The 42,878-nt window shown below is 39.5% G+C and carries 44 protein-coding genes; 17 read left to right on the top strand and 27 right to left on the bottom strand.

Going from position 1 to position 42,878, the window contains the following annotated elements; genetic code table 11:
* Positions 1-207: 207 nt before the first annotated feature.
* The 10 genes from AW17_RS18970 to AW17_RS18925 all read right to left on the bottom strand — a co-directional run bounded on the left by AW17_RS18970 (position 208) and on the right by AW17_RS18925 (position 10,494).
* Complete coding sequence (locus tag AW17_RS18970; protein ID WP_083488775.1) at positions 208-909, bottom strand: sulfite exporter TauE/SafE family protein; 702 nt, start codon at positions 907-909, stop codon at positions 208-210.
* A complete protein-coding gene (locus AW17_RS18965; RefSeq protein WP_029278977.1) occupies positions 906-1,334 on the bottom strand; it encodes a FixH family protein in 429 nt (142 codons plus the stop codon). The genes AW17_RS18970 and AW17_RS18965 overlap by 4 nt, the downstream gene beginning before the upstream one ends.
* Positions 1,335-1,424: 90 nt before the next feature.
* Positions 1,425-2,807 carry a cytochrome c oxidase accessory protein CcoG gene (ccoG, locus tag AW17_RS18960; RefSeq protein ID WP_029278975.1) on the bottom strand — a complete coding sequence of 461 codons (1,383 nt, stop codon included), beginning with the start codon at positions 2,805-2,807 and terminating at the stop codon, positions 1,425-1,427.
* Complete coding sequence (locus AW17_RS18955; RefSeq protein ID WP_036670431.1) at positions 2,791-3,759, bottom strand: cbb3-type cytochrome c oxidase N-terminal domain-containing protein; 969 nt, start codon at positions 3,757-3,759, stop codon at positions 2,791-2,793. Before AW17_RS18955 ends, ccoG begins: the two co-directional genes overlap by 17 nt.
* Entirely contained in the window at positions 3,746-3,928 is a 183-nt protein-coding gene (locus AW17_RS18950) for a hypothetical protein (RefSeq protein ID WP_029278971.1), read from the bottom strand. Before AW17_RS18950 ends, AW17_RS18955 begins: the two co-directional genes overlap by 14 nt.
* 3 nt (positions 3,929-3,931) lie before the next feature.
* A complete protein-coding gene (ccoN, locus tag AW17_RS18945; RefSeq protein ID WP_029278969.1) occupies positions 3,932-6,073 on the bottom strand; it encodes a cytochrome-c oxidase, cbb3-type subunit I in 2,142 nt (713 codons plus the stop codon).
* A gap of 73 nt (positions 6,074-6,146) precedes the next feature.
* The gene (gene ccoS, locus AW17_RS18940) at positions 6,147-6,326 is read right to left on the bottom strand and encodes a cbb3-type cytochrome oxidase assembly protein CcoS (protein WP_029278967.1); all 180 of its coding nucleotides are present in this window, start codon (positions 6,324-6,326) and stop codon (positions 6,147-6,149) included.
* The gene (locus tag AW17_RS18935) at positions 6,323-8,707 is read right to left on the bottom strand and encodes a heavy metal translocating P-type ATPase (protein WP_029278963.1); all 2,385 of its coding nucleotides are present in this window, start codon (positions 8,705-8,707) and stop codon (positions 6,323-6,325) included. The genes ccoS and AW17_RS18935 overlap by 4 nt, the downstream gene beginning before the upstream one ends.
* A 12-nt stretch (positions 8,708-8,719) precedes the next feature.
* Complete coding sequence (hemN, locus tag AW17_RS18930) at positions 8,720-10,066, bottom strand: oxygen-independent coproporphyrinogen III oxidase (RefSeq protein WP_029278961.1); 1,347 nt, start codon at positions 10,064-10,066, stop codon at positions 8,720-8,722.
* Positions 10,066-10,494 carry a Rossmann-fold NAD(P)-binding domain-containing protein gene (locus tag AW17_RS18925; protein WP_029278959.1) on the bottom strand — a complete coding sequence of 143 codons (429 nt, stop codon included), beginning with the start codon at positions 10,492-10,494 and terminating at the stop codon, positions 10,066-10,068. The genes hemN and AW17_RS18925 overlap by 1 nt, the downstream gene beginning before the upstream one ends.
* A 712-nt stretch (positions 10,495-11,206) precedes the next feature.
* On the opposite strand from AW17_RS18925, the gene AW17_RS18920 reads away from it, so the two are divergent.
* A complete protein-coding gene (locus tag AW17_RS18920; protein ID WP_036670428.1) occupies positions 11,207-12,511 on the top strand; it encodes a DUF3472 domain-containing protein in 1,305 nt (434 codons plus the stop codon).
* Positions 12,512-12,667: 156 nt separating this feature from the next.
* On the opposite strand, the gene AW17_RS18915 is transcribed toward AW17_RS18920, so the two are convergent.
* The 7 genes from AW17_RS18915 to AW17_RS18885 form a co-directional block, all read right to left on the bottom strand.
* Positions 12,668-13,699, bottom strand: coding sequence for a response regulator (locus AW17_RS18915; protein ID WP_029278954.1), 1,032 nt, complete (start codon positions 13,697-13,699; stop codon positions 12,668-12,670).
* Between the two features lie 24 nt (positions 13,700-13,723).
* A complete protein-coding gene (locus AW17_RS18910; RefSeq protein WP_029278952.1) occupies positions 13,724-14,914 on the bottom strand; it encodes a PAS domain-containing sensor histidine kinase in 1,191 nt (396 codons plus the stop codon).
* 57 nt (positions 14,915-14,971) lie between these two features.
* Positions 14,972-16,753 carry a hypothetical protein gene (locus AW17_RS18905; protein WP_029278950.1) on the bottom strand — a complete coding sequence of 594 codons (1,782 nt, stop codon included), beginning with the start codon at positions 16,751-16,753 and terminating at the stop codon, positions 14,972-14,974.
* A 262-nt stretch (positions 16,754-17,015) separates the two neighbouring features.
* Positions 17,016-17,471 (bottom strand): pyridoxamine 5'-phosphate oxidase family protein, encoded by a 456-nt coding sequence (locus AW17_RS18900; protein ID WP_029278948.1) that lies wholly within the window; start codon positions 17,469-17,471, stop codon positions 17,016-17,018.
* Between the two features lie 33 nt (positions 17,472-17,504).
* The gene (gene adhP, locus AW17_RS18895) at positions 17,505-18,524 is read right to left on the bottom strand and encodes an alcohol dehydrogenase AdhP (protein WP_245235105.1); all 1,020 of its coding nucleotides are present in this window, start codon (positions 18,522-18,524) and stop codon (positions 17,505-17,507) included.
* A 69-nt stretch (positions 18,525-18,593) separates the two neighbouring features.
* Positions 18,594-19,196 carry a universal stress protein gene (locus AW17_RS18890; protein ID WP_029278944.1) on the bottom strand — a complete coding sequence of 201 codons (603 nt, stop codon included), beginning with the start codon at positions 19,194-19,196 and terminating at the stop codon, positions 18,594-18,596.
* Positions 19,197-19,264: 68 nt separating this feature from the next.
* A complete protein-coding gene (locus tag AW17_RS18885) occupies positions 19,265-19,468 on the bottom strand; it encodes a universal stress protein (protein ID WP_029278942.1) in 204 nt (67 codons plus the stop codon).
* Between the two features lie 223 nt (positions 19,469-19,691).
* Here AW17_RS18885 and AW17_RS18880 point away from each other — a divergent pair, with 223 nt between their 5' ends.
* The gene (locus AW17_RS18880) at positions 19,692-20,057 is read left to right on the top strand and encodes a helix-turn-helix domain-containing protein (protein ID WP_157280359.1); all 366 of its coding nucleotides are present in this window, start codon (positions 19,692-19,694) and stop codon (positions 20,055-20,057) included.
* Positions 20,058-20,391: 334 nt separating this feature from the next.
* Here the strand turns inward: AW17_RS18880 and AW17_RS18875 are convergent, their stop codons facing one another.
* Positions 20,392-20,715, bottom strand: coding sequence for a hypothetical protein (locus AW17_RS18875; protein WP_167343699.1), 324 nt, complete (start codon positions 20,713-20,715; stop codon positions 20,392-20,394).
* 274 nt (positions 20,716-20,989) lie between these two features.
* On the opposite strand from AW17_RS18875, the gene AW17_RS24290 reads away from it, so the two are divergent.
* The gene (locus AW17_RS24290) at positions 20,990-21,178 is read left to right on the top strand and encodes a hypothetical protein (protein ID WP_157280357.1); all 189 of its coding nucleotides are present in this window, start codon (positions 20,990-20,992) and stop codon (positions 21,176-21,178) included.
* A gap of 29 nt (positions 21,179-21,207) precedes the next feature.
* On the opposite strand, the gene AW17_RS18870 is transcribed toward AW17_RS24290, so the two are convergent.
* Positions 21,208-22,260 carry a DNA topoisomerase IB gene (locus AW17_RS18870; protein ID WP_029278935.1) on the bottom strand — a complete coding sequence of 351 codons (1,053 nt, stop codon included), beginning with the start codon at positions 22,258-22,260 and terminating at the stop codon, positions 21,208-21,210.
* Between the two features lie 92 nt (positions 22,261-22,352).
* Here AW17_RS18870 and fmt point away from each other — a divergent pair, with 92 nt between their 5' ends.
* On the top strand, positions 22,353-23,261 hold the full coding sequence (fmt, locus tag AW17_RS18865) for a methionyl-tRNA formyltransferase (RefSeq protein ID WP_029278933.1): 909 nt from the start codon (positions 22,353-22,355) through the stop codon (positions 23,259-23,261).
* A gap of 504 nt (positions 23,262-23,765) precedes the next feature.
* Here the strand turns inward: fmt and AW17_RS18860 are convergent.
* Entirely contained in the window at positions 23,766-24,605 is an 840-nt protein-coding gene (locus AW17_RS18860; RefSeq protein ID WP_029278931.1) for an aminotransferase class IV, read from the bottom strand.
* A 3-nt stretch (positions 24,606-24,608) separates the two neighbouring features.
* Positions 24,609-25,637, bottom strand: coding sequence for an RluA family pseudouridine synthase (locus AW17_RS18855; RefSeq protein ID WP_029278929.1), 1,029 nt, complete (start codon positions 25,635-25,637; stop codon positions 24,609-24,611).
* Between the two features lie 103 nt (positions 25,638-25,740).
* Here AW17_RS18855 and AW17_RS18850 point away from each other — a divergent pair, with 103 nt between their 5' ends.
* Positions 25,741-26,769: a DUF6588 family protein gene (locus AW17_RS18850; protein ID WP_029278927.1), complete on the top strand. Its 1,029-nt coding sequence runs from the start codon at positions 25,741-25,743 to the stop codon at positions 26,767-26,769.
* A gap of 265 nt (positions 26,770-27,034) precedes the next feature.
* Positions 27,035-27,904, top strand: a complete 870-nt coding sequence (locus AW17_RS18845) for a 1-aminocyclopropane-1-carboxylate deaminase/D-cysteine desulfhydrase (protein ID WP_029278925.1) — start codon at positions 27,035-27,037, stop codon at positions 27,902-27,904.
* Between the two features lie 407 nt (positions 27,905-28,311).
* Here the strand turns inward: AW17_RS18845 and AW17_RS18840 are convergent, their stop codons facing one another.
* Both AW17_RS18840 and AW17_RS18835 read right to left on the bottom strand, forming a co-directional pair.
* Positions 28,312-28,617, bottom strand: a complete 306-nt coding sequence (locus AW17_RS18840; RefSeq protein ID WP_029278923.1) for a GNAT family N-acetyltransferase — start codon at positions 28,615-28,617, stop codon at positions 28,312-28,314.
* A gap of 126 nt (positions 28,618-28,743) precedes the next feature.
* Positions 28,744-29,049 carry a winged helix-turn-helix transcriptional regulator gene (locus tag AW17_RS18835; RefSeq protein WP_083488773.1) on the bottom strand — a complete coding sequence of 102 codons (306 nt, stop codon included), beginning with the start codon at positions 29,047-29,049 and terminating at the stop codon, positions 28,744-28,746.
* Between the two features lie 42 nt (positions 29,050-29,091).
* Between AW17_RS18835 and AW17_RS25000 the strand changes: the two genes are divergently transcribed.
* The 4 genes from AW17_RS25000 to AW17_RS24285 all read left to right on the top strand — a co-directional run bounded on the left by AW17_RS25000 (position 29,092) and on the right by AW17_RS24285 (position 31,729).
* Positions 29,092-29,346 carry an SDR family oxidoreductase gene (locus AW17_RS25000; protein WP_051691964.1) on the top strand — a complete coding sequence of 85 codons (255 nt, stop codon included), beginning with the start codon at positions 29,092-29,094 and terminating at the stop codon, positions 29,344-29,346.
* 247 nt (positions 29,347-29,593) lie between these two features.
* Positions 29,594-30,925 carry an L-lysine 6-transaminase gene (gene lat / locus AW17_RS18825; protein ID WP_029278919.1) on the top strand — a complete coding sequence of 444 codons (1,332 nt, stop codon included), beginning with the start codon at positions 29,594-29,596 and terminating at the stop codon, positions 30,923-30,925.
* Between the two features lie 2 nt (positions 30,926-30,927).
* Positions 30,928-31,332 carry a hypothetical protein gene (locus tag AW17_RS18820; RefSeq protein WP_029278917.1) on the top strand — a complete coding sequence of 135 codons (405 nt, stop codon included), beginning with the start codon at positions 30,928-30,930 and terminating at the stop codon, positions 31,330-31,332.
* A gap of 238 nt (positions 31,333-31,570) precedes the next feature.
* A complete protein-coding gene (locus tag AW17_RS24285) occupies positions 31,571-31,729 on the top strand; it encodes a hypothetical protein (RefSeq protein WP_157280356.1) in 159 nt (52 codons plus the stop codon).
* Positions 31,730-31,805: 76 nt separating this feature from the next.
* On the opposite strand, the gene AW17_RS18815 is transcribed toward AW17_RS24285, so the two are convergent.
* The 4 genes from AW17_RS18815 to AW17_RS18800 form a co-directional block, all read right to left on the bottom strand.
* Positions 31,806-33,167 (bottom strand): acyl-CoA dehydrogenase family protein, encoded by a 1,362-nt coding sequence (locus AW17_RS18815; RefSeq protein ID WP_029278915.1) that lies wholly within the window; start codon positions 33,165-33,167, stop codon positions 31,806-31,808.
* Positions 33,168-33,345: 178 nt separating this feature from the next.
* Complete coding sequence (gene bshB1, locus AW17_RS18810; RefSeq protein WP_029278913.1) at positions 33,346-34,062, bottom strand: bacillithiol biosynthesis deacetylase BshB1; 717 nt, start codon at positions 34,060-34,062, stop codon at positions 33,346-33,348.
* A 7-nt stretch (positions 34,063-34,069) separates the two neighbouring features.
* Positions 34,070-34,582 carry a glutathione peroxidase gene (locus AW17_RS18805; protein ID WP_029278911.1) on the bottom strand — a complete coding sequence of 171 codons (513 nt, stop codon included), beginning with the start codon at positions 34,580-34,582 and terminating at the stop codon, positions 34,070-34,072.
* 6 nt (positions 34,583-34,588) lie between these two features.
* Entirely contained in the window at positions 34,589-35,203 is a 615-nt protein-coding gene (locus tag AW17_RS18800) for a DUF4294 domain-containing protein (RefSeq protein ID WP_029278909.1), read from the bottom strand.
* 109 nt (positions 35,204-35,312) lie between these two features.
* Between AW17_RS18800 and AW17_RS18795 the strand changes: the two genes are divergently transcribed.
* From AW17_RS18795 to AW17_RS18765, 7 genes are all read left to right on the top strand, one after another.
* Complete coding sequence (locus AW17_RS18795) at positions 35,313-37,520, top strand: RelA/SpoT family protein (RefSeq protein ID WP_029278907.1); 2,208 nt, start codon at positions 35,313-35,315, stop codon at positions 37,518-37,520.
* Between the two features lie 109 nt (positions 37,521-37,629).
* Positions 37,630-38,265 (top strand): hypothetical protein, encoded by a 636-nt coding sequence (locus AW17_RS18790; RefSeq protein WP_029278905.1) that lies wholly within the window; start codon positions 37,630-37,632, stop codon positions 38,263-38,265.
* A gap of 199 nt (positions 38,266-38,464) precedes the next feature.
* Entirely contained in the window at positions 38,465-38,962 is a 498-nt protein-coding gene (locus AW17_RS18785) for a Fur family transcriptional regulator (protein WP_029278903.1), read from the top strand.
* A 38-nt stretch (positions 38,963-39,000) separates the two neighbouring features.
* On the top strand, positions 39,001-40,281 hold the full coding sequence (locus AW17_RS18780) for an adenylosuccinate synthase (RefSeq protein ID WP_029278901.1): 1,281 nt from the start codon (positions 39,001-39,003) through the stop codon (positions 40,279-40,281).
* A 272-nt stretch (positions 40,282-40,553) separates the two neighbouring features.
* Complete coding sequence (locus AW17_RS18775; RefSeq protein WP_029278900.1) at positions 40,554-40,781, top strand: hypothetical protein; 228 nt, start codon at positions 40,554-40,556, stop codon at positions 40,779-40,781.
* On the top strand, positions 40,775-41,080 hold the full coding sequence (locus AW17_RS18770) for a type II toxin-antitoxin system RelE/ParE family toxin (protein ID WP_029278899.1): 306 nt from the start codon (positions 40,775-40,777) through the stop codon (positions 41,078-41,080). The genes AW17_RS18775 and AW17_RS18770 overlap by 7 nt, the downstream gene beginning before the upstream one ends.
* Before the next feature lie 112 nt (positions 41,081-41,192).
* The gene (locus tag AW17_RS18765) at positions 41,193-42,449 is read left to right on the top strand and encodes an anthranilate synthase component I family protein (RefSeq protein WP_029278898.1); all 1,257 of its coding nucleotides are present in this window, start codon (positions 41,193-41,195) and stop codon (positions 42,447-42,449) included.
* Positions 42,450-42,878 lie beyond the last annotated feature (429 nt).

The following is a 42,878-nucleotide window of genomic DNA, read 5'->3' as shown; positions in this document are numbered from 1 at the left end:
TTTGTGGCGTTTTAATCAAGTTTTCTGTTAAGACGGTCGTCACCCTGAATTTATTTCAGGGTCTTTCACGCTAAAAAGATGCTGAAATAAATTCAGCAGGACGATAAAGCGGGATTAGGCGTAAATAAGATATAATTTTCAGCAAATAATTATCGAACTCAGGTTATTAAGAATGATTAGCGGTTTAGTTTTTCATTTTGGCGATTTTTACCGGCAATCTATAACATGACCATAGGCACCCGTATTTCTTGGTGATAGAAAGGGAATACCCAGATCGACCGACCGTAATATGAGCAATGCCCCCATAAAAAACATAAACCAAGGGATAAGTTTATTGGTATTAAAGCGGATGTATTTCTTCAGAAAGACCGCGCCCAACGAAATCATGAGCATCAGTGGCGCGGTACCCAATCCAAAGAGGAACATAAAAGTTGCACCAGATTTAATACTACCAGTATTTAACGCAGTTGCAAGTGCCAGATAAACCATCCCGCAGGGGATGATGCCATTAAGCATTCCGGCAAACAATCCCCACAATGGCAAATTGAATACCTTTCCCATAAGCCTGCTCAGCGGATTGAGTACCCATGACTGGACCTGAGAAAACCTATTTCTATAAACAGCATTAAACTGTAGCGCTGTAAATAAAATCAGTATAGAACCGATTAAGATACTCAGCATTTTCTGATCGCTAAAGATGCGGATACTGCTCCCTAAAGCACCCACCAACAATCCTAACACAGTATACACGGCAATTCTGCCAAATTGGTACAACAAAAGCTGAAATCCACTTCGAAAGAAATTCTGTTTCGCGAATGGCATACCCAGCGTAATCGGTCCGCACATTACTGCGCAATGAAGGCTCCCGAAAAGCCCCATCAAAAATGCCAGTGGTAAAAAATCCATCATAGGGTGATGTTATTTTTAAACAGATAATCTTTTCCTGAGGAGTGCCACTGGAGGTTTAAAAACCACATTCCCTTGGGCATTTTAGTTTTATCAACCAGAATAAGATTCGCCGTTCCTGAGGTCCTTCCCTTTAACTTAACATCATCGTTGCTATTGGCAGGTCGCATTAAAACAAGATCGTATTTTGCACTATCTTTTACCTGAATGATAATCTGAGTTTTTGTAATGGTAATTTTGGGACTGGCATTATCGTCTATAACGTTCACTTTGGCATTGTATTCTGCATTATAATTGATCCCCTTTTCGTAATAATTTTCTTCTATCAGGGCATCTCTTCCGTGTACATGGAACATATAAACTACCATCCCCACAATAAACATCATGAATGTAAGCATTCCCAACACTATTTTTGTTCCCCAGTTCATATCTCTTGTTTTTAATTTTGAATGAGAGAATTTTGAATGAGTGATAGTTCACATGCAAATATCATTTTCGGCCCTTCAATCATTCTTTCATCAATCCTCAATTCCTTCCGGTTGTGCGAAAAAACTTGTAGTTGCTGTGCTTAACACTTTGCCATTGGCAATAATTTCGAAAATGGCATCGGTTTTATATTTTTTAATGGCATTATTTTTCCTGATCAGAAAGAAAGTAAGGTGTACCGAACCTTCTTTTGGCAAAACATCAGCTTTTTGGATGAAACTAATTTCATCTCCCTTTTCCTTCGATCTGAAAGTAAACTTTACAGCCTTATTGGTTTTGTTGATCAACTCTGCATTATAAAGATTGCTCGTTTTATCTGCTCCCCTACTCTGGTATAAAGTACCACTTGCTCTTAATACCGTGGTCTGGATATCTTCTCTTTTATAGATCAGTGAAGAAAAAACCATCATTACCACAAACAGTATCGCAGCGTAAGCGTAAGATTTTAAGCCAATTTTATATGGTCTGCGTTCCTTAATGAAATCCTGATTAAAAAAACCAATCAGATTTTTGGGCCTGTTTATTTTAAGCATCACCTCATTGCACGAATCGATACAGGCCGTACAGTTTACGCATTCGAGTTGTGTACCTTCGCGGATATCAATACCAGTGGGGCAAACCTGCACGCAAAGTCCACATTCTATACAGTCGCCGGCTGTTAACTCATTAGCATTTTTTTGAAGATGCCCACGTGGTTCGCCCCTGGTAAAATCATAGGCTACTACCAAACTTTGATTATCTAACAAAACGCCCTGTAACCTACCGTACGGACAGATTACCGTACACACCACTTCGCGTACATAGGTAAATACCCCATAGAATATAAATGTAAACAGCCAGATGGATACAAAGCCCGATATATGGCCAGCAATTGGTTCGGTTATAATTTTAAAGAGTACATCAGAACCGATCATATAAGCCAAAAAAGTATTCGCAATGGCAAAAGAAATCACCAGAAAGATGAAATGTTTACTGCCTTTTTTGAATATTTTCTCTGCATTCCAATCAGCCTGGTCCAATTTCCGCTGTTTACTGGCATCTCCTTCGATCCAGTATTCAATCCTACGAAAAACCATTTCCATAAAAATTGTCTGCGGGCAGGCCCATCCGCACCACAACCTGCCCAACACTACCGTAAAGCACACAATGAACATGATAAAAATGAGCATTGCAAGGGCAAAGAGGTAAAAATCCTGCGGGGTAAAAATCAATCCAAAGAATACAAATTTTCTTTCTATGAAATTGAGCAGTACCAGTTGCTCGCCGTTAAGCTTTACAAATGGACAGACAAACAAAAATAAAAGCAGCACATAACTTACCCATTTCCGGTAGGTATACAACCTGCCCGATGGCTGTTTAGGATAGATAAAGTTTCTGCCCCTGCCTTTATTTTCTTTTTTATTTTTTGGTAACATTGGCCTGGTTCACACTGTCGGTTGGTGTTTTCATCTCATTGTCTTTTAAATCTTTTGCTTCGTATTTCTCGCCCTGTGGTGCTTTGGCTCCTGCAGGATTGCTTCCTTTTAGCGATAGGATAAAATTGGCAACTGCACTGATCTGTTTTGGGTTTAAGTTTTTCTCCCAACTGATCATTCCCTTTTCAGGAACACCATATTTAATGGTTTTGAATACATTATTAATGCTTCCACCATGTAGCCAGTATTCGTCGGTTAAATTTGGCCCGATGATGCCCTGGCCTTTATCGCCATGACAAACCACACAGTTGGTAGTAAAAACAGTTCTTCCTTCTTCCAGCACGGTTGGTGTATTATCAAACTTAACCGAACGCTCATCAATGGTATTGGCCGATTTTTCGAGGTAGGCTGTTTTTTCTATCTTCGCCCTGGCCATTTCATTTTCGTATTCTTGATCCTGCAGGTCTCCATAGCCACCAATGTGGTAATAAAAAAGATATGCCGTAGCAAAAATCATTGTACCGTAGAAAAGGAAGTTAAACCAGGCCGGCACTGGGTTATTAAGCTCTTTAATGCCATCGTGAGCATGATCGATTACCAGATCCTTTTCTTCTTCGATGGGCCTTAAGCTTAAAAGTTTTGTCCAGATTGAAGGTTTAACAGGCTGTTGCTTTAACCAGCTATCGTAATCCAAAACCGGCTCTTTTACAGGTTTGGTATACGGTGTAGGATTTAACTGTTCCTGATACATTACCTTGAATGCATTTAACAGGGTTACTGAAACAAGAAGAAGCACAACTGCAAAAACCAGGAGGATTATAATCAGTATTTCCGACTGGTTTAGTCCCAAGCCTGCCTGAGCAGGTGTTACGGGCGCTGCGGCTTTCTCATCAGCAGCAAAGGCTGTAATTGAGACGAACAGGAATAATAACAAAAGTTTAATCTTCTTCATATACATTAGGTTGATGGTTTTGAATGGGAAGCTGGCTCATTACTTCGATATGTTTTTTATTTAGTTTGAGCAGGTAAATACCCACGATTACAAAAAACACCATGAACATGAGCAGAGAGGTGATGAGGTATATTTCGCCACCGGCTAAATCTTTGATCTGGTTGAACATATTTTATTGATTTGAAGGAATGGTTTCTTTATTTGCTTTGATATCGGTACCCAAACGTTGCAGGTAAGCAATAATGGCTACTATTTCCCTGTCGCTTTTAACCTTAATGTTATTCTGTTTTAGGTCGAGTGTAATCTTTTCGGCCTGAACTTTTAAATCATCGTTGGCGCGTTTATCATAACCATCGGGATAAGGAACCCCCAATGTTTGCATGGCCCTGATCTTGCTGGCTGTGGTTGTAATATCAAGTTTCTGTTCGATGAGCCAGGCATAAGGCGGCATAATGCTTCCTGGCGACATTGAAGTAGGATCGACCAGGTGATTGTAATGCCAGGCATCAGAATATTTCCCGCCTATGCGATGAAGATCTGGTCCGGTACGTTTACTTCCCCATAAAAACGGGTGATCGTAAACAAACTCTCCGGCTTTACTATATTCACCATATCGCTCAGTTTCTGAGCGGAAAGGTCTTACCGTTTGCGAATGGCAGTTTACACAGCCTTCTCTGATGTATAAATCCCTGCCCTGAAGCTCTAGTGCCGAGTATGGTTTTACGCTGGCTATAGTTGGAACATTGGATTGAATGGTAAAAGTGGGCATCATTTCTACCATCCCCCCAATAAGGATAATGATGAGCGAGAGCACCATAAATTTCATCGGCTTGCGTTCTAAAACCCTGTGCCAGGCTTTATCTGCGGGAGAGGTTTCGATGATCACTTTACTCAATGGCATGGCTTCGGCCGGTTCGTTGGCAAGCAATTTAGCACCCAACATGGTTTTGGCCAGGTTATAAGTCATGGCAATTACCCCTATTAAATACAGTGTACCACCAATTGAACGCAAAACATGCATCGGGATAATCTGCAGTGTAGTAGCTAGGAAATTCGGGTACTTTAATAAACCTTCGGGCGTAAACTCTTTCCACATCAGCCCCTGCGTAAAACCTGCCCAATACATCGGCACGGCATAAAAGAGTATACCCAAAGTACCTATCCAAAAGTGGAAACCGGCAAGCTTTTTCGAGTATAATTCTGTTTTGTAAATACGCGGAATTAACCAATAGAGTACACCGAATGTTAAAAACCCATTCCAACCTAGAGCACCAACGTGTACGTGGGCTACAATCCAATCGGTAAAGTGGGCTATACCGTTAATCTGTTTTAAAGATAATAACGGACCTTCGAAGGTGGCCATACCATAAGCGGTAAGGGCAACCACCATAAATTTAAGGGTAACATCTTCCCTTACCTTATCCCAGGCACCGCGCAAGGTTAACAAGCCATTAATCATACCGCCCCAGCTTGGTGCAATTAGCATGATCGAAAAGGCAACACCTAAAGACTGTGCCCAACCAGGCAATGAAGTATATAATAAATGGTGCGGGCCGGCCCAGATGTAAATAAAAATGAGCGACCAAAAATGCAGGATACTTAATTTATAAGAGTAAACGGGTCTTCCGGCCATCTTCGGCAAGAAATAATACATCATGCCCAGGTAAGGTGTAGTTAGAAAAAATGCCACCGCGTTATGCCCGTACCACCATTGTACCAATGCATCTTGTACGCCGGCATACACGTAATAACTTTTCATGAAAGAAATGGGCAGCTCAAAAGAGTTTACGATGTGCAATACGGCTATGGTAACGAAAGTGGCAATGTAAAACCATATGGCTACATACAAATGGCGTTCTCTCCTTTTGAAAATGGTACCGAACATGTTAACGCCGAATACCACCCATATGATGGTAATGGCAATATCAATCGGCCATTCGAGTTCAGCATACTCATGTGAGGTAGTAAAGCCCAGGGGAAGCGTGATTACTGCCGATAAAATGATCAGCTGCCAGCCCCAGAAGTGGATTTTGCTCAGCACATCGCTAAACATCCGTGCTTTTAACAAACGCTGAAGGGAATAATAAACGCCCATAAAAATGGCATTGCCCACAAAGGCGAAAATTACGGCATTGGTGTGCAGCGGCCTGATGCGGCCAAATGTGGTGTACTGACTGCCCATGTTCATTGCGGGTTTAAACAGTTGCATGGCTGCAAGCAAGCCAACCGTCATGCCTATAATTCCCCAAACCAGGGTGGCAATACCAAAGTTCCGAACAATCCTGTTATCGTAAGTAAATTTTTCTAACTGCATAATAGAAGCTGAATTTTTGTATGTTTTGTATGCCAAAGGTATCTGGCAGTAGGTGGATAAAGGGTGATAACGGTTAACTAGAAAAGTGATCTTCTTCACTTTTTTCGGCAACAACTTCATCATCGAAGAGCATGCGGATACCCGGAGTATGTACATCATCATTCTGACCGGTTTTGTAAGCCCAAAAGAATGCAGCCAAAAAAATGAGCGCCATTAGCACACTGCAGCCAACCAAAAAGTAAAGGATGTTCATATCAGTTTATTTTTATGGGCAAACCACCTGGTTGCCAAAGTAGTAAAGGAGATAATGGTAACCGTACTGATCGGCATCAGTACTGCGGCTACCAAGGGATAAAGTGTGCCCTGCACAGCAAAATAAATACCAATACAATTGTATGCAATGGCTATAGCGAAGCTTGCTTTAATGATCTTCAGCCCATCTTTACTTAACTGGATAAAATCTGGCAGAAAATTTAAAGCGCTGCCTTTGAGAATGGCATCGCAACCTGGGCTGAAACTGTTAATATTGTCGGTTATTGCAACTCCAAAGTTGCTCTGTTTCAGAGCTCCGGCATCATTCAACCCATCACCCAACATCATTACTTTATTTCCTTGCTGTTGAAGCTGTAGAACAGCATTCAGTTTTTGGTGCGGGCTCTGGCGGAACCTGATGGTTGTATTTTTCGTGAAAATGGTATCCAGCATCCAGCGGTCTTTATCGGTATCGCCAGATAAAACCTGCAAATTGAATCGAGAAAGTTTTGGAATCATTTGTTCCAGCCCTGGCCGCCACTGTTGCCTGATATCAAAACATCCTTTATATACATGATCGATCACAATATGCACCCCGCTCTCAGCGGCAGACGCTACCTGGATCGGCAGCATTGACAGGTGCCCCGCATAAATACTTTGGCCGTTAATTTTGGCCGTCAAACCTTTTCCAATCACCTCTTTATAATCGCTGAGCGAATAAAACCGGTCAACATTTAAAGCCTTAATAATATGCCTGCTCAAGGGATGTATAGAATTGCGCAACAATGAGGCAACAATAATCTTTTCTTCATCGGTTATCATTCCGCTAAAGATGATCTCTGCATTTTCATTACTGGTCAGCGTGCCTGTTTTATCAAAAATCAGGGTATCGCATTTAGCAAGTTCTTCAACGGCATCTGTATTTTTCACATAAAAACCCTTCTTATCAAAAACCGATAAAATTGCGGATAAGGTAAATGGCGTGCTCAAAGCCAGCACGCATGGACAGGCTACAATAATTACGGCGGTAAATGCCGACCAAGCCTTGTGGCTATCGTTTTGAAGCAACCAATACCCGGTAGCGGCAAATGCGACCAGAAAAACACCCAGACTGAAGTACCTGGCTACGCTATCGTTAAAATTCTGTTTTTCGGAATTGTTTTTATAATTATCGTTGTTCCATAAACCGGTTAAATAACTCTGCGAAACAGGTTTAATTACTTCAAGCTCTATGGCCTCGCTGGTTTGTCTGCCACCGGCATAAATAATCTCACCCAAAACTTTATGTACCGGTGCCGACTCACCTGTAACAAAACTCATGTCCATCCAGGCATCGCCTTTCATCAGAATGGCATCTGCAGGAACCAGCTCACCATTTCTGATCCACAGCCGATCGCCGATCTTGATTTCGTTTATAGATACTGGTTTTTCTTTGCCATTTAGCAGTGTAGTTACCGCAATCGGGAAGTAGGAACGGTAATCGCGGTCAAAAGAAATGTGATGATAGGTACGCTGTTTAAGCCATTTGCCCATTAAAAGCAAAAACACCAAACCGGTTAAGGTATCGGCAAAACCCGGGCCTGTACCAAAAACAACTTCAAAAGCCGTGCGCAGGAAAAGTACCGCAATAATTAATGCTAAAGGGGTATCGAGGTTAATGTGCCTGTGTTTAAGGCTTGTTATTGCCGAGGTAAAATAATCGCGACCACAATAAAAAGCGGCAGGAATAGAGAACGTAAGGTTTAGCCAGCCAAAAAGCGATTGAAATTGTTTTTCGAAACCCGATAAACCAAAATATTCCGGAAAGCTAAACAGCATAACATTGCCCATTAAAAAACCGGCCACGGCTATTTTTAAGACCAAAGCTTTATCTACCGAACCGCTATGTTCCTTTATTATATCGTGAAGACTGATTAAAGGCTCATATCCAATCTGGTTTAACGTTTGTACCAGTTGCCTTAACGAAATTTCGTCGTGATTGAAACTTATAGTCACTTGTTTTTTAAAAAAATCGATCCTTGAGCTGAATATAGCAGGATTGATTTTATAGAGGTGTTCCAGCAACCAGATGCACGAACTGCAGTGTATTGCAGGGATATAAAAGGTGATAATGCTCGAACTTTCGTGTTTATAATCGAGCAGCTGATCAATAATTTTTGGCTCATCCAGATATTCTAAATGGCTTTCATTTTTAAATTGCCTGCCCGGATTGTTATTGTACACATAATAATTACAAAGATTGTTTTCTGAAAGAATCTTAAAAACAGCCATGCAGCCAGCGCAACAAAAATCTTTATCTTCTGCCTGATATTTTACTTTGGGCAGATCTTCGCCGCAATGATAGCAAAAGGCACGTGTTGCAATTTTATTTTGATCTTCCATTTTAGACTGTTCTTAAATTGATGAGCTGAACAATTGGGTTTTGGGCTGTTTGAGCCATAGTTTCTCGTCGAAAGCCATACACACATTCCGTAAAAAAGATCGTCCTCTGGTGGTAATCCTGATTTCTTTTTCGGTTACCCATACCAACTTATCGCGTAATAAAGGCAACAGCCTGCCATACACTGGCTCGGGAATACCTTCGTTATACACTGTATTTTCCTTGCACATGAGGTTAAGGATATGTTTTCTTACCTCAAGATCTTCACCGGTAAGGAAATGGCCTTTTTCTACAGGTAGCGTACCTTGTTCAATTTTATTGAGATAATCTTCTACCGTTTTCGGGTTTTGTGCAAAAGCTGTCCAACTATCGCTGATGGAAGACACGCCCAATCCGATAAGTAAACGGGTATGCTGATTGGTATAGCCCATAAAATTGCGGTGCAGCTTCTGTTCAGTCATCGCCTGGAACAAAGAATCGCTGTTCAGTGCAAAATGGTCCATCCCTATGTCTTTATACCCTGCGGCATCAAGCAATTGTCTGCCCAATTGGTAGAGCGCAAATTTTTCGTCGCCCAGGGGAAGATCCTTTTCGGTATAATGTCTTTGGCCGGGTTTTAACCAGGGCACATGGGCGTAACTGTAAAAAGCAATGCGGTCTGGCTTCATATCGATTACCGCTCCTATAGTATCCGCTAAGCCCGGAATTGTTTGACCTGGAAGACCGTAGATCAAATCAAAATTAACAGAGGTATAACCGATTTCTCTTGCTTCTGCGGTAACTACAGCTACCTGCTTGGGCGTTTGAAAGCGGTTGATCAGGAACTGTACTTTAGGGTCGAAATCCTGGATTCCCAGGCTTAATCTTTTAAAACCAAGACTGTATAGCATGATTAAGTGTTCACTGGTGGTATTGGCTGGGTGCGCCTCAAAAGAAAATTCTGCATCAGCAGCCAAAGTTGAATTTTGCAGAATGCCATTGATCAATAATCCCAGGTTCTCTGGACTGAAAAAAGTTGGTGTTCCACCACCAAGATGCAGTTCCTTTAGTTTAGGCTTCTCCCTCAAAACTTCTACATACATTTTCCATTCTGCCAGTACAGCATTTATATACGGTACCTCTACACCATGGTTTTTTGTTATCCGGGTATTACAACCGCAATAGGTGCATAGGCTCTCGCAAAATGGAAGGTGGATATATAAACTGATCCCTTCATCTTTATGGCTTTCATAGGTGTTGGCTACACTGGCTAACCAACCATTTGCAGTAAAATTTTCAATATCCCAGTAAGGAACAGTTGGGTAACTGGTGTACCTTGGTGTGGCAACATTGTATTTTTTTAGCAATGCAGAAGTTTCCATTATTTGAGCGCTTTTACGGTGGAACATTCGTTTTGACAGCAGCACGCGCTACCTACGCATTTACCCACAGCCCATTGATCGAGGTTTCTGATCACCTGTTCCATCCGCTGTTTAGCATCAGCATCACCAGATGCCAAAGGAACATTTGCCACTTTGATCCCAGCAGAACCAGCAGCTTTTAAATCAAGATGGTCTGTTTGGAATGATGAGGTTGCAATGTATTTTATGCCCAGGGCTTTTAGCCCCAGAATCATCGCCCCAGTTAGCTCATCGTTGTTAAAAACCAACAGGGCCTCCTTTCCAGTTGCAAATGAAAGCGTATCGACTGTTAAACTGTTCGCAATTATGGTAATGTCGTGTTTTTTATAATTGGCCAGTACCAACCATTCCTTTTCATCGGGTTTGATGTTGTAAGCTATAGCTTTCATATACAGAGTTTATATGTACAAAACTATAGTGGAAGTAAGCCGCAACAGGTGAGAATGATTAGAGAAAAAAATGATTATAGTTACATTTCTTAGTTTGGCGTTTAGCGGCAATTAAGCGATTTAAACAACGAACAAATAAATCACCTCATGAGATTGCTTTACCGAAATCGCCACAGGCTGGCGCCCATTTCCGGTCCCGCAATGAAGAATACGACTATGAACATTGACTAATTACCAGTGAACCAATGATCAATAAATTAATTACATTTCTTCACACAACCGTTTGCGTTTATTCAAAAAAAGCTCAAAAACAAAGCTATAAAAAACTAAAATCAAATAGTTTAAAACAGCATTTAACAAAAATGGTTTGTTAAACCCATATTAAGACTACTTACAACTACAAACTTTACAAAAGCTGTATTACCTATAAAATGATGCCTTTTTCCCTTGCAAAATATACCTGTATTGAGCAAACGTTTGCGCTGAGAATCTTAATTTTTTATCAATTGTTAGTCGTTAACTTCAATTCTGGTTAGTGCAAAATATTCCTTTTTTTTACTGCACTAATGTGCTTGGGTTGGCTTAGCAGCCATGTGTGACAATTATAAATACCGACAGTTGAAAATGAGGCTGGGTTAAGCAAAAAACCATCTGCATTACAGATTGGTAAAATGGATGCAACTTAATTATAAACAACCATATACTAACCAAAATGAAAAAAACAAGTTCACTTGCCACAGGCCTGCTCTTATTGCTAAGCTTGTATTCGTGTAAAAAAACAGAAACCCCAGCGGAAACAGAGACACCAAAAATTAAAAACGCCATTGCAGTTACCGAAAGTTTGGGCGGTTCATCCCTAAACGTCGGTTTAGGTGGTAATGCCTATACCTCTGGCACAGGTGGCTTAATCAATGATACTGGTTTACATAACTGGACATCAGCCAGCACGATTACCAGTGTATGGTTCCGTTTGGGGCTTACCGGAAGTTTAACTGTAGCGGTAAAAGGCACCGTACCTTCAGGAAGCAGTAACATCAAGGTAACTATTAATGGTACCGTATTTAATAAAACCATTACCGGTACCACTGCCACCACAACTACCATTGGTACCGTAAATATTACAGCTGCGGGCTATGTACGGGTAGATATACAGGGCGTGAGTAAAACAGGTAGTTACTATGGCGACATTTCCGACCTGGTAATTAGCGGACCTGCAGTGGCTTCCAATGTGCAATATGCCAATACCGTATCCAGTTATTATTGGTCGAGAAGAGGCCCATCGTGCCATTTAAATTACACCGTACCATCGGGCACAGAATGGTTTTACAGTGAGCTGAATGTGCCCAGCGGACAAGACAGAATCGGTTCTTATTTCATGGCCGATGGTTTTAGCGGGGGTTACTTTGGCATGCAAGTTAACTCAGCTACAGAAAGAAGGGTTTTATTTTCGGTATGGGATCCATCAACCGGCAGCACTACTTTGGTAAGGAAGGGAACTGATATAACCTCTAATGGGTTCGGCGGCGAAGGCACAGGCGGACAATCTTATCTCTTATTTAACTGGGTAGCGGGTACTACCTATAAATTCTTATTGCAGGGCAAACCCGATGGTGCGGGCGGATCGGATTATACGGCCTGGTTTTATGCACCCGAAAATGGTGCCTGGAAGATCATAGCACAATGGAAACGTCCAAATACAACGGCGTATTTAACAGGAATGTATTCGTTTATCGAGAACTTTAACCCAGACCAGGGCTACCTGCAAAGAAGTTGTAACTATGGCAATCAATGGTATAAAACCAGTAGTGGCAATTGGACAGAGGTTACCAATGCCAGTTTTAGCTACGATGCCACTGCATCTGCAGAGCAGCGCATGGATTACCAGGGTGGCATTACCGGTAATAGTTTTTATCTGAAAAACGGAGGTTTCTTTGCTACTTACACGACTTACGGGACGGTTTTTAACAGAACTGCTAACGGCACAGCCCCAAGTGTTGATTTAACCACTTTACCATAAAAACAACCCCTACCCCGGGTAATGCTTTATATTGCCCGGGATAGGATTAGTTTGAAGCTGGCAGTGCAGAATCGATTAAGCACATTGCTGATCGAAATAGCTTGCTGCGACTCCTTCAAGCCTAGCCCCACAATGGCCAGTTAACTAATGATCGCGCTACTGTTTAATGTTTCTGAGTTTTTCGATCGAGCGGATATTTATGGCATTGCCTGTTTTATCGATCAGTTTTTCGTCTTTAAAATCAGCAAGCATTCGGCTTACTGTTTCGCTGGCCGTACCTACCAGTGCAGCAAGGTCATCACGAGAAATCCTGATGGTACAGCTATCTTCAACACCGTCTCCAAATTTAGCGGCCACTTGCAGCAATGCTTCTGCTACACGTTTCCGTACCGATGAATAGGCCAATAGAAGCATTTGCTTTCCTTTATCGCGCACATTTCCAGATAATAAAGCAATAAAAGTTTTGGATACGGCCTGATGGTTGAGCAGGTACTCCATAAAATCGGCTTTGGGAATCTGGATAATGTCTGATTCAATTAAGGTTGCTGCATTGTCTGTGTATACCTCGCCATTACATAAACTTTCATATCCAAAAAAATCGCCATCATGATACAAGCTCGACGAAAGTTCCCTGCCATCCTTAAAACGTTTGTAGGTTTTTACCTGGCCCTTAACTACATAATAAAGATGGGTCGGTTCATCCCCTTCCACATAAATAATCTGTTTGTTGGCAATTGGCCTTGATTTACCCTTTTTACGGAGTTCGTCCATCACCGTTTCGCTATTGGCTGATGAAGAATTAAAGCCAGCTGATTGTTGTTTCTTTTTAAATCTGCTTTCTATGGCCTTAAAAAGTTCTATATCATCAAACGGTTTGGTGAGGTAATCATCTGCACCCATTTCCATGCCTTTGCGCATGTCTGCCCGCTCGGTTTTTGCCGTAATGAAAATAAAAGGAATATTGGCCGTTTTCTGGTTTTTGTTCAGTAGGTACAGTACACCATAACCATCAAGTTCTGGCATCATGATATCACAAAGAATCACATCAGGCAAATGGTTTAAGGCCATTTCTACACCGAGTTTACCATGTTTGGCGGTAAAAGTCTGGTAACCTACCAGATCAAGCACCTCGGCTGTACTTTCCCTTATGTCGTCATTATCTTCAATAATCAAAACTTTCTTGTTCATGGAGATTGGGTGTTTAATTGTAAATTATTTACCGAGCGCAAAGGTGAGTGTAAAAATGGTACCTGAGTTTTGTTCGCTCTGGCAGGCTACGGTGCCATTCATCAAACCTACATATCTTTTTACAATGTTCAGGCCTAAACCAGTGCCAGGGATGTCGCCCGTATTGTGTGCCCTGAAAAATGGTTCGAACAGATTTTGCTGATCTACTTTTGGAATGCCGATTCCATTGTCTTTCACCTCCAAAATGAGTTCATCATCTTTTAAAATAGAATTGAACTGGATCAAAGTATCTGCGCCAGAGTATTTTATCGAATTGGAAATCAGATTAATGACGCAGTTTTTCAACAGGTTCGGATCGAGGTAAACTTCGGCAGTTGTACCTGTGTGTTCGTAGATAATGTGCTGGTTCTCTTTGGTCATCATCTGCATTTCTTCAGCTATTTCTTCAGCAAAACTGATGATATTGAAAGATTGTGCCGATGCTTCTACTTTTCCCGCTTCAAGTTTTTCCAATGAGAGGAAGTCGTTCAGGATCGTAGTGAGGTTGTTGATCGAATTTTTGATTTTCAGCGTATGTTTTTCTACACTGGCCACATCATGCCTGGAGGTATATTTGTCGATTAAAGAAGCCGATAATTGTATCGAACTGAGGGGTGTTCTAAACTCATGCGAGGCCATAGAAACAAACCTTGTTTTGAGCTGATTGAGTTCCTTCTCTTTCTGAAAAAGCGCCTGCATATTTTCTTTGGCCATTTCGAGTTCGGATACCAGCTTTACCAGATCGTGTGTGCGTTCCTTGATCTTGACCTCTAATTTTTCGGTGTAGCTTCTGATCTGCTCTTCATTGGCCTTTTCTTTACTCAGATCGTGGATAAAACCGGTATAAATTTTACGGTCGCTAAATTTTATTTCGCTTACCCCCAATCTAAAAGGAAAAACCGAGCCATCCTTACGTTTACCAGAAACTTCTCTCCCAGTTCCGATAATGCGTTTCTGCCCGGTATGTTCATATCTGGATAAGTAGGCATCATGGTGCGAATGATCAGGTTCTGGCATTAAAACCGATACGTTTTTTCCAACCAGTTCTGCTCTGCCATAACCAAAAAGCTCAAGTGCAGCCGGGTTTAAATGTTCTATAATCCCTTTATCATCAATGGTTATAATCCCATCAATGGCATTTTCAATAATGGCATCTAAAAATTTCGATCTATCCATGTAATACATCAGTATATCCTTGTAAATATAGAAAAGTTATTTGCCATCTTTTTTCTCTTATTCAACAATCAATCCGTCCAGTTTGTCTTTCGACTTCGCTAGCTGTTCACATAATCCTTTTAATTCTCCAGATGCCTGATCTGCAACCTCGGCAAAAAGCTTTTTATAATAATTAATCCCTTCAGCCAATTGGAGTTTGAATGCGTTTAACTGCTTCCTTTTTTTATCGCTAAAATGTTGAAGCTGTTGTTTGATATCTTCCTGAAGATAATCGATATAAAGATTGAGTTCTTTGATGAATATATGTGGCCGTTCTACCTGCCTCAACAGGTTAATTTTCCCGTAAATATGGCCAACCATTTCATCAAGTGAATACACATCAGAAAAATAGGCCAAGTTCGGCCCCGGGCAAATGGCCACTGCGGTACTTTCTTTGGGTTTCGCCATGTTATATTTGAGATAGGTAGCGGCGCATAAGCCTTCACAAAGGCAAACTTTTTCGGTTACCAGGTTAAACTGCTTTTGGTATTCATCTGCCGATAGACCAGCCGTTTTGAGACTTTTAATTTTTAAGTGCTGATATTCGCGGGATGCCGTACAGATGGCCTGCTCAGTAAATTCGGTATTGTTGCAAAGGTATTTCTTGGTACACGGGCTTCCTGGCCTGCCCTTTTCAATCCGCTCGGTACGCTGAAGTTCTATTGTACTGTTTTTAAAATTATTAAACTGAATACCCAGCGGAGAGGCTCCACTTAGATAAAAATCGCTTTCTGTTGAACTGGCCAATTGCGCCAATGTTTCGGCATCTACATTCGTTACTTCCGGCACCAATAGGAACGGGCTTCCCCAACCTGTGGCATCGAGATTGTAATGTTGAAGGAGGAAATCGTGTTCTGCAGCCGTACCAATCCCACCCTGGACACTGATCCGCTGTTTGGGCTGTTTTTCTGTTGGGATTCCCTTTTGCACTAAAGCAGATTGGTACATTTTAAAAAGCTCAGCAAGCATATCGTTTTTTTTGAGCTTAAATTCTTCCAAAATCGGCCCCAGTAAATAGCCTTCTGTTGCAAATGCATGGCCTCCACAATTTAAGCCCGACTCTATCCTGAATTCTGAAACCCATAAACCCTTTTTTGCCAAAAATTTAGCCTGGATCAGTGCCGATCTGAAGTCGCTAACCTTTAAGATGATTTTCTTTTTCAGCTTGCCATTTTCATCAGGAAAAAAGTCTTCAAAATTTTCCATATAGCTGTATAACTTCGGGTTCATGCCAGCAGAGAGTACAACAGAGGCGTTCAGCTTACTTTCGGCAAAACCACGGAGTGCAGCTAATGCATCGGTATTGGTATCACCAGAATATTCGCCATTTACATAATTCATTTTATCTACCTTGGCCATGATGTTCACATCAATAGCCCCTACCCGCATCGAATTTTTTAAAAGCGCCTGGAAGGTCTGCTTGGTTTCACCTTCAGGATAGTCCAGCATCAGGTCATAACCATGTTTTAATTTAGACGTATCAGGAAGTAGTTCGAAATAACGGCAAATATCATTACCAGTGGCAAAATCCTGCTGTTTTAGGGCTTTAAAATCGTTGGTTATGGTTTCCGACAAAAAGTTGAGGTAGGCCGTGATGCGTTTACTCCGGCTATCGGTTTCTCCTTTAGGAATCGCTTCGAAATGAATCTGGCGGTTTTTTGAATGATAAGCACGCATGCGCTCAATCAGTTCGTCATCAACAATGGATAGCACGGATGAAATACCGTACCTGGCAACTTTTAGAGGCGTATCAATAGAATAGCCTAGGCCTAATACAGGGATATGGAATGAATGTGGCATGGTGTTTCGTAATGTAATCTGAGCTTGTATCATAAAGATAGATTTGTCATGTTGTCCAAAGGACTCCTTTGGACAACATGACAGCATCTGAGGTGAAATCGCCTTTATGATACACCCTCAATGGTTTCGACAGCAAAACTATTATATTTGAACTGATCTGGAGATGATGCCTGTCAAAACGAAAAGTAATTGAGGTCACTTTTTAACGTTTTATAATATGCCTTTGGGAAAGTTTGTGGTATATTTATTTTGCTAAAACTGCTTATTCAACACTATCGTTTATCTCGAATCTACCTGTTTTAAGATGAAAGATAATTTTGAACACGATAATATCTTGATCATAAGTATCTTTTTTGCCAGTTCCATGCGATGGTTGCTCTGAAGGGGTATTGGTTAAAGGCATCATTCGGTGGTTAATCCCTTGTAGCGCCCTTTGTTTTTCTACAGCATCCGTAATTTCTTCAAACTTGCCCCAGCACACCACACTTTTCCAATTATAAGTATCGCGGATCTGATCGGTCTGAAAGCATACCTGAGGGTTACTTTTCATCATCCTGATTTTTTGCCCCGGAGCAGAATGAGCATAAACCGTGCTGCCGCTGTACACATAATTGATGGGCACAATGTAACTTAGCCCATGTGCATGGCAAGCCAAACGGCCAATATATTGTTCCTTAAGGAGCTTTTCTATATCCTCTTCTTTTAATGTCCCTAACATCTTCTTATTCGTTAAATATTGATTAATAAACACCTAATCACCAGAAATATCCAAAACAATCCGTCCATCAATCTCGCCCTTTTTCATTTGATCGAACACATTATTGATATCTTCCAGTTTTGCTGATTTAACCTGCGCCCTTACCTTTCCATCTACCGCAAATTCGATCGCTTCCTGCATATCCTTTCTTGTGCCGACAATAGAACCCCTGATTGTTATTCTGTTTAACACGGTATCGAATATGGGAAGGTCAAAACTGCCTGGAGGCAGTCCGTTTAGGGATAAAGTACCTTTTCTGCGCAATGCAGAAAGCCCTTGACTAAAAGCAACAGGTGTTACTGCCGTAACCAATACGCCGTGCATACCCCCGGTTTGTTTTTTAAGAAATTCACACGGGTCATGTTCTAGCGCATTAACAACAATGTCTGCACCTAGTTTTCTGGCCATTTCCAGTTTATCGTTTGAAATATCAATCGCGGCAACCTGAAAGCCCATGGCCTTTGCATACTGAACCCCAAGATGGCCGAGCCCGCCAATACCTGATATGGCTACCCATTCACCTGCTTTTGCATCAGTTTCTTTTAAACCTTTGTATACGGTAACCCCGGCACAGATAATCGGCGCCATTTCTGCAAAATTTACATGCGAAGGGAAATGGGCAACGTATCTCGAATCGGCAATTACATACTCTGCAAAACCTCCATCAACACTATAGCCTCCATTCTGCTGCTCATAACATAATGTTTCCCAACCGGTTAAGCAGAATTCGCAACAGCCACATGCACTGTATAACCAAGGCACACCAACCACATCTCCTTCCTTAACAGTTTTAACATCAGGGCCCATTGCCGCTACCAGTCCAATGGCTTCGTGGCCCGGCACCAATGGCATTTTTGATTTTACAGGCCAGTCTCCATTACAGGCATGCAGATCGGTATGGCATACCCCACATGAAATTACCTTAACCAAAATCTCATATTGATTGAGCGGTCTAACCAGAAGTTCTTCTATGGCCAGTGGTCCTCCATATTCATGGATAACTGCAGCTTTCATTGTTTTAGGATACATATATTCTGTTTTACAATAGATTATAATAATTGAATTTTATCTGCTGATGGGCAATTACATCGGAATGTTGTGTGATGGCGGTAAAACCAAAAGCGGGATCTGAATATGATCTGACATGTTCAGGGTATAGCTACCTTTAAGCAGGCGATGAAAAAAACCGTGTTTTCGATGCACCATGGTCAGGATATCGATCTGTCCGTTTTCTACGATCCAATCTAAACCATCCTTAATCCGTTCACTGTTTATATGCCTATGGTAGATATTTCTATAGTTGACCCGATCGGCAACCCTGTTTAAAAAATCTTCGGCTGTATGCTTATCACCTTCTGGTTCTGATTTCGAATTACCGGTATGTGTAATGAGTATATCGGCATTAAAAGGTTTTGCAAATTCGGCAAGTGTACATAAAACGGGGATATCACTATGGCTAAAATCTGTGGCAAAAGCAATTTTCTTAGGTTTCTTAAACCGATATCCCGCAGGTATAAGCAAAACAGGTATTTCCTCCTCGATAATTTTTCTGGCAATACTGCCCATAAGCGTTTTGGTTAACTTATCTGCATGGTTTAATCCGGCCACAACGAGGTTCATTTTACACTCGGTAAAATACTTGCTAACCTCTTGTTCAACCTCGCCACGAACAGATTTTCCAAACACTTCTGCTTTAAAACCAAACTCATGATGGGCTTTTTTATATTTTTCTTCAACCTTTTCGACCAGTTTGCCTAAGGCTTTTTAGCATCGTCTTCTATAAGTTTATATTCTTCAAGCGGCCATACCAGAGATGCCGCAGCAGGAGAAAACTCCGGAACCTGAAAAACATTTAACAATTCTACTCTGGCACCAATACCATGGGCCAGATCAGTTGCATAATCGGCTGCGTTCTCTGCAGTTGCAGAGAAATCAACAGGTACCAGGATTTTTTTCATAATGGGTCTTTTTTGATAGATATAAAGTTTGTAAAAAGCCCGTGTTAAAAATATGAGCCGCATCAGTTATTAAAATGATTCTTCCGGTGTTAGCATTTAAGTGCCCGATCATTATGATGATATGCTAAAGAAATATTTAGACTAATTATCATTACCACAAAAAATGATTAAATCAGCCTGCTTTCCGTAATTTCAATGTTTCAAAATTATCCCATAATATAAGATGAGTGTCCATATAGGCTTAATGATCTGGAAGGAAATGAAGCAGAAAGATATCTCTGTTTCAGACATTGCCGCTGCCCTTGAGATCAGCAAAACAAAAACGCAGGAGATGCTGAATACCGCAACTATCGATATCCTTACTTTGGTCCGTGTGAGTGAAATCCTGAACTATAATTTTTTCAGCTATTACGAAAGTGGAAAGGTTTTCTCGAAGATGGAGCTACAGGAGAAACAAAGACTTACTGCAGAAGTAGACCGTTTGAAGGCTTTGCTCACTGAAAAGAACAAAGCGCTCGAACTTCAGGAAAGGTTAAATAAGATTCAGCTCAGTACGATCTCACTGTTGGAAAAAGGACAGTTTAGATAAACCGGCTTACTTAAACTTTAGGTTTAACGATACGATATTGGAAACCAGGCTTGTTGACCGGGAATAATGACCATATCGTAATTCAAGCATATTCAAGCGCTGCCAACCGAAAACGCCTTTAGGTGGAGCAAAACGGATGCCTGCACCATAAAAATCACTGGTCAGCGTGGATAGGTCATAATCACTGGTAAAGTATTGATCCGATGGCGAATGCTGGCCATAAGGTGCAAAGTATTTGGCCCCTACCTGGTTGTTGTAACGATAGAAAGGACTTATAGAAAAGAACGAATTGATCTTAACAGGAATTACGACAGTAGGATTTAAGCAAACTGAATTACCCTGCCTGTTCCATTTTTAAAAAGAAAGCCACAACCAGTTGATTTTTAGCCCGGATGAGCCTGCCTATTTTTTGTGGAGGAATCAGATGAAAATCAGAAAAATTGATGGCTTGTTGTCCTATCAGCTCGATAGTGCCTCGTTTAACATTTATCTGATAACAGATTTCGAATCTTTTTAACACCCCTGCCAGGGTGATCTCCACATCCCCCTTAACAAAACTATTCTGACCTTCGGAAGGGATTTCTTTTAAGGACAGGAATTTGATCCTTAGTACCGGGAACCTGTTCTCCTTCAGGGTGTTTAGTAGTTGTTTAGTCATCATCGCACTCTTACAATCAAAATTTTTCAGCTCCAGATTTAAGATTCCTGAAAGCGCAATATGGTCTGTTTTATCCTTCGAAACAAGAACGGTATTTAAATATGAACGGCTTATGCGATTTTGTATTTCCACCCAACTAGGCCATAGCACCATATCCCCGTTCAACTTAAATCCGGCCTAACAAATTTTTCGGGCTGCACTGCTCAAGCCAACCTACTAACTTCGAAAGAAAACGGCGAAGCCCTCATGAATACAGCTGAAAACTATAATACAAATGAATAAATTTTCAGCCGGTGTTTTTTGTTTTTTCATGGGCTTTTATTTTTTCAAAGGCATTCAAGCTAGCTACGCTGGTCTTTTTCATGCCAAAAAGAAGAGCCCTTTGGCGGCGGCGAGCCGAGGCAAGGATGAGCCTCTGGGCAAAAAAGGATATGCGTCATTCATATTGATTTTTATACAATAAATTACCCCTCGAAATGACGATCTTTTATATCAATTTGTCTGTTTATTACTTGATTTTAAAAATGACAATAAAATTTTCTCATCGTGTGCCAAACCTAATTTATCGGTTGTTTTGTTATTATTCATTTTTTTTATGTATTTATCAAGTTCATTGTTTTCATAAGCGGTGAGCAATAACGGATATACGTAAGAACTCTTGCAAACAGCCCTAGTATTGCCTAATTTTTTCGCTACGCAATCTAAAACCGTTACAATTGTTTTTTTCGAATTTAAGTTAAAATCCTCATCAGTACTGCATTTCGAAAACTGACGCAACGCTTCTAAAGTACCGCCCCAGGTTCTAAAATCCTTTGCAGTAAAATCATCGCCTGTAATTTCTTTAATGTAGGCATTTATTTTGCCTGAATCGATACTTTTATGTTCTTTCCCGTTCGAATAAAACTGAAATAATTCCTGTCCGGGAATGTCCCTGCATTTCTTGACCAGTTTCGCCAGCGACCGATCATTTAACTCTACTTTTTGCCGAACACCTTTTTTCCCAACAAAATCCATGGTAATTTTACTTCCTTCGATTTTAACATGTTTATCGCGAAGTGTAGTCAAACCAAAAGAACCATACAATTGCTTATAACTTTCGTTACCCACACGGATTAGTGTTTTTTGCAGTACATCTACAGAAATGGCCAATACTTTCCGTTCATCGAAATCTTTTCTGCGGAGGTCTTTTTCCAAGTTTTTCCGTGCATTGGGCAATGCTTTTCCAAATTCCAATAAACGAAAATATTTAGCCTCCGATCGGCGGCTGGTCCACTTTGTATGGTATTTATATTGTTTCCGGCCTGCAGCATCAATACCGGTAACCTGTAAATATGCATTTGGCTTACTGGCAATCCACACATTTTGCCATGCGGGTGGAATAACTAAGGCTTTTATCCGGTCGAGGTGTTTCTCTTCGGTAATTTTGTTGCCCTCTTTATCTTCATAATAAAATTTACCAGGTTTTCCTTTACGGTAAATGCCAGGCATGGCATCAGTTATGTACACCAATCCACTTGCCTGAACAACATCTTTGCCTTGTACCATTTTTTGCCTATAAGTATGGGTTTATTTTTAGTTATTTTGCAAAACTTAAACGTGGGTAGCCACGTTATTTTTAGAAACACAACACTTTCTTTATGAAAATAGTTTTTATGGGTACGCCCGATTTTGCGGTAGCCTCTTTAGATGCCCTGGTACAAGCCAATTTCGATGTAGTTGCAGTAGTTACTGCACCGGATAAACCTGCAGGCCGTGGCCAAAAATTGAATGAAAGTGCAGTAAAAAAATATGCTGTAGAAAAAGGAATTCCTGTTTTACAGCCTGAAAAGTTAAAAAATCCTGAGTTTATTGAAGAACTAAGATCTTATCAAGCCGATTTACAAGTGGTAGTGGCTTTTAGGATGCTACCAGAAATAGTTTGGAATATGCCGGCTAAAGGAACCATCAATTTACATGGTTCGTTGTTACCGCAATACCGTGGTGCAGCCCCGATTAACCATGCCATTATAAATGGAGAGAAGGAAAGTGGTGTAACTACATTTTTCCTTAAACAGGAAATTGATACGGGTGATATTATTCTTAGTGATAGCGTTCCCATTGCCGACGACGAAACTGCGGGTGAATTGCATGATAAACTGATGGTTGTTGGCGCAAATCTTCTGGTAAGAACATTGCTTGCTATCGAAGCCAATAAAATAACAGAGCAGCCGCAGCCACAAAATGATGACTTAAAGCATGCGCCGAAGATTTTTAAGGAAGATTGCAAAATCGACTGGAACAGTCCGGCGCAAACCATCCATAATTTAATCCGCGGTTTAAGCCCTTACCCAACTGCTTTTACCGTACTCAATGAGAAAAACTTAAAGGTATTTAGGGCCGAAATAGAAGATAAAGAGCCAGGCATTGTAGCCGGAGGCTTTTTAACCGATGGTAAAACTTATTTGAAATTTGCCGCAAAAGATGGCTTTATCAAGCTTTTAGATATCCAGTATGAAGGAAAAAAACGAATGCTGATCGAAGACTTTTTAAGGGGAATGCGGTTGTAGCTGGGAATTTGAGTTGTCAACTTTAATAGCCGTTATTACAAGAAAGTTGACAACTCTTCCAGTCGATTTCATGAACTGTGTTGGGTGCAGAACGAAATTAACATGACAGCAGAGATGCAACAGTCAGGGTGAAGACGAATATCTTATATGAGCAATTCTTTTTGGAAAGCAGTTGCAGTGGCTTTTGGCTTGATACAGCCCCGCTCCCGCTTCTGCAAATTTGAAGGAAATTTGCATCCCGCTTTGATCGGGTTTAAGTGGCCACAAAAGTGCTTCTGTTTAGGGTTAAATAAACCCGACCGCCAGCGTTATCCCGATTAAGAATTGTTTATCTTGTGAGTAAATTTTATCGGGATTAAGCAAAGGCCGGGACGAGCCCGAACCGAAGCACTACAGGTTTTGCTTTCCAAAAAATTTGAACAGTTTTTAAGGATATGATAGATGCTGAACTAAATTCAGCATGACGACCAAGGTAATGCGTGCGCTACAAATCGTGGGATAGCACTATAAATTATTCAATTTCTCGATCAAAAATTTCGATACCTCGTTAAAATAACGTTTCCTGCCGTAACCCATTACCCATTGAATGCCTTGCGTAGCGTTGGTGATAAACACTTCTTCGGCTTCTTTTAATATTTCGGGATTAATCTGCGCCTCGATTAAAGGCATATCGTTCATTTTGCACAACTGCATAATGGCCGTACGCATTACACCACTTATACAACCTTCAGCTAGCGACGGCGTATAAATCTGTTTGTTGTACACCACAAAAACGTTAGCGCTAATGCTTTCGCAAAGAAAACCATATTGGTTCAGAATCATTGCCTCATCCAAGCGGTTTTGGCTTTTAAAAATTCCGGCCATGACATAAAGCAGCGCATTGGCTGTTTTAAAATTCGAGAGTTTATTAACCGGTTTAGTCATTTCATCAAAAACATCAATGATCAAACCTTTGCTGTTCAACTCATATGTAGATGCTTTTAAGGGAATACCTTCTAAAATGTAACCTGCTTTATTTATTTCGGGTGTGTAAACACCAGCTCCCCCTCTATAAACCGAAAGACGGAAACGAACATTACCATTCCATTTGTTGCGTTTGGCTAAATCGGCGGTTTTTTGGCGCAGAAAATAATCGTCCATTAAAGCATGACCGTCAATTTTAAGCGCTTTCATGCCAGCCGTTAATCTATCGGCATGTAAATCGGCAAATTGCAGCTTATTATTAATCATTCGCATGCTTTCGAACAGTCCATCGCCAAATTTGAAGCTTCTGTTAGAAGCCGTTAAAATCGGAAAATCAACTGCTTGAAATTCATCATTAAATAAAAGGTACTCCTGAAGCATATTTTATGATGTAGCGATATAATTTTCCCATTTAGTTAAGCCAGCTTTAAAATCGGGTGGCAATGGCGACTCAAAATACATATACTCTTTAGTGCTGGGGTGGATAAAACCCAAACTTTGTGCGTGTAAAGCCTGACGGGGCAGCAATTCAAAACAATTATCTACAAACTGTTTGTACTTATTAAACGTAGTACCTTTTAAAATCTTATCGCCACCATACATTGCATCGTTAAAAAGTGGATGACCAATATGTTGCATGTGTGCCCTGATTTGGTGCGTACGACCCGTTTCTAACTCACAACTGATCAAAGTAACATAACCTAAACGTTTTAATACTTTATAGTGTGTTACAGACCATTTCCCTTTTTCTTCATCATCGTAAATATCCATCACACGGCGATCTTTCGCACTTCTGCCAATGTAACCGGTTACCGTTCCATCGTTTTCGATATCACCCCAAACGAGTGCAATATATTTACGGGTAATACTGTGGTCGAAAAACTGACGCGCAAGGTGTGTAATCGACTTTTCATTTTTACTGATCAGTAATAAACCTGAGGTATCCTTATCAATACGGTGCACCAAACCTGGTCGGCCATCATTGCCAGGTAACTGAGGCAGTTGCTCAAAATGGAATGCCAAAGCATTAACCAAAGTTCCGGTATAATTATTAAAACCGGGGTGTACAACCATTCCTGCAGCTTTATTCACCACCAAAAGATCACTATCCTCGTAAATAATATCAAGCGGTAAATCTTCAGGATAAACTTCGGTATCGCGCGGTGGGTGAGGTAAAACGATAGATATTTCATCGTAAGGTTTAACCTTATAACTCGCTTTGATCTGTTTCTGGTTAACCAGTACATTACCTGCATCAATTGCATTTTGAATACGGTTTCGGGAGGCATTTTCTACGCGCACCATCAAAAATTTATCGATACGAAGCAGCGATTGCCCCTTATCTACAATAATTTTTAAATGTTCATATAATTCCTGCTCTTCTGATTCCTGCAATTCGACCACATTTTCCATGGCGCAAAAATAAACTTTTAACTTCAAGAATTTTTCAATGATTGCAGTTTTCGAAAAAACAGCCTTATCTTTACTCACAATCAAAACATTCTAAATTTTTTATATGAAAAAATGCTACGCTTTAAGGGCCATATGTGCCTTATTTCTATTAGTGATGGCTCAAAAAGCAAGTGCCCAACAAGATGTTGGAGACTTGTTTGTGGGCGGACCAGCAGATGCGACCAAACTGGTTAATGCCTATTTTGATCCTTTGTATAAAGGTTTAGGCCTGGGTTTAACCGATGGATGGTCGAATACAGCCAAATCGAAAGGATTTTTAAAATTCGACATAAGAGGCTCTATTTCAGCAGCTTTTGTCCCTCAATCGGGCAGAAGTTATGATGTAAATGCACTAGGCTTAAGCAATATTAAACCTGCTCCTGGTGCTTCTTCTATAGGCCCTACTGCATTTGGTGATGACCATGAAGGTGGTAAAATGCAAATTTATACAAGCAGTGGCGTTCCTACAGGTAAATTTTTCAACTTACCTCAGGGAGTGGGGTTTCATGTAGTGCCTTCAGCTCAGATACAGGCTACTTTGGGCTTACCCAAAAACATTGATGTTACTTTAAGAGCAATGCCGAAGATTAAATTAGGTAACGACTTAGGAAGCTTATCGATGATCGGTTTTAGTGCCAAAATTGAACTTTTACCCTTATTTATGGGTTCAACAACAGAAAAACTGATTCCTGTAGACATTGCCATTGCCGGTGGTTTTACGCAGTACAAATACAATTTGCCTTTGAATATCAATAATACTTCAAATTCAGATCAGCGTATTGATGCTAAATTCAATGGTGTAAATTTTGATGCCATCGTTTCTAAGAAAATTATGTTTTTCACGCCTTTTGCCAGCATTGGTTACCAAACCTCGAACACCAATTTAAAAGCGCTTGGTACTTACAAATTTGAAGATGGTGCAAGCAATGCAACTTATGTAGATCCAATATCGGTGAAACAAACCGATATTGACGGCGTAAGAGGTAGTTTAGGCTTTCAGTTGAAGTTTGGTTTCTTTAAATTTTACGGCTCATATACTCAGGCAAAATACAGTATGGTTAATGCAGGTATAGGCCTTGGTATCGGTAAATAATTAAACATAGTATTTAAAAGCGTTTATTGCCAGGCATCGTCATTGCGAGAAGGCTTTTTCAGCCGACGAAGCAATCTTTATAGTGAAATCACTGCATGAAAGATTGCTTCGTCCTTCCTCCTCGCAATGACGATTTTTCTATTGGAGTCTGTCAATAGTAGCTTGTCGAAAGACGTTTTAAGTTCATTTAAGTCGTTCAGACAGGTTCAGCATGACATTTTCTAATTAAAATTATTTATGATATAACCTTTGCTTATTTTCACACGTGTTTGAAGAAATATATAGTCCAATACAAAAAATAGCATTTTCTCCTTTAAACAACCTGTTTGTTAAAAGGGATGATCTTATTGATCCTTATATTTCCGGCAACAAATGGCGTAAGCTCAAATACATTTTAGCCAAGGCCAAAGCAGATCAAAAAACGCATCTGGTCACTTTTGGAGGTTCTTATTCCAATCACCTTGTGGCAACTGCCGCCGCAGCATCAAGATCGGGCTTAACCGCTACAGCCTTTGTACGTGGAGAAGAAGTAAAAAATGAGCTATTATTGCTGTGCAGTTTATTTGGGATGAAACTCATTTTTACCGACCGTGAAAGTTATCGGGATAAACACCAATTGTTTGACCGATATTTTGCATCCGACACACAAGCCTATTTTATAAACGAAGGAGGTGCATCAGTTGAAGCCACCATTGGCTGCGCGGAGGTAATTGAAGAGCTAGTGGAACCATACGACCACATTTTTTGCGCTGCCGGAACAGGAACCACAGCTGCAGGTTTGTTGAGGGGGATTCAACAACAACAATTAAATACAAAGTTACATATCATCCCCGTGTTAAAGGGCGCTTCGTTTATCAAAGCAGAAATAGCACATTATACGCCCATCTCCAGTCACCTCGAACTTCACCTCGATTATCATTTTGGAGGTTATGCGAAAACCACTCCTGAACTGATCAGCTTTATCAAAACCTTTACTGCAAAAACCGGATTGCTCCTAGACCCTGTTTATACCTCCAAAATGTTTTATGCCATCCAAGATTTATCAAAACGAGAAATTATTAGTAAAGATGAAAAAGTATTAGCCATCCACACCGGAGGGCTTATGGGCATTTTTGGCATGAAGGATAAGTTTTAAACAGGTTATACAATCTTTGATACCAATTCATCCTGCAAATGCGCTTAACTATTTGATCAATATCATTAGCCCTGAATAAAAAAAGGGTCCTCATCGCTGAAAACCCCCAATAAGATCTCTAAATCGTCCCGTTGATTTGATTCTTGTGACAAAAGTATCGATACTTTCTTTCGAATGAAATAAAAATAGAGCAAGCCCACTAAATAATAGATAAAGATGCACGATCTATACACATTGAATAATAAACCGTCCAAAACAACCGGCTTTTAGTTCTTTTTTAAAGGTTTAATTAATTCATCTACAATTTTCCTGTGGCCTTCTTACCAGAACCGTTGGAAAACCGGTTTTCCAAAATCATGAAATATTAGTGTAGCTTCCTGAATTTAATTCTAGTATTATTTTATCTATTAATCGTTTTCGCGCACTTTGTTCCAGATATCTCTGTAAAGTTCTTCGTGGCGTTTAAATTGCAGATGCACATAAGGGCACAGTGGAATTACCTTCAGGTTATTTGTACGTACATAATTTACCATCGCATCCAGCAATAGTTTTGCGTAACCTTTGCCTTCTTTTTCGGGATCAATTTCGGTATGATAAACCGTTAAATTTTCTCTCTGAATATCAAAAACCATTTCTCCATATTTTTCGCCATCATCATAAAGTTCGAATGCACTAGGTTCTTCTTTTTGGATATTTAATTTAACTTCTGCCATAATACTTAACCCGATATAATTTTAAAATTTGCTAATCAACTGATGCAACATTAAATAGTTGACAAATCAATTAAAGGTAACCAATATCTGCTGATTTATGTATACCTATAATCATAATTAACGGTTTTATGATCCACTCTTCTTTAGCGCTTTATTCTTCTTGCCCCAAGCACTTAATTGACAAAAAATCGGAAGAAACTCCAGTGCTATCGGAGTTAGCTCATATTCTACCCTCGGAGGAACCTCTGCATAAACAGTTCTTTTAACCAGTTCATCTTGCTCCAATGCACGCAACTGTAAGGTTAACATCCGTTCTGATATATATACATATGGGAATTCTTTTTTCAGTTCGCTGAACTTCAATTTTCGGTCTCCAAGTTTATCCAATATTACAATTTTCCATCTCCCTCCAATTTTGTTGGCCGCAAACAAGGTACAATACTCAATTTAACCAGTACTTATGAATTACGCTCCTTGAATGTTTCTGCTATTGCCAAGGCCGCAATGGCAATGTGGTCTAAACAACTTGCAGGTGAGTTGGGCAAATATGGAATCAGGGTGAACTGTTTACAGCCGGGGCTTATCGATACTGAAAACATCCGGCCTTATTTCCCGGGTGATGAGCGCCGGAAATATGCTGAAAGTGAAATACCTTTGCAAGATTTTGGTGAAGTGCAGGATAGACAAACATGGCTGTTTTCCTGGTTTCGCCACGTGCTAAATATATAACAGGAACGGTTTCGGTAGTGGACGGTGGAGGATCACGTTCGGCATTCTGATTCTATCAAAATAAAACGCTATAAAAAGGGGTTTCAGTAAAAAAGTTTTCCACATCGGTGAAGTCCAAAACGCGATTTTGTCTATAATCATACTTTAAACAGTTTAAACCTATTTTTTATGTAAAGCGCACAAAAAGTGCTTAAATTTTGATTTTAGGCACATTTAACTAAATTTGGATTATACCAAAACCAAGTTTATGTATCAATTAACAGTACCTGCAGATCGCGTTAACGAATCGTTAAGTAAACACATTTTGGCCGATGGTTTCGACCTCACTTATGATATGGAAAAAAGTCATGGTGCTTACATTTACGATGCTAAACACAACAGAACTTTACTCGATTTTTTCACTTGTTTTGCTTCCGTTCCTTTAGGATATAACCACCCTAAAATGATCAATGATGAAACGTTTAAAAAAAACCTTCTCCTCGCTGCATTAGCCAATCCATCGAACTCTGATGTTTACACCCAGCAGTATGCACAGTTTGTTGAAACATTTTCCAAAGTCGGTATTCCTGATTACCTGCCACATGCTTTTTTTATTGCAGGTGGAGGCTTAGCAGTAGAAAATGCAATTAAGGTAGCCATGGACTGGAAAGTTCAGAAAAATTTTACGAAGGGATATACTGAAGAAAAAGGTTTTAAGGTTTTACACTTCGAAAGGGCTTTTCATGGCAGAACGGGCTATACTTTAAGCTTAACCAATACCCTACCCGATAAAACCAAGTGGTTTGCCAAATTCGATTGGCCAAGAGTGGCTGTTCCGGAAGTTAAATTTCCGCTTTCAGGAAATAATTTAAGTCATGCCATTCAAACCGAAGAAACATCTTTAGCGCAGATCAAAAAAGCGTTTGCAGATAATAAAGACGATATCTGTGCTATAATTGTAGAGCCAATTCAATCTGAAGGTGGAGATAACCACCTGCGCGAAGAATTTTTGATCCAACTTAAGGCTTTGTCCGATGAAAATGATGCCTTTTTGATTTATGATGAAGTACAGACCGGCGTTGGGTTAACCGGTAAATTCTGGTGCCATCAACATTTTAGTGAAAAAGCTCGACCAGATATCATCGCTTTTGGAAAAAAAATGCAGGTTTGCGGTATCCTTGTCGGCAAAAAGGTAGACGAAATTGAAACCAATGTATTTAAAGTGCCAAGCCGTATTAACTCAACGTGGGGAGGCAATTTGGTTGATATGGTTCGTTCAACACAGATTTTACAAATTGTAGAAGAAGATCAGCTTTGTGAAAATGCAGCAAAAGTAGGTTTGTACTTAAGAGATCAACTAGAAAACCTATCGCATAAATTTGATCAAATGACAAATGTTCGTGGAAGAGGTTTGTTGTGCTCTTTTGATTTCCCGACAAAAGAAATGCGTAATGCATTTATTGGCAAAGGATTGGAAAACAATGTGATGTTTTTGGGCTGTGGTGAAAAAACAATACGCTTTCGTCCGGCACTTTGCATTGAGCAAAAGCATATTGACGAAGGCTTGACGGTTATGGAGAAAATATTGCCTTTATTGTAGGCATGAATAGAAAATGGTTAGTTTATTTCTTGGTTGCAGGTATTTTAGCATTGATCTTTTTCATGGTTAAGGCTGTTTTTGATCAGCCTGGGATTGAGGACATGAAAGCCGGTTTTAAAGAAGTTGCCAAGTATAGAAATGCAAACAATACTGGTCCGGTACAGCGCATTTATGTAGTTACGGTTAAAGATTCAGTATGGAAAGAAATGGAAGATTATGGCAATTTAATGCCCCATACCAAATACGGCAATACAAAAGTTTATTTCTTTATGCAAAACGGAGATATTCCAAATACATTACAGCCTGGAGCAATAAACTTCGATCCTCAGTTTAACAAAAACTGTATTGCTTTATTTGAAAAAAGCGCAATGAGCCAGACAGCGTTTAATAAAAATCCGTATAAATAGAAGGGTAAAACTCGAAAGGGATATCCCAAAAATATTTAGTTCTTATTGATTTGGAAATGAAGGGTTCTGTGCATTTGGCATTTTCAGTCCCGCTTTCCCTCCTGCCAATTTGAAGGAAATTAGCATCCGTTCCAATCGGGTTTATATTCAAAGTTTTTGCCTTGAAAAGGACCGTTGTTCAATAAACCTGACAGCAGCGAAAATCCTTTTTGCTTGCAGTACCCCTGAATATGCTGTCATGCTGAGGCACGAAGCATCTTTAACCGATGAAAAAGATGCTTTGTACCTCAGCATTACTGTAGCTCAAAAAGATTGTAGCAAATGGCAGGACTACAGCACCTATGAAATGCTGACATTCGTTTCCAAAAAAAAACCCTTTGCCTTTACCTTGTACTAATTAGCTATTTCGGCCTTACTTTAAACTCACGAAGTTCTCCCAACGCTTTTCCCCGTTAAAACTTCGGGAGTTCCCCCTAAACAAAAGCCGAAAAACCCGTTATAGCCCGACCTACAATCAAGGTATTTATTTCTTTTGTGCCTTCGTACGAATAAATTGCTTCGGCATCGGCCACAAAACGCGCTACATTATATTCCAGTAAAATGCCGTTTCCACCCATTACCTCACGGGCCTTGCTCACCACATCACGTGTACGTAACGAACAGAATACCTTGGCTAACGAAGCATGCTCATCTTTCAACAAGCCCTGATCCTGAAGTTGTGACAACCTAAAACATAATGTTTGCATTGCTGTTAAATTCGACAACATCTCAACCAAATGGTTTTGAATCAATTGAAAAGATGCAATGGGTTTACCAAACTGTTTTCGGGTGCGGGTATAATCCAATGCATTTTCGTAAGCGCCACGGGCGCAGCCAACAGCCTGCCAGGCTACTCCTGCTCTTGTCATTTGCAATACTTTTGCTGTATCTTTAAATGAGTTTGCATTTTGTAAGCGATCGGCCTCTTCTACCTCACAATTGGTTAAGGTGATAATTCCATTCTGCACAATCCTGAGGGCCATTTTATCCTGCATCTTTTCTACCGCAAAACCCGGATTATCCTTTTTTACAATAAAGCCCTTAACCTCACCACTTTCTTCATCTCGTGCCCAAATAATTAAGATATCAGCGAAAGTGGCATTACCGATCCATTTTTTCTGACCATTTAATATCCATTTGCCATCTATTTTTTTGCAGGTTGTAGTGAGTCCTCCAGCAGCAGCAGAGCCCACTTCGGGTTCGGTTAGCCCAAATGCACCGATAATTTTAAATTGCTGCATCAGTGGCAACCATTGCTGTTTTTGCTCCTCCGATCCACATAAATAGATCGATCCCATCGCTAAACCACTCTGTACACCAAAAAAAGTAGAAATAGAGGTATCAATCCGCGCCATTTCCATCGCTAAAATCCCTTCCATCAAATTCGATTTCCCCGGACAACCATAACCTTTATAGGTTAAACCACAGATATTAAGTTCGGCGAGGTTTGGGATAATTTCGAAAGGAAATTCGGCTTTGTTCCAGTAATGGTTTACAATGGGTTTAACTTCTTTTTCTAAAAAAGCACGCACTTTTAGCTGGAGTTCCCGGTCCTCATCTTTGAGTGCTTCGTCGCCCAAATGATAAAAATCACCTTCAATTGGTGGTAATTCTCGCTTTTTGCCTGATCCACCCATCATTTTCATCATTCCCTGAATCTGTTTATCATCCAGACTGGATATCGTTTCGACCATTTTGGGTAAATCGACTTTTTTTGATAAAGCTTCTAACTTATCGAAATCTACATGTTTAAAAAGATTGTACGCGTTTTTGAGAGAAGAGAATATATTCGCCATTATTATTCGTTTTGAGAATAACAAACGAAGGGCGGTTTTGTTGGGTGGTAGATTCTGTCATTCTGAGCGCAGCGAAGAATCTACAACCAAAACAGAACAAAATGAAAATTTGTGCAGTAAGTCAAGTAAGTGCTTTTCAACTTAGAGATTCTTCGCTGCGCTCAGAATGACAATTTTTCTACCTTAAATCAAACAAACTATCAACACCCAACAATTTTCTTGAGGTAAAGCCCTCGCCAAAAGTAGTGCCAATGCTTTTACCAAATTCTCTTGCGCGGCCAATCACACTTTCGAAAAACTCAGGCGATGAGATATAAGTTTGCAAGCCATCTACATCAGGATTATAAAACTGGGTTTTAAAAGCTTTAATCGATTCAATTTTCTTATCCATGTGGTCTGATATATCCACAATGATATCAGGTTTTAAGTACCTGTCTTGAATATATTGCAATAATAACCTTGGGCGGTGCGCTTCTTGTTTAACGCCATCTAACGATGTTTCTATTTTTGGCAAGCCTGATAAAAAAACCGAATCGTACACCAGGTCGCCAGCTCTGCCATGATCAGGGTGACGGTCTTCCAGCGCATTGCTTAAAATAATTTCTGGCTGGTATTTCCTGATGGCTTTAATTACTTCTAAACGATGAAATTCATCATTCTGAAAAAAGCCATCCCTCATTCTCAAATTTTCGCGAACATGCAAACCCAAAATTTTTGCAGAGTCTGCGGCCTCTTCATCTCTTGTTTCTGCAGTACCACGCGTACCCAGCTCGCCTCTGGTTAAATCTACAATTCCAATTTTTTTACCAAGGGCAATATGTTTTAAAATAGTACCTGAACAGCAAAGCTCTGCATCATCAGGATGCACGGCTATAACTAAAATATCTAATTTCATGATGTAATTATTGGGTATTTTGGCTCAGCAATTGCTGAATTTTCTTTTTAATTTTTGAACTCAATGGCTTGGTGAATGGTAAGAAATAATCTTCCAACTCGCCATTTTTGTTCACGATATATTTATGAAAGTTCCAACGGGGTTTCGAACTTAATTTTGAGTTTTGTTTTTTATCGCTCAGAAATTGATAAAGCGGGTGGGCATGTGCACCACGTACCATAATCTTATCAAAAACCGGAAATTTTACACCATGATTAACCTCACAGAAAGATGCAATATCAGATCCATTAAGCGGTTCCTGCTTTCCAAAATCGTTGGTCGGAAAACCCAAAATTTCAAAATCAAGACTATTAATCTCGTCTTTTAGCTGCTGTAATTCTTTCAATTGTGGTGTAAAACCACATTCTGATGCGGTATTTACAATTAAAACAACCTTGTTCCGGTAGGCTGATAACGGCTGTTCTTCGCCATTAATTTTCTTAACCTTAAACGAATAAATATTCGGAATGCGTTCCTGCATTATATGTTATTGATAAAATCCTGAAGTACGGATAATAGATTCTATATCCCTGTCTTCATTCGGATCGTAAGTGCTTTTTAAATTATGTCCTACCACGCGGGCCACAATCTGATAAGAAAATGCAGCGAAACCACCTTTGGTCTGCTTTACAATATCGTACGTTGTTCTGCCCACCTCACGGTCGATCAGTTTCGTTAAAATCTGACCTTGAGTAATGGTTAATTCTTTTATTTCGCGGTTAAACATGTCTTTAATTTCTTTATCACATTGCTTAACCAGCTGTTTCTGTTCCTTTTTCTCAGGAGTTCGGGCAATATCCTGCTCTAATTGTTCGTATCTACGTTTTGCAAACAGTGCATATGGCATTACTTTTAATACATTATACCTTAATCGGTTATAGGCGGCCTGTTCTGCCGGTGATTTCCAGATTCTGGCTGCATATATGCTTACGTCTTGCAATTGCATCCACGGAATCATTATACCATTATCATTTGTTGAGGCTACTCTTATTGTATCGCTTTTACCCAATTTAGGGAATATTGGTGCCGCAGAATCCTGAGCGCGTAGCGAAATGCTACAAATCATTACAATACAAAGAAAAAAGAGCCCTTTAATTTTCATAAATTTATACTTTTACAAAGTTAGGTGTTATTTCATATATTAGGTGTTTCACAAAACTAATATAAGTTTTATTCATAAATAAGACGCAATTTTTACGCAAAAAATACAAATGAAAACAGAGTTAGTGATTGATTTAGAGGCGGAAAAGCAAGAGATTCTAAAAAGATATAGGGCATTACTACGGGCAAGCAAGTCTACTTTACAAAAGGGCGATAAAAAAGAAATCAGGAAAGCTTTCGATATGGCACTGGAGAGCCATAAAGATATGCGCCGAAAATCTGGCGAACCTTACATCTACCACCCCATCGCTGTAGCGCAGATTGCCGCTGAAGAAATTGGCTTAGGAACAACCTCTATTGTATGTGCCTTATTACACGATGTGGTAGAAGATACCGATATCACTTTAGAAGATATTGAACGCGAATTTGGCAAGAAAACCGCTAAAATTATCGACGGTTTAACCAAAATATCTGGCGTTTTCGATACCAATAGCTCTTTACAGGCCGAAAATTTCCGTAAAATGCTGCTTACCCTGGCAGATGATGTGAGGGTAATCCTGATCAAACTTGCCGATCGTTTGCATAACATGCGTACAATGGATTTTATGCCCCGCCACAAGCAGCTTAAAATCGCTTCAGAAACCATTTATTTATATGCACCATTAGCCCACAGATTGGGTTTATATGCCATAAAATCAGAGTTGGAAGATCTTTCGATGAAATATCTCGACCCTGACACTTACAAATTCATTGCAAAAAAATTAAACGAGAAAAAAGCTGAACGTGCGCTTTTCATCAAAAAATTCGTCGAACCGATTGATGAAATTGTTCACGAACAAGGTTTAGTGGCCGATGTTTACGGCAGGCCCAAATCCATCCACTCCATCTGGAACAAGATGAAAAAGAAAAATATTCCTTTCGAAGAGGTTTACGATCTTTTTGCCATCCGGATTATTTTGGACTCGGCACCTGAAAATGAAAAGGCCGATTGCTGGAAAGCTTATTCTATTGTTACCGATTTATACCGTCCAAACCCAGATCGTTTACGCGATTGGGTTTCCTCACCAAAAGGAAATGGCTACGAAAGTTTGCATACCACGGTAATGGGACCTCGCGGGCAATGGGTTGAGGTACAGATCCGTACACAGCGCATGAACGAGATTGCAGAGAAAGGTTTTGCTGCGCACTGGAAATACAAAGAATCGAGTAATGATAATGGTCTGGATCAGTGGATCCAGAAAGTTCGCGAAATGCTGAGCAACCCGGAAGCCAATGCTTTAGACTTCCTGGACGATTTCAAGATGAACCTTTTCTCGGATGAGATTTTTATTTTCACGCCAAAAGGCGCCTTGATCCAGTTGCCATTAGGCGCTACCGCATTAGATTTTGCTTTCGAGATCCATACCGATGTAGGTGCAACCTGTATAGGCGCTAAAGTGAATCACAAACTGGTTCCTATTTCGTATAAGCTTCAAAATGGCGATCAGGTGGAGATTATCACCTCAAGCAAACAAACACCTAAAGAAGATTGGCTAAATGTGGTGGTTACTGCCAAGGCTAAATCGAAAATTAAATCATCTTTAAAAGAAGAAAAGCTGAAAATTGCCGAAAATGGGAAAGAAATCTTAGAAAGGAAGCTGAAATCGTTAAAAATCACCTACAATACTGATAATCTTCAAAAGCTAAGTTATTTCTTTAAACTGCCTTCTACACAAGAGCTTTTTGTTAATGTTGCTTTAGGAAAAATCGAACTGAAAGATATAAAAGAGTATCTATCGAGTGAGAAAGAAGTTGAAAATCGTGGACCGGAGCGACCTGAAAACCTAACGGTAGACATCGTTAAAACCAAAATGAAGGGCTCGGAAAATGACATTTTGCTCATTGGAGAAGACCTGCAAAAAATAGATTACACGCTAGCCGCATGTTGCAATCCAATCCCTGGTGATGATGTTTTTGGTTTTGTTACCGTAAGTGAAGGGATTAAAATACACCGTACCAACTGCCCTAACGCTGCGCAATTAATGGCCAATTATGGTTATCGCGTGGTGAAAGCCAAATGGAACAAACAGCAGGAATTAACTTTCTTAACCGGCTTACGCATTGTAGGCATTGATGATGTAGGTTTGATCAATAACATCACCAGGGTTATTTCTACCGATTTTAAAGTAAATATGAGATCAATTACTGTGGATACTAACGAAGGGATTTTTGATGGTTCGATTATGATTTTTGTAAATGATACCGAACACCTGGAAAACCTGATTAAAAATTTATTAAAAGTTAGAGGTGTTACAGGAGTAACGAGGTTTGACGCATAGTTAGTCCGAAGTTCTGAGTCGTATAGCAGAATTTAACAATCAGCAGTTCAGACTGCATAAATAGGAATTTGTGTATAATGGCAATTAAAAACCCTACCCATACTTAAAAATGAAGATGCAATCTTTAATTATTGGAATAATATTAGTAGCTATTGCGTTTTATCTAATTAAAACCAAATTACTAAACCGACAAACTGAACCGGATAATAATACTGCAAGACCCTCAAAAGAATTTTTACAAAAAATAGAAAGTAAAAATGACAAACTCGTTTTAGTTAAAAACATTTCAAACTTAGAAATCGATAGTATTATAAATGGATTTTGTAATATGTATAATCAAGAGAATTTTCAAGCCCAACCAAGACTTTATAAACTTGGAGAAAACGAATTTGCAATTACTTTTCCATTTGATATAGAGTTTGAGATTTACTGCTATTTCATTAATTATGTTCGTTATCCAATGGGTTTTGAAAAATCATTTAATGTAACAGGCTGGGCAACAACAAGAACGGGAGAACAATGGATAACTGATAAAGTTGCAAATAAAAAAGTAATGTTATTTATTCCCTCTGATGACACAGAGCATGACAATGTATTTTTAACTACTTCTGATAATATTGGATACAAACTTGGCTTTGCAATGGGAGAGGAAAAACAATTTTTAGACAAGCCCAAACAACATTTTATTTACCCTAGGATAGAGATTAAAGATTTAACTGACAAGCAATATAAAGACTTTAATTGAAAAACTGTTACCTACACTATTAGCAAATTGAACTCAGGGCTCCCGACTTTTGACTTTCCGACTTTGGGCATCCGACTTATTACAACATTTCAACAATCAAACACTATAACAATCAAACAATTCAAATCTATGTAATCATTTCATCGGTGTAATCATTTTTCAAAACAATTTACCTACCTTTGAATGGAGTTTAAAAACTATGTCTGAACAAAAAACAAATGAGCTCGTTCGCAAGATTTTTGAGGCTTATTTAGAAAACAAAAATCTACGTAAAACACCAGAGCGTTTCGCTATATTGGAAGAAATATATTCAAGAAACGACCACTTTGATGTAGAAACCCTTTATATCCACATGAAAAACCAAAAGTACCGCGTAAGTCGTGCTACGGTTTATAACACACTGGAGTTATTGGTTTCATGCGATTTAGTTACCAAACACCAGTTTGGTAAAAATATGGCACAATTCGAAAAATCTTATGGTTACCGCCAGCACGATCACGTAATCTGTATCGAATGTGGTAAAGTAGTAGAATTCTGCGATCCCCGTATCCACCAGATCCAAACCATGGTTGGTGATCTTTTAAAATTTGATGTGAAACACCATTCATTAAATCTCTATGGTTTCTGCTCTGATTGCAGTATGGCCAGAAAAGTAAACGAAAGCGCAGCAACAGCCGCAAAAATTGTACAAAATTAAATCAAAATACAAATAAAACCAGCTTAATTTATTAAATAATGACGCAAGTAGATGTACTTCTCGGCCTGCAATGGGGTGATGAAGGAAAGGGAAAAATCGTTGATGTACTAAGTCCAAAATATGATCTTATTGCCCGTTTTCAGGGTGGCCCAAATGCCGGACATACTTTAGAGTTCGATGGCAAAAAATTCGTTTTAAATACAATCCCTTCAGGAATTTTTAACGAAAAAACCATGAATCTTATTGGTAATGGTGTAGTAATCGACCCTATTATCCTAAAAAGAGAGTTAGACAATTTAAAAAAAGCTGGTCATGATCCTGTTGCCGATGGCAAATTGGTGATTGCCCGTAAAGCACACTTAATTTTACCAACCCACCAATTATTGGATGCAGCTAACGAGGCACGCATGGGTAAAAATAAAATTGGATCAACCTTAAAAGGTATTGGTCCAACTTATATGGATAAAACTGGCCGTAACGGTTTACGTGTTGGCGATACTACACTACCTGATTTTAAAGAACGCTATACTAAATTAGTAGAAAAACATACTGAAATCCTTTCTCATTACGAAGGTTTCGAATATGAATTAGCAGAGAAAGAAGCATCATTCTTTGAAGCAATCGAATTCTTAAAAACCATTCCTCACGTAGATAGCGAACATTATGTGAATGGCTTCTTAAAAGAAGGAAAAGCGGTTTTAGCAGAAGGTGCTCAAGGAACGTTATTGGACGTAGATTTTGGTTCATATCCTTTTGTAACTTCTAGTAACACCACAACTGCAGGTGCCTGTACCGGTTTAGGTATTGCGCCTAATAAAGTAGGTGCTGTTTATGGTATCTTCAAAGCATATTGCACACGTGTTGGTGGCGGCCCTTTCCCTACTGAATTAGATAACGAAGTTGGCGAAAATTTACGCGCTTTAGGTCACGAATTTGGCGCAACTACAGGTCGTGCCCGTCGTTGTGGCTGGATCGATCTTCCTGCATTAAAATATGCCATCATGTTAAACGGGGTAACCGAGTTAATTATGATGAAAGCTGATGTTTTGGATACTTTCGATACCATTTATGCTTGTACGCACTACGAATACAATGGCGAAACGATCGATTACATGCCATACGACATCATTTCTATCGAACCAAAACCAGTATTAAAAGCAATTGATGGTTGGGCTACTGATGTAACTAAAATTACTTCTGTAGATGAAATTCCAGCCAAATTAACTGATTACATTGCTTTCTTAGAAAAAGAATTAGAAGTGCCGATCAAATTCCTTTCTGTAGGACCAGATAGAGCACAAACTTTGGAATTACGTTAAAATATTCGATTCGTTATGCTGAATTTATTTCAGCATCTATATTGTTCATCAACTGATAGACCCTGAAATAAATCCGATAGTTATCGCATCAGAGTGACGGCTCATAAAAGAAAAGCAACCTACAACTGGGTTGCTTTTTTCATTTCAGAGTTGTCAACTTTAATAACAAAAGCACAAGAAAGTTGACAACTCTTACCAATTGATAGCAAATCAACTTTAGTTACTTGCTTATCAGCATCTATTTAGTTATTTTTGAGTGTAAACATTTTATTATGGCAACTATCTTAGAAAGCGAAATGCTTAATTATTTTACCCAGCTAGACAATGCCGAAAAAAGCTCTGTCGTTAAGATGCTTCAAGCGTTTATAAAGAGTAAGAATGAAAATCCAAACGTTTCCATAGAAGAATATAATAGTGAGCTCTTAGCTGCAGAAACAGAATTCAAAAAAGGTAATTATATAACCCATGATCAACTATTAAATGAGATTAAAAGTTGGTAAAAAATAACCTCAAAGTTGTTTGGACTAAACCAGCCCAAAACCAATTAAAGAAAATATACGAATATATCAGCGCAGAGTCTATTCAAAATGCAGTAAAAGTTATCAACGACCTAACTAAAGGAGTTGGTGATATTGCTAGTCATCCTGAAAAACACAAAATTGATCAGTATAAAAAAGACAATGATGGAACGTATCGTGCTTTTGAAAAACATCATTTTAGAGTATCTTATAGAAACGAAAATCAAACTATAAGGATTTTAAGGATCAGACACACCAAAATGAATCCTAAAAAGCATTAATTCTTTACTATTTATGCTTGTTTCAAAGGTTGTCCAATGAAATGGATTAAATTGAAGATTCTACCCAGAGTATCTTTCCACTTATGTAGCGTTTAGTTACCTTTGCCGCAACTTGAAAACCTCACAAAACATATCCCATTTTAAACAAAAAGCTTTGCATTGGGCCAACCAGTTCGAGGTGTGTTGTTTTTTAGATTCAAACGATTACAAAGATGCTTATTCGGCTTACGATTTCATTATCGCTGCCGATGCACGTTATGAACTAAAATGCGCGGCAGGTAATGCGTTTGATCAACTAGAAAGCTTTTATGCTGCACATAAACAGTGGGTTTTTGGTTTTTTCAGCTACGATTTAAAAAACGAAATAGAAAACCTTCACTCTAATAATTCGGATCATTTAAATTTCCCAGATCTATACTTTTTTGTTCCGAAGTACCTAATTGCCTTCAAAAATGGCAATGCCGAGGTGCTGATCGGCGCTGAATCAATTTTAGCTGAAATCGATTCCTTTCAGTATCAAACAGAAATCCTATCTAAAAAAGTAACGATAACACAACGCTTGTCAAAAGATCAATATGTTCAAAAAGTAGAAGCTTTAAGAGATCATATTATTCGTGGCGATATTTATGAAGTTAACTTCTGTCAGGAGTTTTTTGCTGAAAATATAGAAATAGATCCGGTTCAAACTTTCGAGGTTTTAAACCAGGTTTCTCCTACCCCATTTGCTGGTTATTTTAAAGTTCAGGGTAAATATATTTTATCTGCTACTCCAGAACGTTTTTTATGCAAACGCGGATCAAAACTGACCTCACAACCCATTAAGGGCACTGCTAAAAGAAGTTCTGATCTAGTAGAAGATGAAGCCATAAAGCTGCAACTCAGGAATGATATTAAAGAGCAGGCAGAGAATGTAATGATTGTTGATCTGGTGCGCCATGACCTCACTAAATCGGCCGTTAAAGGTTCTGTTACTGTCGACGAGTTATTTGGCATCTACAGCTTCCCACAGGTCCATCAAATGATTTCTACCATTAGCTGTGAACTAAATCCAGCGGTTCACTTTATCGACGCCATTAAAAATGCATTTCCAATGGGCTCTATGACAGGTGCGCCAAAGATTAAAGCAATGAAATTAATTGAAGAATATGAAGTAACCAAAAGAGGTATTTATTCCGGTTCCTTTGGCTGCATCAGTCCAAATGGTGATTTCGATTTTAATGTGGTTATCCGGAGTATTTTGTACAATGCTGAATCTAGCTATTTATCCTTTCAGGTTGGAGGTGCCATTACTTATCAAAGTGATGCGGCATTAGAATATGAAGAATGCTTGTTAAAGGCCAGTGCGATTTTGAAAGTGTTGGGTAGTTAATTGGTTTAGTCGTCATTGGTTCATTAGTCCAATAATAGCATGTCATTCTGAACGCAGTAAAGAATCTTTTCTAATCTTAGCGTCTTGCTACCACTTAATCAATATCCTCAAACCTTAATTCAAATAAAAGAGGGTGTATCATAAAGGCGATTTCACCTCAGATGCTGTCATGTTGTCCAAAGGACTCCTACGGAGAGCCTGTCGAAACACCTTAGAGGGTATTTAAGCGGGTCCTTCGACAAGCTCAGGATGACAAATCTCCTGTCTTCCGCACTGGGACACCCAGTTTCAAAAGTTGAATAATTGGCTTAAGTATTTCTGCTCTTCATTCAAGATTAAAGTTTGCTCGACCACTTCATTATTTAATGGATTAAGAACCTTCAATGAATAAATAGTTTTTGCAATTTCAATCGCTTTCTCTGGACTAAG

Source organism: Pedobacter borealis DSM 19626, from assembly GCF_000708285.2.
Lineage (GTDB): Bacteria > Bacteroidota > Bacteroidia > Sphingobacteriales > Sphingobacteriaceae > Pedobacter > Pedobacter borealis.
This window is presented reverse-complemented; position numbering and strand designations above follow the sequence as displayed.

Excerpts from the sequence above, each read along its gene's own strand:
- bshB1 (WP_029278913.1), bottom strand. The coding sequence starts at position 34,062 with ATGAAATTAGATATTTTAGTTATAGCCGTGCATCCTGATGATGCAGAG.
- AW17_RS18935 (WP_029278963.1), bottom strand. The coding sequence starts at position 8,707 with ATGGAAGATCAAAATAAAATTGCAACACGTGCCTTTTGCTATCATTGC.
- AW17_RS18785 (WP_029278903.1), top strand. The coding sequence starts at position 38,465 with ATGTCTGAACAAAAAACAAATGAGCTCGTTCGCAAGATTTTTGAGGCT.
- AW17_RS18950 (WP_029278971.1), bottom strand. The coding sequence starts at position 3,928 with ATGTTCAACCAGATCAAAGATTTAGCCGGTGGCGAAATATACCTCATC.
- AW17_RS18905 (WP_029278950.1), bottom strand. The coding sequence starts at position 16,753 with ATGCCACATTCATTCCATATCCCTGTATTAGGCCTAGGCTATTCTATT.
- AW17_RS18850 (WP_029278927.1), top strand. The coding sequence starts at position 25,741 with ATGAAAAAATGCTACGCTTTAAGGGCCATATGTGCCTTATTTCTATTA.
- AW17_RS18925 (WP_029278959.1), bottom strand. The coding sequence starts at position 10,494 with ATGAAAGCTATAGCTTACAACATCAAACCCGATGAAAAGGAATGGTTG.
- lat (WP_029278919.1), top strand. The coding sequence starts at position 29,594 with ATGTATCAATTAACAGTACCTGCAGATCGCGTTAACGAATCGTTAAGT.
- AW17_RS18920 (WP_036670428.1), top strand. The coding sequence starts at position 11,207 with ATGAAAAAAACAAGTTCACTTGCCACAGGCCTGCTCTTATTGCTAAGC.
- AW17_RS18860 (WP_029278931.1), bottom strand. The coding sequence starts at position 24,605 with ATGCTTCAGGAGTACCTTTTATTTAATGATGAATTTCAAGCAGTTGAT.
- ccoS (WP_029278967.1), bottom strand. The coding sequence starts at position 6,326 with ATGAACATCCTTTACTTTTTGGTTGGCTGCAGTGTGCTAATGGCGCTC.
- adhP (WP_245235105.1), bottom strand. The coding sequence starts at position 18,524 with ATGAAAGCTGCAGTTATCCATGAATATGGAGGACCACTGGCCATAGAA.
- AW17_RS24290 (WP_157280357.1), top strand. The coding sequence starts at position 20,990 with ATGAATAAATTTTCAGCCGGTGTTTTTTGTTTTTTCATGGGCTTTTAT.
- AW17_RS18915 (WP_029278954.1), bottom strand. The coding sequence starts at position 13,699 with ATGAACAAGAAAGTTTTGATTATTGAAGATAATGACGACATAAGGGAA.
- ccoG (WP_029278975.1), bottom strand. The coding sequence starts at position 2,807 with ATGTTACCAAAAAATAAAAAAGAAAATAAAGGCAGGGGCAGAAACTTT.
- AW17_RS18805 (WP_029278911.1), bottom strand. The coding sequence starts at position 34,582 with ATGCAGGAACGCATTCCGAATATTTATTCGTTTAAGGTTAAGAAAATT.
- AW17_RS18910 (WP_029278952.1), bottom strand. The coding sequence starts at position 14,914 with ATGGATAGATCGAAATTTTTAGATGCCATTATTGAAAATGCCATTGAT.
- AW17_RS18780 (WP_029278901.1), top strand. The coding sequence starts at position 39,001 with ATGACGCAAGTAGATGTACTTCTCGGCCTGCAATGGGGTGATGAAGGA.
- fmt (WP_029278933.1), top strand. The coding sequence starts at position 22,353 with ATGAAAATAGTTTTTATGGGTACGCCCGATTTTGCGGTAGCCTCTTTA.
- AW17_RS18840 (WP_029278923.1), bottom strand. The coding sequence starts at position 28,617 with ATGGCAGAAGTTAAATTAAATATCCAAAAAGAAGAACCTAGTGCATTC.
- AW17_RS18775 (WP_029278900.1), top strand. The coding sequence starts at position 40,554 with ATGGCAACTATCTTAGAAAGCGAAATGCTTAATTATTTTACCCAGCTA.
- AW17_RS18820 (WP_029278917.1), top strand. The coding sequence starts at position 30,928 with ATGAATAGAAAATGGTTAGTTTATTTCTTGGTTGCAGGTATTTTAGCA.
- AW17_RS18875 (WP_167343699.1), bottom strand. The coding sequence starts at position 20,715 with ATGACTAAACAACTACTAAACACCCTGAAGGAGAACAGGTTCCCGGTA.
- AW17_RS18815 (WP_029278915.1), bottom strand. The coding sequence starts at position 33,167 with ATGGCGAATATATTCTCTTCTCTCAAAAACGCGTACAATCTTTTTAAA.
- AW17_RS24285 (WP_157280356.1), top strand. The coding sequence starts at position 31,571 with ATGCTGAGGCACGAAGCATCTTTAACCGATGAAAAAGATGCTTTGTAC.
- AW17_RS18885 (WP_029278942.1), bottom strand. The coding sequence starts at position 19,468 with ATGAAAAAAATCCTGGTACCTGTTGATTTCTCTGCAACTGCAGAGAAC.
- AW17_RS18965 (WP_029278977.1), bottom strand. The coding sequence starts at position 1,334 with ATGAACTGGGGAACAAAAATAGTGTTGGGAATGCTTACATTCATGATG.
- ccoN (WP_029278969.1), bottom strand. The coding sequence starts at position 6,073 with ATGCAGTTAGAAAAATTTACTTACGATAACAGGATTGTTCGGAACTTT.
- AW17_RS18855 (WP_029278929.1), bottom strand. The coding sequence starts at position 25,637 with ATGGAAAATGTGGTCGAATTGCAGGAATCAGAAGAGCAGGAATTATAT.
- AW17_RS18800 (WP_029278909.1), bottom strand. The coding sequence starts at position 35,203 with ATGAAAATTAAAGGGCTCTTTTTTCTTTGTATTGTAATGATTTGTAGC.
- AW17_RS18870 (WP_029278935.1), bottom strand. The coding sequence starts at position 22,260 with ATGGTACAAGGCAAAGATGTTGTTCAGGCAAGTGGATTGGTGTACATA.
- AW17_RS18970 (WP_083488775.1), bottom strand. The coding sequence starts at position 909 with ATGATGGATTTTTTACCACTGGCATTTTTGATGGGGCTTTTCGGGAGC.
- AW17_RS18955 (WP_036670431.1), bottom strand. The coding sequence starts at position 3,759 with ATGAAGAAGATTAAACTTTTGTTATTATTCCTGTTCGTCTCAATTACA.
- AW17_RS18790 (WP_029278905.1), top strand. The coding sequence starts at position 37,630 with ATGAAGATGCAATCTTTAATTATTGGAATAATATTAGTAGCTATTGCG.
- AW17_RS18880 (WP_157280359.1), top strand. The coding sequence starts at position 19,692 with ATGAGTGTCCATATAGGCTTAATGATCTGGAAGGAAATGAAGCAGAAA.
- AW17_RS18900 (WP_029278948.1), bottom strand. The coding sequence starts at position 17,471 with ATGTTAGGGACATTAAAAGAAGAGGATATAGAAAAGCTCCTTAAGGAA.
- hemN (WP_029278961.1), bottom strand. The coding sequence starts at position 10,066 with ATGGAAACTTCTGCATTGCTAAAAAAATACAATGTTGCCACACCAAGG.
- AW17_RS18795 (WP_029278907.1), top strand. The coding sequence starts at position 35,313 with ATGAAAACAGAGTTAGTGATTGATTTAGAGGCGGAAAAGCAAGAGATT.